Source organism: Flavobacterium sp. Root935 (assembly GCF_001429295.1).
GTDB lineage: Bacteria > Bacteroidota > Bacteroidia > Flavobacteriales > Flavobacteriaceae > Flavobacterium.
Map to the genome: position 1 here is coordinate 230,687 of NZ_LMJL01000012.1, position 57,671 is coordinate 288,357.

Below are 57,671 nucleotides of genomic sequence, written 5' to 3' on the forward strand. Positions count from 1 at the left end.
CAGTTTTTAGATTTATCCAAATATTCTGTTCTATGTTCTGGGAAATTCCTCCACAGCCAATACAATGCTATTTCTTGTGTTTGATAAGATTTATCATCAAGCAGCGTTTCGTAATGCAATCTAAAATCTTCAGGGATTTTGGTCAGCGTTTGAGCAACATCTTGACGAACTTCAATATTGTTGGTCTGCAATGCCAAAAGCAAAAGCGGTTTCTTAGCTTCGTAATTTTCATTTTCTAGCTGATCAACAACAGCTTCTTTTACTGATTGATACACATTAGATTCTAAAGTACTCTTTAAAATGTCTATTTTTTCGGCTAATGAAGTTTTCTTTAACTTATCAATTTCCAATCGTTTCTGAATCGTTTTATTTTTACTCAACAAAGCATTTGCAGTCGGTGTATCAAAAGCAGTCGATTCTAACCAAGTTTTCTGGAATTTTTCCAAATCGAAATTTGAAACTTTCTTAATCTCGTCGAAGAAGTTTTGCGTGTTTACAGTTTGATAAGCATATTTATTCAGATAACTTTTTATCGCTTTTTTAAAGGCTTTATCACCAATCGATTCGTGCAGCACAAATAATGTCCAGGCTCCTTTTTCGTAAAATGTGAGCGAACTGGCTTTGGCATTTAAAACTGGAATTGTATCGGTTCTAGAAGCAAATTTTATCTGCTGTGCGGTGTCGTATAATTTGGAATAAAAATAGTCTTCTCCATAAATATCTTTTTCTGCCAGAAGAGCAAAATACGTTGCAAATCCTTCTTGAAGCCAATGATGTGTACTATTTTCGGCTGTAATCAAATCTCCAAACCAGTGATGTGCCAATTCATGAGCGTCAACATTGGTATAGTTTCGGTCGCAAAAACCAATTGAATCTACCACATAACGAGTTGCAAATAAAGTCGTTGTTGTGTTTTCCATTCCCGCATACAAAAAATCTCTAACTGGAATTTGTCTGTTAATCTGCCAAGGGTATTTTACACCGATTTCTTTCTCCAGAAAATCAAAAATTCGTTTCGAATAGCGGTAAGTCGGCTCAAAACGATCGGCATCCTTCGATTCATAATAATACTCTAACGAAATTTTACTTTTAGATTTAAATTCTTTTTTATCGAATTTTCCAATCGCCAGCATTAATAAATAAGAACTCATTGGTTTTTCCATTTGATACTGCCAATGAACTAAGTTACCGTTTGGCGTTTTTTGTTTTAAAACTCCATTCGAAACAACCTGATAAGCTGCGTCATAAGAAATTCCTAAATTGAAAATTAGTTTTTCATTTACATCGTCAAAACTCGGAAACCAATTACTGGTATATCTGCCCTGCCCCTGCGTCCAGATCTGCACTTCATCGTTTTCTATATCAACAAAATACAAGGCTTGTTTTGGTTTTACCGTATAATTAAAAGTTAAGTGATTCTGACTTTTTGTAAAAGGAAAAACAATTTTTAATTGCTTAGTAGTATTTATAAAAATGACTTCTCTATCATTAATTTTCACATTCGAAAATTCCATGTTTTTAGCGTCAAGCGAAATGGTATCACAATCTTTCAAGACCTCAAACTGGAAATCTACGGCACCTGAAACTGTTTTTTCTTTTGAATTTAACAACAATTGTCCTGAAACTAACTTAAAATCAACGTTTTGGGTTTGCTGCGCGAATATAAATCCGGTAAATAATAAAAAGATGTATTTCATTGAAATGAATTTGAAGGCAAAATCCCAAAGTTACAAACCTTTCACAAACAAATAGAATGAAATTTGTAAGTTTACAGCATAAAATACCAAATCGTGTCTGTACCTCAAAAAGCCTTATTTAATTGGAGCAGCGGAAAAGATTCTGCTCTTGCGTTGTATAAAATACTTCAAAATCCTGATTTTAAAATTGAATGTTTATTAACAAGCGTAAACAAACAATATCAGCGCATTTCTATGCATGGCGTTCGTGTTGAATTATTACAGGCTCAGGCGGAAAGCATTGGTATTCCTCTGAAAATTATGGAAATTCCAGAAATGCCGACTATGGAGGTTTATGAAAATGTAATGACTGAGACTTTAGCAGAATTAAAAAATAAAGGCATTACTCATTCTATTTTTGGAGATATTTTTCTAGAAGATTTACGTCAATATCGCGAAAATCAATTAGCTAGAATTGGTTTTAACGGAATTTTTCCAATTTGGAAAATTCCAACTCAAGAATTGATTCAAGAATTTATATCGCTTGGGTTTAAAACAATTGTGGTTTGTGTGAATGAAAAATACTTGGACAAAAGTTTTGTCGGCAGAATTATCGATCAGGATTTCATAAATGATTTACCTGAAAATGTTGATGTATGCGGCGAAAATGGTGAATTTCATACCTTTACTTTTGACGGACCAATGTTTTCTCAACCAATTGATTTTGAAATTGGTGAAATTGTTTACCGAAAATATGAAAAACCAGCAAATCAGAACTCCTCAAATGATGCTTGTGATACAAATGATGAAACAGCTTTTGATTTTGGATTTTGGTATTGTGATTTAATTCCTAAATAATATTTCAAAAAAACTATTCGCCATACATTGCCAGCAAATTGGTAACTGTATTCCAGTTTCTAATAGTTGCTGTTACATTCAATTTTTTCTCAATATATTTTTGATCAAAACGAGTTTTTCCTGCTCCAACGGCATATTTTATAAAAATTCGATTTTCATCAATGCTTGCTTCATCAGGTTTAAACTGACTGATTTTCAAATCATTTATATTTTCTTTTTTAAGAGCGATCGAAACAAATGCAACGTAAAGCTTTTTGACATCAGCATCTTTCTCTTTTAAAAACGGATTATTAGCAAAACAAGATTTTAGATCTTCTTTTGTAATTACAACAACTGGAACTTCATGACCGAAAACTTTAAAGATTTCCTGCTTAATCATAAAACCTACTTTTGAGGCCTCTTCTTCACTATCAATAAAAACATTTCCAGATTGTAAATAGGTTCGAACATTTTGGAAACCGATATTTTCAAGCATTGTTTTCAAAGCTTCCATTTTCATCATGTTATGGCCCGAAACGTTTATTCCGCGCAAAAGTGCTAAGTGTGTCGTCATTTTCTAAATATTAAAAAAAGAAAAAAGTATTCAATTTAATATTGAATACTTTTAATATCTTGAACAAACTTACGGTTTTTATTTTTCTTTTTCGTAGGTAGATGCTGCATCACACATTCTGGCGCTATTTTCTAAATAACCATTGTAGATATATAGAAGCTCACTTGTTCCTCCAACTCCAGAGGTACAATTGTAAATTAAATTTGTAGCTGCAGAATAAGTTAATTTAAAATTTGGTCTATTATCATCAGTGAAAACTTCAAAAGTCCCTGTTGCAGTAGTAGTTCCATCTATAGTTGTTCTGGATTTTACAAATGTGTTGTTGGCGTTGAAAACATAGTATTCAGTCCATACATAAGGACTATTTATATCCTTAACTTCGTGAATGTTTATCCATTTTCCATGATAATCTGTTACGGTAAGTTTAGCATTATCGTTTGAATCATCATTTGAACAAGAAATAAGCGACACAAACATTATAATTAAAAGTCCAATTTTTTTCATTTTATTTAAGGTTTTTAAGGTTAACTATTAATAAGATATTCCTTTCTTAAAATGGTTGCGTCTTTTTTAAAAACTTTCTTATAAATTAATATTCAAAACTTGAAAACAACAATACACTTTCAAATTTCCTAATTAAGATTTATCTTCGCCTTTTCAAGATAAACGAAAATAGAATAAAGAATACAGTTGTATTTATTCTTAACTCTATTTCTAAAATCTAAATCTAAAATAATTTAATGTCTAATAATCTCCTAGAAACTCCAATAGAATACTTAAAAGGCGTTGGCCCGAGTCGCGGCCAGCTGCTTCGTAAGGAATTGGGAATTCATAAATATGGAGATTTAGTCAATTTTTTTCCAAATCGATATATTGACAGAACACGTTATTATAAGATTAACGAACTACAGAATACGGGTTCTGAAGTTCAGATTATTGGAAAAATAATTCACCTCAAAACGGTTGAATTTGCTAAAAACAAAAAGCGACTTGTAGCAACTTTTGTTGACGATACAGGGCAAATTGATCTCAACTGGTTTCAAGGTCATAAATGGATTCGTGAAACTTTAAAGCTAAATGAACCAATTGTTATTTTCGGAAAATGTTCTTTATACGGAAGCCAATTCAGTATGGCGCATCCCGAAATTGAATTGCTGAGTGAACACGAAAGAAGTCTGCGATCGGCAATGCAGCCGGTTTATCCTTCAACAGAAGCTTTAACTAATAAAGGAATTTCAAACCGTACCATTAATAAATTGATGGAGCAGCTTTTTTTGGAAACCCAGGCTTTGTTTACTGAAACTTTTCCACCTTTTTTGATTGAAGAATTAAAATTAATTCCGAAGAGAGCAGCGCTATTTAATATTCATTTTCCAAAAAGTGCGGACATTTTAGCGAAAGCACAATTTAGATTAAAATTTGAGGAATTATTCTTTATTCAGCTTCAATTAATTACCAAAAATCTTATTCGGAAGCATAAAATTAAAGGACATCCTTTTACAAAAGTTGGTGAATTTTTTAATGATTTCTATCAAAATCATCTGCCTTTTGATTTGACCAATGCTCAAAAAAGAGTAATAAAAGAAATCCGTACAGACATGGGTAGCAACGCTCAAATGAATCGTCTGCTTCAAGGTGATGTTGGTTCTGGAAAAACAATTGTTGCTTTTATGAGTATGCTTCTCGCTATCGATAATGGCTTTCAAGCTTGTTTAATGGCTCCGACTGAGATTTTGGCCAATCAGCATTTTATTGGTTTGTCTGAATTTGCGAATACTTTAAACATCAATATCAGGATATTAACAGGTTCCACCAAAACTTCTGAAAGAAGAATTATTCATGAAGAACTTGAAAACGGAAGTCTTAAAATTTTAATTGGAACACATGCTTTGTTAGAAGATAAAGTGAAATTCCAAAATTTAGGTTTGGCTGTGATTGATGAACAGCATCGTTTTGGTGTGGAGCAGCGTTCTAAATTGTGGAAGAAAAATGATATTCCGCCGCATGTTCTGGTAATGACTGCAACGCCAATTCCGAGAACATTGGCGATGAGTTTATATGGTGATTTGGATATTTCTGTTATTGATGAATTACCGCCAGGAAGAAAACCGATTCAAACGGTGCATCGTTTTGATACTAATCGTTTGAAAGTATGGAAATTTCTTCGGGATGAAATTGCCAAAGGAAGACAAATTTATATTGTTTATCCGTTGATTCAGGAATCTGAAAAAATGGACTATAAGGATTTAATGGATGGTTACGAAAGTATTTCCCGTGATTTTCCTCTTCCGCAATATTCCATTTCCATTCTGCACGGAAAAATGAAACCTGCCGATAAAGATGCCGAAATGAAACGCTTCTCAGAAGGAAAAACCAATATCATGGTTGCTACAACGGTAATCGAAGTTGGTGTTAATGTCCCAAATGCGAGTGTTATGATTATCGAAAGCGCTGAAAGATTTGGACTTTCACAGCTGCACCAGCTCCGTGGACGTGTTGGCCGTGGCGCTGAACAAAGTTATTGTATCTTAATGACAGGACATAAACTAAGTTCTGACAGTAAAACCAGAATGGAAACCATGGTGCAGACCAATGATGGTTTCGAAATTGCCGAAGTTGACCTTAAACTTCGCGGTCCCGGCGATTTAATGGGAACGCAGCAAAGTGGTGTTTTAAACCTTCAAATTGCAGATATCGTGAAAGATAGAGATATTTTATCTCTGGCTCGAAATTATGCCATGAAAATCTTAAAAGAAGATTCTGCTTTACAAAAACCAGAACATGCTGTGTTAAGGGCGATCTTTATTGAGTTAACTAAAAAGAAAAATATTTGGAATTACATTAGCTAAAAAAATGCTAACAAAATAACGCACTTTATTACTATTTTTTAACTTTTTAACTTAAAAGATAGTTTTTTTATTCCAAAATCTTACATTTGCTAAACCCACAAAAGCAAATCCTAATCAACGTTAACTGATGAGTAAATATTACCCTATTTTATTCTTTTTTTTAATAATTAGTTCAATTAATGCTCAGACAGGATGCTTTAATTCTGATTTTTCTAATGCAGATTTTGAAGGATGGAGACCTTCATACGGTCCAAGAAGTAATCCAAATTTAAATAAAGGTGCAGATTTCGGGCATCATTTCATTACCAATGTGGAAGTTGTGGATAGTGTTGCAACAGCATGTGGAGGAGAATTATTTATGGTTCCACCTGGAGAAGTACATGCGGCTCGATTAGGCAATAACAGAGGAGGTACAGAAGCTGATCGACTAATTTATGATGTAGATGTGGTAACTCAGGATAATAACTTGTTCATTTATAAATATGCTGTTGTACTTCAAGATGGAGGGCATGATAAAGAGTCCCAGCCTAATTTTAGCGTCAGAATATTAGATGCTCAGGGAAACGAAATCGATCCTTATTGCGGTGTCTATAATGTGAGTTCGGGAGAACCAAATCAAAATGCTTATACGTGTGGTGATATCTATTGGACACAATGGAATACTATAGGAATTAATCTTTCTAATTACCTTGGTAAAAAAGTTTCTATCGAATTTACTACAAGAGATTGTAGCTTTGTTCAACATTTTGGGTATGCATACATTTCTGCAAAATGCAGTAAACTAAAAGTAAATATAGCAGTCTGCAGTGGTGGAAATAATTTTACATTGACTGCGCCCGTGGGATTTATAGGATACTCATGGACCTATAAAGGTCAAGTTGTCGGCACACCATCTCAAAGCATAACTCTGCCACTCGCAGATTATCCTGCTGGTGCTACTTTTGAGTGTTTATTGACTGCATTTAACAATGGAAACAGATGTGAATCAATAATTGAGGCAACTCTCGCAAATCCTACTACCATTACTCCAGATTTTTCTGTCTCTATACCATGTAAAGTAGATTATACAACTTTTAGCCCTATCACTTTTCAAGATAAAACAAGCATCATAAATGGCGTTATTAACAAATGGGAATGGGATTTTGGAGATGGAAAAACATCAACACTCCAAAATCCAGCTCATATTTTTGAAAACTCAGGTGACTATACCGTTGCTTTAACAGCGTATTCAGACGGAGGATGCTCAACGTTTATTTCTAAACCAATACACATTGAAAACAATCTAATTCCTAGACCTGCAATTCCAGAAACCCAAACTTTTTGCCACTACCCAACTCCTACTTTAGCAAGTCTTGAAACTAACGGATTAACTGTAAATTGGTATGACTCTCTTCTATCAACTGAAGCTATTAGCGAAACAACGAAAATTATATCAAACAGAGAAGTTTACTGTGCAACAATTAAAGATGGCTGTATAGGTCCGAGAACTAAAGTCCAAATAGTATTAAATGCTTTAGGGCCTCCAATTGGTAATTCAACTCAATCATTTTGTTCCAGTGAAGCCCCTAAGATTTCTAATCTTCAAATTAAAGGACTTTCTGTTTCTTGGTATGATGCACAAGATGGAGGTAATTTACTTAGTTCCAATACACTGCTACAAAACAATGTTACTTACTATTCTTCTGATTATGATGCATCTACAGGATGTTCAAGTTCAAGATGGGGCATAACTGTAATTCTTAAAGAAGGTTCTGCTGTTATTTCACCAGATTTTACTCAGGAATTCTGCTCAAACAAAGAAGAATTAACACTAAAGAATTTAAACTTCTATAGTACAGCGGTAAGATATTACAGCGGTATAAATGATACCCAACGACTTTCACACAGTACTCCTCTAGAAAATGCCACTACATATTATGCAGCAATTATAGATCCTGAAACAAAATGTGAAAGCAATAAACGTACTGCTATTCTTGTAAATATACTTCCTTGTGATGTTAATATTTATAATTTAATTACAATTGACGACAACACATCAAATGATCATTTGGAAATTGAGAATATTGAATATTTTCCCAATAATTCAATTCAAATCTACAATCGATTTGGACAGTTAGTCTACAAAATGTCTGGATACGGAATTGATGAAAATTATTTTTATGGTCGTGCTAATGCTGGTGAAATTTTTAAGAAAGACGAAAAACTACCAACTGGATCCTATTTTTATATCATAAATTACAAGAGAAGAGATCTAACCGATGCCACTAAAAAAGGCTTTTTATACATACACAATAATGGATAGAACTTTTACTAAAATTATATATTTAGTTATAACTATTATACTATCAATACATAATATTAATGCTCAAAACGACGCTAAATTATCTATTTTTAATTATAACCCTTTATTTTATAATCCTGCATTTGCTGGTTCTGCTGATGGACTTAATATTGTTGGAATGTATTCGAGTCAATGGGTTGGTTTTGAAGGAGCTCCAAAAACTCAATATTTATCTGTCGACACCAAATCATTACAAAAAATTGGATACGGTCTAAGCTTATATCACGATGTGATAGGACCAAAAAAAGAATACAATCTCGAAGGAAACTTTTCTTATTATATTAAACTAAATAGAAAGTATAAATTAGTTCTCGGAGTCAAATCAGGCATTAACTCTTACAACGTCAATAAAAATAATTTAGACATTTATGAACCTGGAGAAGAAATAAGCAATTTTAATCAGGAAAGTAAAACCTCTCCTATTTTTGGAGCAGGTGCAAATTTTTATTCTGATAAATTTTTCATCGGAATTTCAAGTCCTAATTTATTACAATCCACTTATAGCAATTCATCAGGAACAACACTTTCTAGTAGAAAAAATTATTATTACACCAATTTTGGATATCAATTTGAAATCAAACGCGATATTACATTAACGCCCGCACTTTTAGCACGTGTTACTCCTGGAGCACCAATAAGTATCTTGACTTCACTAAATTACAATTACCTAAATAAATATTTGGCATCTGTAAATTTTGATTATAATGCCAGTGCCGGGGTTTTCTTAGGGATTCAGCTTATTGACGATTTAAAAGTTGGATATGCTTATGATATTTCAACAACAAAATTCAGCAATTATAATAATGGATCGCATACGTTTTTCTTAAGCTATACCCTTCTTAATGAAAACAGCGAAAAATGTACCTGCCACTTGTATTAATAATGTTTTAGAATCCTCTTTAAAAAATACACTTCACTGTATCGAACTTAAATCTATAAGTTTTAATATTCAGTTGATTTAGATTTGTTGGGGGCAAATTTTATCGAATATACAAATGATACAATGAAGCATATATAAACTTTATTCCTTATTTTTTTGGAGGACTTTTATCAAACAATCCACTGAATAAACCCTTGCTTATTTTGTTTTTATCATCTTTTCCCGTAGCAATCAAATGGTCGATATATTCCATATATGTTTTTTTTCTTTCCTCAAGAAAACCAACTAGATAATCTTCAGAAGCCTGTACACCACTCGTTTCTTCAATATGTAAAAGTTTTTTATACAAAGGTTCAATAAACTTAATGATAATTTCATTCGGGACTGATTTTCTAGTTCCAAAGAAACCTACAATTTCGCCATCAGTATCTGCAATAATTTTAAAATCAGTTACAACCCAGTAATAACGGCCAGTTTTGGCCATGTTTTTTATAATCACATGTATGTTCTCACTTGATTTAATACTGTCCCATAAGAATTTAAAAATGACTTTTGGCATATCTGGATGTCTGACAATATTGTGAGGCTGGCCAATAAGTTCAAATTCATCATAACCAGAAACATCTATAAAGTCTTCATTGGCATATAAAATGGTTCCCTTTTTGTCAGTTTTACTAAGCAGCACTTTATTCTTGTTCCAATCTACTTCTCGATCTGAAGGTGTTGGACGTGTAAATCTGGTATCCATAGATTTTACATTTAAATTAATTTACAATTCAATAAGTATTAAATGAATCTTTTTTATCTTTTTTAATTTAATTCGATTTCTAAAACAAGCAGAATATTTCTGATTTTATGAAAAACCAATTCTAATTCGTTTTCAAGCCATTCTGGAATTTCATTGTTTACCGCTAGATTAAGGTTATGAATATCACTAATAATCTGAACTAATTTTTTATATTGAAAGTCCAGATTATAAACTTGGGCGTTATTCGTAAAACCACTTAAAATTGCAGCAACTTCAATTGCAAATTCAGATTGAGCGCCAATTTTATCAATAGAATTTAATGTTATACTATCACTCAAAAAATGATCAATAGTTTTTTTTAAATTATGCAGCGTGGGAACTGCAGCTGGCAAATCATACTTAAACATACAACAGATATAAAAATTAATATTTTGATTTGGAAGTTGGTCCCGATTCCTATCGGCTTTAAACTTTAAATTCTGCTGTTTGTAGATTTTACATGAATGTCATTAACTAAATCATCAATTTTCTTGGCGCTTTCTCTCATCATTTCAAGATAAGTCAGCAATTTATCGTTATCTGTATGTCCTTTTGAAACATCTATAAGTTTTAAAACAGAATTTACAGGCAGTTTTAAATCTAATGTTGTTCTATGAATAAAATCATTATAATCTTTTGTTGCCGACATCGAGCTGTACTTAGCAGAAGCCAGTTTCATATTTTCCAATTCGTATTCATCTGAAATTTTTGAAATATGATTTTCACTGTGCTCTTTAAAATAATAAGCCCAATAACCATTCATAAAAAATACAACTGCAGCCAAAACGGTATGAATAATAAGTGTTTCCATATCGAAATTAACTTGAGAAAAATAAACCTGAAGTCCATTTGCATCATTATAAACAAAATTTTGCAGATATGCCAAACCAGCATGATGAAGCACTACTAATAGTGTTAATGGTATTTGTAATTTCCAGTTTTGATAAATAATTAAAATCGTACTGGCGATAAATACCGTAAAGTGCATTTCGAACAAACCATGCATTTGATAAATATACTGCGCCATAAAAACAGCAAGAACAATAGATAAAACATACTGATAAAACTTAGAATTCTTTATAAAAAATTTAGCCGAATAATACGCTAAAAGATTGATTGTCCCTACTCCAACACCAATTTCAAAAGTGTCATATTTAAAAGATAATGCTATTCCGAGAAGAAAATAAATAGCAAGCACATAATTAATAATTGTATCTGATTTTTGTGTCATTGTAGACATGAAGCTGTGCAGATAATCTTGTTCGTTTAAACTAGCTTTTGTTTTCATAGGTTTAATTTTTTGATTTAGGATTTAGATTTATTTGGTACATTTTGGTAACGAACATCCGTAGGCCCTCAGAGCGAAAGCATTAAAAGAAGGATTATGATTCTTGCTCAACAAAGAATCAATTGCCATTTGTGCATAGTTACTTTTTGCATCGGTGCAATATCTTGTTTTATTATAATTACCGCGATAATATAATTTATGTGAAGGATCTAATAAAACAGCCTGCGGAGTAGAAAAAACACCACAATTTTCTGCAATTGCTTCATCAAAGTAAACAGGAATTTGAGCATCAAACTTTTTCTGAATTTCATCAATAGTAAAATTCCTTTTTTTGTTTAACACTACAATTTTAAAATTGATCTTGTCTCCATATTTCTTAATTAAATCACTCACATGTGGCACATTAAAGCGTGAACAGGGACAATCTGGATTAAAGAAATGTATAAATATGGGTTTACTATCGAATGCACAGCATGGTCCTAATTCAATTTTAGATCCCATTGCAATGGCATGATAATTTTGTGGGACTGGCGTTGGAAGACTGTACTTAAACTCATTTTGCCAAAACAAATAACCAACCAAAAAAATTAAAAGTGTGAACCATAGACTTAGAAGTAATTTTTTCTTCATAAATTATTTTTTTATTAGTTTAATCAGTCAAAAAATAAACACTTGTTAATAAAATTATTAACTATAATCTGTAAAAAACTTAAAAAACAACTTCTAATATCACATTTTAATAGTAATACTATTATAAGACGCTAGTAAAACTATACCAAAACTTCATTTTGTTTAACATACCAATGTTACAAATAAAATCGATAAAGTGCAAAAAAAATCAGACAAAATGCATAAAATTAATATAAAACTAGAAAAAATCTGACTTTACAGAATATTAGCACATTTTTTTTCTTGAAAACTGTTTTTCTTTTAAAACTTTGATTTATTCAAAAAAAAATAATCTTTTTATTAAACCTTTTGACTGATTTTAAGTCTAATGTAAACCTTTGTACATACAAATGTTAAATAAAAGCTAACGTCTTTCGATTTCATATCAAAAAGTTAAATTTGTAAGCTTACTAAAACACATACCTAAAACCTAATTATCCACTTCAATTTTATGAAAGTAAAACACCTCATTTACACCCTTTTAATCGTTCTTATAGGAGGATTTATTACCTATAGAATATTATCGAATAAAGGTAAAAACGAAGATTCAAAAAAATTCAACGATAAAGATTCTCCAACAACTGTTAACGGAATCGTAATAAAAACGGCTACGTTTGATAATAATTTGTCCCTTTCAGGATCAATTGAAGCAAATGAGCAAGTTGAAATTCATAGTGAGGTTTCTGGAATTGTAGAAGGAATATTTTTTAATGAAGGAAGTTTTGTAACTAAAGGTCAAGTACTTTTCAAAGTAAATGATATTGAATTAAAAGCGCAGTTAAGACAAGCTGTAACCAAAGAAGGTTTGGCAGCAGAAAACGAAAGAAGAGCAAAATTATTACTTCAAAAAGAAGCTATCAGCCAAGAAGAAGCAGATGTTGCACGAGCAGATCACGCATCAGCACAAGCACAAAGTCAATTAATAAGAGCTCAAATATCTAAAACTTCTGTAAGAGCTCCTTTTTCAGGAAAAATTGGTTTACGTAATATTTCGCCAGGAACTTATATTACACCAACTGTTTTAGTTGCAAAATTGGTAAACACTGGAAAACTAAAAATCACATTTTCGATTCCAGAGAAATATGCGTCACAAGTAAAATCGGGTTCTGTAATAGATTTTACAGTTTCTGGATCAGATAAAACATATAATGCAAAGATCTATGCGATTGAACCAGAAGTTGCTATTGCCACGCGTACACTTCAAATTCGTGCAATTGCTGACAATACTGACGGAAAACTTTTTCCAGGAACTTTTGCCGATATCAAATTACCTTTAAATATTATTAAAGACGCGATTGTTGTGCCTTCGCAGGCAATTATACCAATTCAAGATGGCAAAAAAGTTTTTATTGCAAATAACGGACAAGCAAAGGAAGTTATGGTTGATGCTACAACAAGAACAGACTCTTCTATTTTGATTTTATCAGGATTGAAAGCTGGAGATACTTTAATTACAAGTGGTGTTATGTCATTAAAAAATGAAGCACCAATTAAAGTTAAAGTACAAAAATAACATTTAAGTTATGAGTTTTGGGTTATAAGTTATGAGTTTTAAAATACTCATCAAATCTAAAATCTATCCCGTCCCGAGGTTTCGGGATCGGGAATAAAATCTAAAATTACAAATGAGTTTATCAACTACAAGTATAAAAAGACCTGTTTTAACCATTGTACTGAATTTATTAATCATATTATTCGGTTTTATTGGTTACACATTTCTGGGTGTCAGAGAATTTCCTTCTATTGACCCTGCTCAGGTTTCTATTCGTACCAATTACACAGGTGCCAATTCTGATATTATTGAGTCACAAATTACTGAACCTCTTGAAAAAGCTGTAAATGCAATTGACGGAATTCGAAATATTACTTCTTCAAGTAATCAAGGAAGCAGTAATATTACAATAGAGTTCAATCTTGACAAAGATTTAGAAGAAGCTGCAAACGACGTTCGTGATAAAGTTTCGCAAGCTATTAGAAGTTTACCACAAGATATTGATGCTCCACCAGTTGTATCAAAAGCCGATGCAGATAGTGAAGCCATTATTTCTATGACAGTTCAAAGTGATACAAGAAGTTCATTAGAATTAAGTGATTATGCCGAGAATGTTATTTCGCAGCGATTAGAAACAATTCCAGGTGTTAGTGCCGTTCAAATTTGGGGACAAAAACGTTATGCCATGCGTTTGTGGATTGATCCTGCTAAACTTTCTGCTTATGGCTGTACTGTAGCCGATGTTCGTACCGCGTTAAATGCACAAAATGTTGAATTACCATCGGGAAAATTAACTGGAAATAATACTGAATTAACGGTAAAAACTGTTGGAAACCTGTCTAAAGCAGAAGAATTCAACAATATCATTATTCGTACAGATGGTGACAAAATTGTTCGTTTAAGCGATATTGGAGGTGCCGAATTAGGACCAGAAAATTTAGAAACCAAAATGAGCCAGTCTGGCCTTCCTTTGATTGGTTTAGCAATTGTGCCAATGCCTGGAGCCAATTACTTAGATATTTCTAAAGAATTTTACAAAAAATACGAAGCTCTAAAGAAAGACCTTCCAAAAGATATCAAACTAAATATTGCGCTTGACAATACTATCTTCGTTAAGAAATCGGTTCTTGAGGTTGCAGAAACTTTAGGAATTTCAATCATATTAGTTATCATTATTATTTATCTATTTTTTAGAGACTGGGCAATCGCGTTCAGGCCTTTAATAGATATTCCTGTTTCTTTGATTGCTACTTTTTTCATTATGTGGCTTTTTGGTTTTTCTATTAACGTATTGACCTTATTAGCTATTGTTTTAGCAACAGGTTTAGTTGTGGATGATGGAATTGTAGTTACCGAAAATATCTTTAAAAAAGTTGAAGAAGGCATGACTCCTATTGAAGCTGCAATTAAGGGTTCAAATGAGATTTTCTATGCTGTAATTTCGATTTCAGTAACATTGGCAGCGGTATTCTTACCCGTAATTTTCTTAGAAGGTTTCGTAGGCCGGCTTTTTAGGGAATTTGGAGTTGTAATTGGTGCTGCTGTATTGATTTCTGCCTTTGTATCATTGACTTTAACGCCAATGCTGAATGCCTATTTAATGAAAGGCGGCGAACAGAAAAAATCAAAATTTTATATTAAAACCGAACCGTTTTTTGAAAAAATGAACAGCAGTTATGCCGAAGCACTAACAAAATTCATGGATCGAAAATGGATTAGTTTTCCAATCTTAATTGTTTGTTTTGGATTAATCTATTTTTTCTTTACCATTCTTCCAAAAGAAACTGCTCCTTATGACGATCGAAGCTCTGTAACAATGCGTATGACAACACCAGAAGGTTCTTCTTACGAATATACAGATCGTTTCATGCAGGAAATTTCAAAATTAATTGATGATTCTATTCCAGAGAAAAAAGTAAGTTTGGTAATTACTTCTCCAGGATTTAGCTCAAATTCTGTAAACAGCGGATTGGTAAGGTTAACACTGAAAGACGTTGATGAAAGAGAAAAATCTCAAAAAGAAATTGCGGATAAACTGACCAAATGGACAAAACAATATCCTAATGCAAAAACTTCTGTAACACAACAGCCTACAATTGCTGTAAACAGACGTGGAGGTTTGCCAATTCAATATATTATTCAGGCTCCTACTTTTGATAAATTAAGAGAAAAAATTCCTCTTTTTATGAACGAAGTCGGAAAAAGCGACGTCTTTTCTACTACAGACGTTAACTTGAAATTTAATAAACCCGAAATCAATGTAACGATTGACCGTGCAAAAGCAGAAAGCTTAGGAATATCTATTCTTGATATTGCGCAGACATTACAGCTTTCGTTGAGCGGACAGCGTTTTGGATATTTCATCAAAAACGGAAAACAGTATCAGGTAATTGGACAATTTGATCAAAAAGACAGATCGAAACCTTTAGATTTGACTTCAATGTTTGTAAAAAACAAAAACGGTGAATTGATTCAGATGGATAACGTTGTTAATGTATACGAACAAAGTAATCCGCCGCAGCTGTATCATAACAATCGTTATATGTCTGCAACTGTTGCTGCTGGTTTAGCGCCAGGAAAAAGTATGGGTGACGGAATTAAGGAAATGGATAGAATTAAAGCTAAAGTTTTAGACGAAAGTTTTACAACAGATTTAGCCGGAGAATCCCGAGATTTCGTAGAAAGCAGCTCGAATACTTCTTTCGCTTTTGGACTAGCTTTACTATTAATATTTTTAATTCTTGCTGCACAGTTTGAAAGTTTTATTGATCCGTTTATCATTATTTTGACGGTTCCAATGGCAGTTGCCGGTGCTTTATTCTCCCTTTGGCTATTCAACCAAACTTGGAACATTTTCAGCCAGATTGGTACTGTAATGTTAATTGGTCTGGTAACCAAAAATGGTATTTTGATTGTCGAATTTGCCAATCAGTTGCGCGAACAGGGAAAACCTAAGTTAGAAGCTATTTTAGAAGCTTCAGAAGCCCGTTTACGTCCAATTTTAATGACCAGTTTAGCCATTGCTTTAGGAGCGCTTCCAATTGCAATGTCGCTTGGAGCTGCGTCTACCAGTAGAATTGGTATGGGAGTTGTAATTGTTGGAGGAACAATTTTTTCATTGGCTTTAACGCTTTTTGTAATTCCTGCAATTTATCTAATGTGGTCTAAAGCGAGAAAACACTATCCAGAGTTTGATCATATTGATGAATACGAAAGAGAAAGTATAAAATAGAAACCAAAAAATCACGAATTTTATGCATCAAGATTCGTGATTGGGTGGCAAAAGTAAATAAACATGAATATCAAAAATATATACGGCACTTTAATAATTCTTTTCGCTTGTATTATTCAGGCGAATGCGCAGGAAGTTCTGACTATTGAGCAGGCTATGAGTATAGCTTTGGAAAATAATTTTGAAATTAAAATTGCCAAAAACAATTCCTTAATAAACGAAACCAACACAACAATTGGAAATGCTGGAATGCTGCCAACTGCAACTGCTTCTGTTGTTGACAATAACAATCTTACCAATTCAACCCAAGTCCGTCAAGACGGAACATCAACTTCGTTAAAGAATGCTAAAAACAATAGTTTAACTTATGGTGTAAGTTTAGGCTGGACAGTTTTTGACGGAATGAAAATGTTTGCCAGATATGATCAATTAAAAGAGCTTCAAAAACTGGGGGATGCGGAACTTAAAAGAACAATTTTAGTTAAAATTGGTCAGGTAAATTCAGCATATTATGATTTAGTGCAGCAACAGCATCAATTAGCTGCTTTAGATACTACAATCGTAATTTCGAAACAAAGATTGACTTTAGCTCAAAACAGATTCAGTATCGGAAAAGCTTCAAAATTAGAAGTTTTAAATGCACAGGTTGATTTAAATTCTGATCAAGTAGCTTTGTTGAGACAAAAAGAATCTTATGCTAATGCTAAAATTTTATTGAATCAATACTTAGCACGCGATCCAAAAATTGACTTCAAAGTAACAGATGAGGTGAACGTTGACAATAAATTAGTTTTGGCTGATTTAATGGAATTAGCGCAAAAACAAAACCCTGCTTTAGAATCGCAAATTATCAATAAGCGTATTGCCGAATTACAATTAAAACAAGTAAAGGCAGATCGTTATCCTATTTTGCGCTTAACCACAGGTTATAACTTCTCTGAAAGCCAATCGAGTTTAGGTTTTACTAGTGAAAACTCTTCAAGAGGTTTAAACTACGGATTTAATGCTTCGATGAATATTTTTGATGGTCTCAATCAGCATCGCAATGAAAAAGTTGCCAAAATGCAGATTGAAAATTCACAAATTGCCATCGAGCAGCAAAATATGATCTTGAACACACAATTAAGCACCGCTTTTCAGACTTATTTGACCAACTTAGAGTTAATCGATCTGGAAGAAGACAACGAGGCAATTGCGAAACAAAATCTAGATATTACACTTGATAAATTTAGAATTGGAACAATTACAACTCTGGATTTTAGAACAGCCCAGCTTAATTATGTAAATGCAAAAGTGCGTTACAGCAACGCCCAGTATGAAGCAAAATTATCTGAAATTGCTTTAAAAGAATTAGCAGGAAATATTACTTTTTAACTTACTGTAATTTAAAAGCTTAAAACTTAAAAAAGGCGTTTCTCTTATTTAAATCATATTGCTAAGTGTATATTAAATAAGGGAAACCCCTTTCTGTTACTTCGATGTTGCAGAATATTTTTTTTTAATTTATATCAAAATAGGTTAATTTTTAATTTAAATTTGTTTCAAACAAACTTAAATGATCACTTACAATACTAAAGACTGGTTTACTTTTATTTTTCATTTTCATAAATCTGATACAGTTCGAAAATTGTTTCCGATTATGATTGCAATTGGAATTTATGCTGCAATAGTAGGCTATCTCGAGGTCGAATATTTTAAAGTATCTAAAAACGATTACATCCATAACATTCCTATTATGCACGGAATGCTGGGTTTTGTTATTTCGCTTTTGCTTGTTTTTAGAACCAATACAGCTTATGACCGCTGGTGGGAAGGACGTAAACTTTGGGGCGGACTTGTAAATAACAGCCGAAATTTTGCCATAAAACTTTCTGCCATTTTAAAAGATGAAAACGATAGAAATTTTTTCAGAAAATACATTCCGATGTATGCAGATATTTTGCACAAACATTTAAAAGATGAAGACACAAGCAAACAACTTTTTGAAGATGTAGATTTAGAAATTGACCATCATAAACACAAGCCAAATCAATTAAAAAGAATAATGTATCATAAAATCAATGATCTGTATGATGCAAAAAAGATTTCCGGCGATCAGCTGATTACTTTAAATGACGAATTGGTTGCTTTTACAGATATTTGCGGGGCGTGTGAAAGAATCAAAAACACACCTATTCCCTACTCTTACAGTGCGTTCATAAAAAAATTCATCTTCTTTTATACAATGACACTTCCGTTTGGATATTCTGTTAGTTTAGGTTATTTGGTTGCTCCAGTTGTTGTGTTTATATTTTATGTTTTAGCCAGTTTGGAATTAATTGCCGAGGAAATCGAAGATCCGTTTGGAGATGATGAAAATGATCTTCCAACCAAAAAAATATCAGAAAACATCAAAAAACACGTTGAAGAGCTGATTTAATAAAACGTTAAATCTGCTTTTCATATCCTTATTTTACTTAAATTTAAAGTCTTCACCAAAAATTTAAGTTTAATGAACAACCAACGATTTTTAGTCAGCCCGCTTCAATTATCACAAGAAAAATCGTTAAAGACTCTTGTTGAAAATAGAACTATTTACAATTTGAGTCATTGTGAATTAAATTTATTTGAGACCTACGAATCGACTAAAATGGTTCCGTTAAAATTTAATGACTTGGTTGTAACGAGTATGCTACGAGGCAAAAAAGTCATGCATCTTTTTGATGATCCAGAATTCGAATATCTTCCTGGCGAAACGGTAATTGTTCCTTCGAATGTAGAAATGAAAATTGATTTTCCTGAAGCTTCCAAAAACAATCCCACACAATGTTTGGCTTTGGCTATTGATCAGGGAAAAATCAATGAAATTTTAAACTTCTTAAACGAGCAGTATCCTAAAGAAGGAAATAATATGTTCTGGCAGTTGAACTATCAGAATTATTTCTTTTACAATAATGTCGAAATGGCGGCAACAATCAATAAATTGATTAAAGAATGCATGAGCACCTCTATAACCAAAGATATTTTGGCCGATTTAACTTTAAAAGAATTATTGATTCGAATTATTCAAACGCAAACGGTAAAATCTCTAGACGATGGAAAGTTTATAGAAAGCAATAATCCCATTAAAGAGGTTACAGAATATATCAAGCAAAATCTAAAGGAGAATATAAGCTTAAAAACGTTGAGCGAAAAAGCCTGTATGAGTACCACTTCTTTCTATCGTTTCTTTAAACGTGAACTCGGCATGAGTCCGATTGAATATATTTTGAATGAAAAAATAAAATGTGCCAAAAATCTATTGAAGAATCCATCACTTCAAATTAATGAAGTCTGTTATTTAGCAGGTTTTGAAGACGCTAATTACTTCATCAGATTATTCAAAAAATACGAAGGAATTACTCCAAAACAGTATCAGTTACTTTATATTAATTAAAGGTGCTAAGGTGTTAAGGTTCTGAGATACTGAGATACTGAGATACTGAGATACTGAGATTCTAAATTTTCAAACTTGAAAGCTGAAAACTGAAAACTGAGACTGAAAACTCTACTCAATCCTAGTCACTGGTTCCAAATCCTTTTCTTCTTCTGGAGTAAAAATTCGGTATTCAATTTGGAAAGTTTTCTTTAACGGTGTTTCCAGCGAAAAACCTCCAACACCAAAGGCATCGATTACGGTTAAAGTAAAATGAGCATGTTTCCAATATTCAAATAAATCTTTGTCTACCCAAAACTCTGTATCTTCAATAACACCAATACAAACGTCTCCCATTCTCTGGTAGTAACCTCCTTTTTCAAAACATTGTGGCTGCGTGCCTTCACAGCATCCGCCAGCTTGGTAAAACATTAGATCTCCATGTTTTTCCTTTAGAATTTTTATCAATTCTACTGCTTTTTCTGTGGCATCAATTCGTTTAATCATTGTTTTGTTTTTAAATTTAAAAAAAGCAGCAAATTCAATTAAGAAATTTACTGCTTTGACATAACCAACTATTTAAGCTTTCACTTGCAATCAAACAGTAATTCGATTGTATTTATAAATCAAAATTGCCTGGAGAAAGCTCGTTTAATGCCATTAAGATCTTATCTTAACGCCCCATACATTTCATCACTAACTCTATTCCTAAGAATTCTCCAGGTTTTTGATGTGTTATTCTTAGAAGAAACCTAATTTCTTTTTGTCATAAGAAATCAGCATGTTTTTGGTCTGACGGTATTGACTCAACATCATTTTGTGGTTTTCACGACCAATTCCAGATTGCTTGTAACCTCCAAATGGCGCGCCAGCAGGATAAGAATGGTACTGATTAATCCAAACACGGCCGGACTGAATTGCTCTTGGAACCTGATAAATTTCGTGAGCATCTCTAGTCCAAACCCCTGCCCCTAGACCATACATTGTATCATTGGCAATTTCGATTGCTTCTTCAGTAGTTTTAAAGGTAGTAACAGCTAAAACAGGTCCGAAAATTTCTTCTTGAAAAATTCTCATTTTGTTATGACCTTTAAACAAAGTTGGTTTAATGTAATAACCGCCTTCTAATTCACCTCCTAGTTTATTTTCATCACCTCCTGTTAAAACCTCTGCCCCTTCTTCTTTTCCTAATTTAATGTAAGACATGATTTTTTCTTTCTGAACAATTGAAGTCTGCGCACCAATCATAGTCGATTTATCCAAAGGATTACCAGCAACGATAGCTTCTGTTCTTTCAATTACTTTTTTGATGAACTTGTCGTAAATGTCTTCGTGAATTAATAATCTCGAAGGACACGTACAAATTTCACCTTGATTTAAAGCAAATAATACTGCACCTTCAACCGCTTTATCAAAGAAATCATCATCATGATCTGCTACAGATGGGAAGAAAATATTTGGTGATTTTCCGCCCAATTCTAAAGTAACGGGAATAATGTTTTCAGTCGCATACTGCATTACCAAACGTCCTGTAGTAGTTGAACCTGTAAATGCCGCTTTAGCCACTTTTTTATTGGTTACTAACGGACGACCTAATTCTGCTCCAAAACCATTTACAATATTTAGAACTCCCGGAGGAAGAATGTCTCCAATTAATTCCATTAAAACCATAATCGAAATTGGAGTGCTTTCGGCTGGTTTTAAAACAATTGTATTTCCTGCTGCCAGTGCTGGAGCAATTTTCCAAACTGCCATTAAAATCGGGAAATTCCACGGAATAATTTGTGCTACAACACCAAGAGGTTCACTTAAAGCAATAGAAACTGTCTGCGAATCTAATTCTGCAATCGAGCTTTCTTCGGCACGAATTACACCTGCAAAATATCGAAAATGATCTATAGCAAGCGGAATATCAGCGGCAAGTGTTTCTCTAATTGGTTTTCCGTTATCAATCGTTTCAACCGTTGCTATATATTCTAAATTGTCTTCAATCTTTTGTGCAATCTTATTTAGTAAAATACTTCTTTCAGTAACAGAAGTTTTTCCCCAAGTTTTAAATGCTTCATAAGCTGTATCTACTGCTAATTCTAAATCTTCTTTGCTAGAATGTGCTGCTTTTGTAAATACTTTTCCATCAATTGGAGAAAGCACATCAAAGTATTCTCCTTTAATTGGGGCAGTAAACTTCCCTCCAATATAATTATCGTATTTTGCCTTAAATTCAGGTCTTTTTGCTGTGGTGCTCATAATATTCTATTTTTGATTTATACCAAATTTAGGTGCATAAAAAGAAACAGAATAGCACTTTTCATTCATGTTGTAGCACAAAAATTACACATTTAATTTTTTGGGTCTATTATAATATTTAATTAGTAAAATTTTAGTAATAATTTTATCAAAAAATCAGTAACAAGTATTTTTTTACAGATAAAAAACAGCAAGAAAAAACCAAACAATTTTTTTCCTACTCCACGGCGCAATCCTTATATTTGTAACCTTATTCAAGAATAAAAAAGTTACAATGAAAATATCTTACAACTGGTTAAAACAATTTATTAAAACAGATTGGACATCTGAGCAGACTTCAGAATTACTTACAGATCTTGGTTTGGAAGTAGAAGTTGTCGAAAAATACCAATCAATAAAAGGAGGATTAGAAGGAGTTGTTGTTGGGCACGTTCTGACTTGCGAAAAACATCCTGATGCAGATAGATTGAAAGTTACTACAGTCAATGTAGGTTTAGAAGCTCCCATACAAATTGTATGCGGTGCTGCAAACGTGGCTGCAGGACAAAAAGTACCAGTTGCTACAATCGGAACTATTTTATACGATAAAGACGGTGCAGAATTCACCATTAAAAAAGGAAAAATCCGCGGGCAGGAAAGCCACGGAATGATCTGTGCTGAAGATGAATTAGGATTAGGAAACAGCCATGATGGAATTATGGTTTTGGCTGATGACCTTGTTCCTGGAACTCCTGCTTCTCAAGTTTTTCAAGTTACAAATGATGAAGTTTTTGAAATTGGATTGACACCAAACCGTGCCGATGCAATGAGTCATTATGGAACGGCTCGTGATTTAAGAGCGGGAATGCTGCAACGCAGCGTAAACGTAGAATTGATTACACCTTCTGTAAGCAATTTTAGAGTTGACATGCGTACGCTTAAAATTGATGTGAATGTTGAAGACAATCATTTAGCACCAAGATATTGCGGTGTAACTATTTCTGGAATTTCTGTTCACGAATCTCCAAGCTGGTTACAAGATCGTTTAAAAGCTATTGGATTAACTCCAAAAAATAATATTGTTGACGTTACGAATTATGTTCTTCATGAACTAGGACAGCCTTTACATGCTTTTGACGCTGCGAAAATCAACGGAAAAATCATTGTGAAAACTGTTGAAGAAGGAACTAAATTTGTTACTCTTGATGATGTTGAAAGAACATTACACAAAGAAGATTTAATGATTTGTGACGAAAAAGGACCACTTTGTATTGCTGGTGTTTTTGGCGGAAAAAAATCTGGAGTTTCAGAAGGAACAACGACTATCTTCCTAGAAAGTGCTTATTTTGATCCTGTTAGCATTCGTAAAACAGCAAAAAGACATCAATTAAGTACAGATGCTTCTTTTAGATTTGAAAGAGGAATTGACCCAACAATTACAGAATATGCTTTAAAACGTGCTGCCCTTTTGATTCAGGAAGTTGCAGGTGGAAAAATTACTTCTGATGTTGTAGAAGTGTATCCTAAAAAAGTAGAAGATTTTTCTGTTTTATTGAATTTCAGCCATGTATCTAAAATTATTGGACAGGAAATCTCAAAAGATACTATCAAAAAGATTTTAGTTTCTTTAGATATTAAAGTAAACAGCGTTTCAGATTCTGGTTTAGGTTTAACGATTCCTGCATACCGTGTTGATGTTCAGCGCGAGATTGACGTAATCGAAGAAATTCTAAGAGTTTATGGATACAATAACATTAATTTCTCTAAGAAATTTAATGCGACAGTAGCGAATTCACCAAGAACAGAAGATTATAAAGTACAAAACGTAATTGCTTCTCAGTTGAACTCACAAGGTTTCCACGAAATGATGGCAAACTCATTGACAACAGCTGCTTATGCAAAATTATCGACTTCTTTAAAAGAAGAGCATAACGTTTCAATGCTTAATCCGTTGAGCAGTGATTTGGCAACACTTCGCCAGTCTTTACTGTTTTCTGGATTAGAAGCGGTTTCTTATAATATCAACAGAAAAAATTCGGATTTAAAATTATTCGAATTCGGAAAAACATATCATAAATATTTAAACGGATATGAAGAGCATAAACATCTTTCTTTATTAATTTCTGGAAACAGAAACAAAGAAAGCTGGACAAGTCCACAAAAAACAACAGATTTCTTCTTGTTGAAAGGATATGTAAAAGCGATTTTATCTCGTTTAGGAATTGAAAAGATTTCAAATACACCGGTTCAATCTGATATTTATTCTGAAGGAACTGCGATTACTTATAATAATGATATTTTGGTTGAAATGGGTGTTGTTAAAAAACCTATTTTGAAACATTTCGGAATCAAACAAGATGTTTATTATGCTGATTTTAACTGGGATTTGGTTTTAAAAATCATTACTGGAAAAATTAAGTATACTGAAATTCCTAAATACCCAGAAGTTCGTAGAGATTTGGCTTTATTAATTGATCAAAACACTTCTTACGAAAGCATTTTTAACTTGGCTAAACAAACTGAAAAAGCGCTTTTAAAAGATATTAATTTATTTGATGTTTATCAAGGTGATAAATTACCAGAAGGTAAAAAATCGTACGCTTTGAGTTTTACAATTCAAGATAACAGCAAAACGCTAACCGATGCTCAGATTGACAAAATCATGTCTAAATTACAACAGACTTTTGAAACGGAGCTTGGAGCGAGTTTGAGATAAGTTTTCTCTCCATATAAAATAAAAAACCCGACGGATTTAAAAGATCTTGTCGGGTTTTGTTTTTTTTGTTTCAAGTTTCAGGTTTCAGGTTTACTTTGAACATAGGTTATACCGCAAAGAGCACTAAGGGTTTTTCGCAAAGGTTCACAAAGGCTTATTTAGCGTTAAATTTTTAATTTTTAATTGTAATTCTAAATTTTTAATTCTCATAAGTATTTTTGATAAGCTCTCATTAACTTCTCATCGTATTTATTGGTTTTGTAAGCTGGACCATTGTATTTTAGAGCGAAAGATGCCCAGTTTTTATTTCTTAAAAGTGATAATAGATTATTTTTTTCAAGGAATAATCCGAAAGCTTTTAAATGTTCGCCTTCATTTTGGTTCATTTTTTCTACAAATTCATCTACGCTTTTATATCCAATTGAAAGGGCATTAAAACCCATTATTTGAAATAATCCCCACGAAGCCGAACTGTTGGCCGCATCTTTGATTTTTTTATCCTGACCTAGATTTCTAGCTTTTTCTAATCGCGTATATTCTGCCGTCCCTCCAACATAATATTTTTTAGTGTAGTTTTCAAATAGAATATCCTGATTATTAGAATTCATGTAAGATCTCGGATTGATTCCTCTTTTCTCTAGTTCACGCCAAAAAATATGTCCTTCAAACAGAATCTTCGGACGCCCATCAATTAAAAACCCTTTTCCGTTGCTTTCGACTTCATTAACTGCTTTTACAACTGCCAATTCAAGATTAAACTGATTCGAAAAATCGATTAGATTTTGTTCTGAAAGTAATTTGGTATTTGGAGATAAACTATTCGTGTTCTTCGCAATAATTGCCGACCACGTTTTGAGTCCGACAACACCGTCAACAACCAGATTATTTTTCAATTGAAAATCCCTGATTGCTTTATCTGTTGCTGTTCCGAAATAATCGGAAACAACTACATCATATTTTAATTTGGCTAAAAGTTCATTTAAGTAATAAACTTCTGGAGACTTTACTCCTGCTTTTATAGTTCTCATTATTTTTTATTTATGGTAATTATCGATGCTTTTGAGAAATCAAAAACTTCATTTTTTGTGGCCGTTAGATTGTCATTTTTGTCAAAATAATTGACTTTGTATGAAATCAATGTATTATTGTTCGTTGTATTTTTAATAATAAAATTGAACAATATTGGTGTCGAAAACTCCGCTTTTAAACGTTCTATAGAAAATTTACTTCCCGTTTCCTGAACCGTTAAATCAATTGTAATTCTGCTTGTTGCAGCTGTCTGACTTTTGATTTGAACTTGGATGTATCTATTATAAGCTGTTGACTGCGAAACAACCTGACTAAACTCGGAACTAATATTTTCTATGTTTTCAAAATCAAAATAAACATTCTTTAATTCGCTGGAAGCACTCGGATCAATTGCCGAAAAATCTAAAAGTTTGGTATCATTACTAATAAGCTGCGGATAATTTTTAAAGAACACACTATTCAAATACGTTGCGTTCTGATTGTAAACCAATAAAATAGAATTGAGTTTACAATTTGAAATCGATTGGTTGTTAATTTGTATTTTCTTTGCAGCATTATCAATTAAAGTTTCTAAGATTTCGCCAATAGTCTGCTCAATATTCAATTCGATAATGCTGGAATCTTTAATTTCTTTGTATTTGAAATTTATATTGGCATATTGCGTAATCGTATTATTCAAGGCATTGATCATAATGCTTGCTTCAGATAAATTTTCGGTTGAAAGATTGAATAAAAAGTGCTTTCCATCTGTGGTAATATCGGATTGTTGCAGAAAATAATTACCGCTTACTTCGTAATCTGCCGAGATATCATTTGGATAGAGAAATTGCACTTTATCAAAGTAATCAGCTGCATCGCCATCAATAAAATTATTCTGCAGTAAAGCAATTTTCAATTTTGCCAAATCAAAATCGGAAAGGCTTGGACCAATGGCAAACTGAAAACTGATTTTTGAAATTTCTTCTTCCGTGCCTGCGCCTTCTTCATAAGCATGAAAAATAGTCGAAATACAAGGCTTCATTGTATTTAAATCTTTCGATAAACTATAAATCTTAGATATCAACAAAAATGTATTCGGCTGAACCATAGATTTGTAAATTGATAGTTTACTAAAATTAAAGCCTGTGACAAAAATCTGTTTGAACTGAGAAAAGTCTTCGTTTAGATTAAAAGGAATATTTACAAATCCGCCGCCAATAGTTTTGTACAAACTTGACGCAGGATCTGTACCAATTGGATAACTTAATGTTTTATTGATTTTGAGCAGAAAAGTACTTTTTACATATTCTTCCTGAACATCGGCTTTAATACTGTTTTCGCGTTGTATTTCAGATATAGCGACTTTAGGAGCGACTTTTATTCCTAAATCTGACCGTACCATTAACGGACTGCTTATAAGTGTTGCTTTAGGCTGTAAAACGGTTTTAGGCGAAGTAAAATCTTTCTTGATAACATCCTGACTTCTTAGGATTGAAATATCTCTCGCAAATAGAAAGTTTCTCTTTATTTTGGAATATCCTTTAAAATCAAAAAAAAGATCAATGTTACATTTTAAGTCATTTAGGTTTGAAACTAAATTCAAGAAAGCAATTTTAACGGCTTCATCAATCAAATCAAACTGAATTTCTTGCGTGGCAGTGTTTACAATTCCATTTATTTTTATAAAATCACGATTTACTTTTAGGTTTAAAACTGCTTCTCTGAGGTTTAAAGTTATACTTTTTTGATTGGCCTGTAAAGTCTTGTTTTTGATGCTGTATTTCAAAGTTACTTTTCCCAAAAGTCCAACTTTATTTCCTGATTTGTCTGGAACATTTTCATAATAAAAAACGGTTCCGTTATTAGGTTCTATTTCAATTTGAGGAAAAAATAAAGTGATTTCATTTTTAAAATAATCCTTAAATGAATCGTTCTCTGTAATGGCATTATCTCCTTCAATAAGAGGAAAATAATTCTCAATAATTGGAAAAACCAAAATAGGTTTTATGTCTATAGAATGAATGATAGGATGTTCGATTACCCTAAATTCATTTTCTTTTTTAATCGTCGCAGCAGTAAAAGCTGTACTCGGTTTGGAAGGTTCGAGATTGAATCGGTTTAAGGGCACCAATTTGGTTCCTTCGAGTTTAAATGTATTTAAATCTGGCATGACTATTTGGTTTAATGATTAGTGACTTATGAAACAAAAGGGACGTAATGTCCCTTTTGTAAAATGTCTCAAAAAAATTATTCCATAAATGGAGCTCTGATTTTCTCGATATCAGCATTTTGAGCGTCTGTTCCCGTTGGAATTTCAAACAAAACATCTCCTTCTTGATAATCAATTTTGATGTAATCTGTTGAAATAGAAACCTTTTTAGATTTTTTTCCGATTTTGCCGCTACAAGTGTATTTCACTTTATATTCCGTTGGTTTAATAGTATAATCTAATTCATACCACGCTCTATACGGAATTGCATCTTCGAAATTATCAACAGTAAACTTGAATTTTTTAGACGACATTTTGTCAACTTTAAACGTTACTTCCATAGTATCGCAATCATACAATTCCTCTGTTGACAAAGTGTAATTGATCATATTTTGGATTGGAAGCGGTACGAAGACTTTTGTTCCTTCAAATTCAAACTCTCTTGTTGTGTCTTTCAACTTGATTCTCTTGTCTTTTTCGTACATTACTTCCTGACGAACTTTAATCTTAGAAGAACCGTTATTTTTTACAAAATCAAATACAAAAGCATTCTTTTCTTTTGATTTATCATTCCAAGTTGCTGGGAAAATTGCATCGATTTCTTTACCAGATCTGCTCGTATTTTTTACGTATGGAGTTCCTTCTGGAGCGATCATTCTGCCAGAACTTTTCCAGATTAATTTTCCTTTAGAATCAGGATATCCAACTTCTATAGAAACTTGACTTACTGGGCTGTCATTGACAATATCGCTGTCTTTGTCCAATTTTATCAATCCTCCATTTAATGAAGCAATAACCTGAACTTTAGAAAAATCTTCGTCTAACTGAATTTCTGTAATATAATTTTTCAAATCTGCTTTTGCTTCTGCACCCGATTTTAAAGTCAGAGGAGTTAGATTCCCACTGATTTTAGAATCTAAAACCTGAATAGCAGAGAATTTAATTTCATCTGTAAATTTAATTGCACGAATCTGGCTTCCAGACTTAAGATTCATTCCTACGCTGCCAAGTCCCATAAATAAACGGAAGAAACCATTTGGTTTTTCGGGAGATGAAACTGGTGTGAATTGTTTTTCAGGAGCGTCAAATATTTGTTTTTTTACTATTTCAAAAGCAAATTCTCGCTGTTTTTGCAGTAAAGAATCTTCAACCTTTTTCTTTTCTTCGGTCGAAAATTGCTCATCTGTTATTACTTCACTTGTAATACCTCCTTCTGTAAGGATTTTTTCGTACTCATGTTCCCAGTTTAAATCAACAAATGACCAGCTTACGCTTGTTTTAGCAGAAAAATAAGTATGTACTTTTTTAACGTCGACTGTTGTTTTAATAACGGTAGTCGGCATGTAAGCTTTGTACTTGATATTATTTTCTATAACAAGATTGTTGCTTCCGATTTCTAAGGCATTTTTTACCAATGAAGCGCTATTTCTTCCCATTAAAATAGAAAGCGCATTATCTCCTAATCCAAAAGTAGTTCCTGCTCCTTCTCCTTGAATGTTAAAAGTCCAGGGATTGGCGCCTCCAAAAGGATTATTTGGTGATTTTTCGCCCACAACGTGCATCGCAATGTTGTTTTGTGTCAATTGAATTGGACGTACATTGGTCGAATTAAAATCTTTATCAACTCCAATTAAGAAAGAAAACAAGCCAAAAAGTGTTGAATTTCTGTGATTTTTGTAATCACTATTAAGTCTTGCTTTTAATTTATCGATTGCTTTTTTCAATAAAGCTTCAGGTAAATCAATTGTACTGGTCAAAGTCGTATAAGCGCCTGCTTCTTCTTCCAATCCTTCTGCACCAATTACTGTCGAAGAATCTCCTTCTGATTTAAATACCTGCATGGCAAACTTAAATCTCCCATCTGGATGTTTAGATAGTCTTGGGTACTTTGGGTAATAGTAAAACTGCATTGGCAATCCAGCATCTCTTAATAATATATTATTTGGATCTGGCGAAAAAAGAACTGCGAAATCTGCTCCATCTTCTTTTTCTAAAAGAATTTCTACTGTTCCGGCTCCTGCATGAGGATAACCTAGGGGTGTTGGTTGTGACATAATTTAAAAATTTAGTTAATTACTTAATAAGGTTTACATTTTTGAGTGCCTGTTTTTTACACGAAAACTGACGATGTAAAATTCTATTTTTATAAAATGTTACGTAACAGCACTTTAACCCATTTTTTTGAATAAATTTACCTAACGAAAAAAGGGTATATTTCCCCTTGTTCCAATTTTAGGTTTCAAATAATTTTGTCCCCAACAGAACTTCAAAATCCTGTTAACTAAATCCATAACCAATAAATTAATAAAAATCATGAAAAATCCTCCCGCAAAACCAAGTCAGTTAATTACTAAAGAATTTGCTAGACAATTAAATGTGAATTACAACAACAAAAGAGCTTCGCTTACAGCAAAAAAAACGCAGAAAGAAGATGCAAATGCTATTTGGTATTCTTTGGAAGAATTAGAAAACTACATTCACTACATCAAAACAAACGGAGCAAACGATGGATATAATGTAGACGGAATCCGTTTTTATTTTGGAGTTTATCCAGATGATGAAAAGCATGGCGAAAAAGCTGGATTAACAACTTTATTTTTGGTTCCAACTGGAAAAAAGATAGAAAACAATACAGCAAAAATTCAAAGTTTTGCTTTAGTACAAGAAGCCTCTTCTTCTGACATTCAAAGCCTTGAACCAATGAATTACGGAAACATCGGAAGACCACCAAGTTTATTATATTAAAACTATGTTTGAATTTTTAAGATCTTATATCATTTATCTGGCTTTATTATCAGGAATAGTTGGCTTGTTTTCACTGCCAAAACTTCCTGGTAATAAAGCTAAATTTTTAGTACTTTTAATCTGGTTTTCAATCATAACCGAAATTGTAGGCTACTATTTTACCCAATGGACGGGTTTGCTGAACTTTTATGTTTACAATTTCTACATGTTCGCCAGTTTTTCTGCCTATATCTTACTTCTAAGAGCCTTATTGACTAAAATTAACAACAGAACCTTAGCTGTTATTTTTCTAATCCTGTTTATAGTTTCTTTTTTCTTAAACATATTATATTTTAAAGAAGACATAAACCGTTCATTTACGTACAGCTTTGCAATTGGTGTTTTATTAGTATTGATTTTATGCTGTTTATATTTGATTGAGATTTTTAATTCAGAAAAGATATTAAATTTTAAAAAGTCGGTTTTTTTCTGGTACATTTTAGGAATACTTGTTTTTCATGTTCCTTTTACTCCTTTTATGCTGGCTATCAATTGGTTTTTAATCAAACAAGACGAATCTATATTTAGCTTAGTATTATTCATTTTAAATTTTCTAGCACATAGCTGCTTTATAATCGGATTTATATGGAGCGAAAAGAAATACAATTATTAGTCATTTCCCTTGGTATTGTTTTCTTTACCTTGATTATCGTTATAGTTGTTATTTTCTTCTATTTTTTTAAGAAGAAAAACAACTTTGTGGTAGAGAGAATGGAAGCTGAATTGTATTTCCAATCTGAACTTGTTAAAACCAGAATAGAGATAAAGGATCAGACTTTATCTGAAATTAGTAAAGAACTGCATGATAATATTGGCCAGATTATTTCGGTCGCCATTATGCAGCTTAATATTTCGATAAGCAATAAAAACGTTCAGATTAGTGAACTTAAAGACATGAAAGTCGTTTTGGCTAAAGCTTTAGACGAATTGAGAATTCTTTCCCGCATTATAAACAAAGATAATTTACTTCAAAACAATTTTTTAGAAGCCATTCATCAGGATTTAGAAAGAATTAAGAAACTTAAAAAAATCAAATACAATTTTAATCAAATTGGAACAGTTCCAGCAATAAATGAAGAACATGAATTAATCATTTACAGAATTTTTCAAGAAGCGCTTCATAATAGTTTAAAACATTCTCGAAGCGATTTATTTGATGTGAATATTGAAACTACCGATTCCGTTTTTAAGTTACAATTGAAGGATTTCGGAATTGGATATGATCTCAAAAAATCAAATTCAGGATTAGGATTGAATAACATGAAATTGAGAGCCAAACTAATTGGTGCTGAATTAATTATGAATTCTGATAAAAATGGAACTAGTGTAACTATCGAATATCCTTTAACGCAAGACCATGAAAACTAACCCAAAAAATAAAATCATAATTGTAGACGATCACCTGCTTTTTTCCCAATCTCTCGAACTGCTAATTAAAAGTTTTGGCGATTATGATGTAATCCAGCGTTTTGAAAACGGAAAAGTGTTTATTGATTATCTTGAAGAAAACTCTTCAGCAGAAATTGATCTTATCTTACTCGATGTCAATATGCCCGTTCTCGATGGACTGAGCACTATGAAATGGTTAAAAGACAATAGACCCGATCTCAAAGTAATTGCTTTATCTGTGAATGACGACGAAGAAATTATTATAAAAATGATTACGAATGGCGCCAAAGGTTATTTACTAAAAGATACTTCGCCCGAAATATTTAGGGAAGCAATAGAATGTGTAGTCGAAAAGGGCTTTTATTTCACAGAATTAGTTTCTGGAATGCTTATTAATAAGGTCAATAGCGACAATAGAAAAATCAATTTAAAAGAAAAAGAGATTGTTTTTATCAAACATGCCTGTACCGAAATGACCTATAAGGAAATTGCATCACAGATGTGTTTGAGTCCAAAAACTATTGACGGTTACCGAGAAATACTCTTTGATAAACTTGAAATAAAAACCCGAATCGGACTTGTACTTTATGCCATTAAGCATAAAATTGTTTTTGTATAGCTTAATAAGTTAATGCTGCAAAGAACGGATATTCTTTAATTTTTTCTCTTCCGTTAAGAAAAGTCAGTTCCATTAGAAAATTGCATTGCACAATTTCGCCTCCCAGCTTTTCGACCAATTCACATACCGCCTTTGCAGTTCCGCCTGTAGCTAAAACATCATCGTGAATTAATACCCTATCGCCTTTTTGAATAGCATCAATATGCATTTCTAAACTATCAGAACCATATTCTAACTCGTATGATGCAGAAATTGTTTCAAAAGGAAGTTTTTTAGGTTTTCTAACAGGGACAAATCCAGCATTTAATTCTTGAGCCAGCAACATTCCGAAGAAAAAACCACGAGATTCTGCTCCTACAACCTTATCAATTTTTTGTCCGTTTAAAGAATCAACCAAGATTCGCAGGCAATTTGTTCGTGCTTCGGGGTTAATTAGTAACGGAGTGATGTCTTTGAATAAAATTCCTTCTTTAGGAAACCCCTGAATATCACGCACATAATTTTCAATCTTCATTTTTTTTTATTTTTCTGTTATTTTTTGCTTGTTTATCTCACATTTATGCCTATCTTTGCACCCGCAATAAGCAATCAACAAAGCTACAAAAAATTAGCGAATTGATAACAAAAAGGCCTCGTGGCGCAACTGAATAGCGCATCTGATTACGGCTCAGAAGGTTACTGGTTTGAATCCAGTCGAGGTCACTACTCGGGACAAAAGATAAACATCATCTTTTGTCCCGTTTTTTTTATCTTACAAACCCTTATTAATCAAGCAAATAGACTCCACAATTAAGTTGACTCTAGCGGTTTGTATTTTATTTTCTTGAATTGTAAAATTTCGGGATAAACTAAACCAATTAGACTGCGAGCCTCTGACAAATCCATATCTACATATGCTTGGTTCATTTTAATTAAATTATCAATCCCTATATTTAGAAGCTTTTCTATACTGTGTTTATCTTTAGTTACTAAAAAATCCTTGACATTATAAAAAAGTTCCTCAAAAATAAGAGGTTCATGCAGTTTCTTAACAAACCTGCTTTCTTGATCTTTATATTTCGTAACAAATATTTTACCACAGTAAATAAGATTTCGTATCAAGTCCCATATATTAACTTTAGTTATTTTAATCCCCCCTTCTAGCCATATGGTGTATTTGTTCAGTATTGAAGATTTCCTTAGCAAGAGAGCGGTTAAACAAATCCAAATTGCTGTTGAGGAAAATTATAATTCAAATTAATCTTCTTACTATAGTGGTAAATTACGAACAAATGATCCAAAAAAATAGTTATGACGATTATAGTAGTTTAAAGTCCAATTGTTCTACAGATATAGTCCTCATGATCAAACAGTAAAGTGGTTATATATATTCACTAAGAGTAAAAAATATTCGCCAAGATATATCGCTTTTGACAATTTTTATTGAATTATTATATATTGTTATGCAAAAACAAACACTACTTTAGCCCAAAATTCTTATAGCAGAAAAAACTTAGCAATAATCTTAAAACCAACCAGAAAATTAACCTTAATATGGAAAATCAAGAAATTTTAATTTTGAAGAGGAAAGTTAAATTCCTTACTATTAATTTGTATGTAATAACACTTTTAATCATTTGCTTTTTTCTGTTTTCGTTTGTTTCCAATAAAAATGAAACATTTAATGAAATCACAGCAAAAAAATTAACAATTGTAGAACCAAATGGACAAACAAGACTGGTATTAGCGAACTCTCAAAATTCACCTGCTAACCTAATGCATGGAAAAACTTACGGTTTAAAAGAAGGAGGAAGACCAGGGCTGATATTCTTTAATGATGAATTAACTGAATGTGGCGGGCTTGTTTTTACAGGAAAAAAAAATATTAAAACTGGAGAATATTTTGCATCTGGACATTTTTCTTTTGACCAATATGACCAAAACCAAGTGCTTTACCTGCAATATTTAGATGATAATGGTTCAAAAAAAACAGGACTTTATGTAGACGACTGGCACAAAGATCCAAATTTTGCAGAATGGAGAAAAGAATATAAAGAAGCAGAAAAAATTCCAAATGATATTGAAAGAAAAAAGAGACTAGAAGAGATTAGGTTTCCTAAAAATTCTGAACCAGCATTTGCAAATAGAGTTTTTATAGGAAAGGATATAAACAAAGATGCTGTACTAAACTTATCAGATACCAAAGGAAATGTTAGGCTGCAAATGAAAGTTGACTCTCTTGGAAATGCACAAATTCTGTTTTTGGACGATAAGGGCAGAATAACTTCCAAATTTCCTCAATAATAAAAATCATATCAACAGTTTAAACATGATAAATGCAGGTTGGGAAGATTTTGTTCGAATCTCTTGCTTCGGTTATCTCCATTTGGAGTTAAATGTTTTGAAAAACTCACTTCCCAATACAGAACAACCACTGAATTTCAGATAAAAAAAAACTCCCTTAAAAAGGGAGTCCTTTGGCGGCCGGCGGCTGCCTGAAAACATATTGGTAATTAACTAAATCATTTGGGACAGAACCTCCAGACGAACACCGCCGGTCCCCTGTTTTTTCTGACTGATTATATAATGTCATTACCAGTATAAGTACAAATTTAAGGCAGTATTCCCAGCTAAAGCTTACAGCTTCTTACGATAATATTACAATATTTTAAGCTCTGTTCTTCAAAGCTGCGGCTATCTGCCTTTAAAAATAAAAAGGAGTTTACAAGAGGTGATTTAAAAGTTAGTCCGCCAATTTACAGAATGATCTAAACATAGATATTCCTCGTTTGACCATCTGATTCTTTATAATCATATGCACAACTTCAATTCCACTCAATGCTCGCCTATCCAGTTCAAAACTTTTAAAACCTAGTCTATTTGTATTCGCCATTTATAAATGATGGTCCTGTTCGACAATATTGTTGAGATTTACATTTACCGGATTTAATCTTTGAGAATGAACATCTGTTATATCCTTTTATCGAAGGTGTATTAGAACCTCTTTTATCAATGTTTATTACTACTGGACGGCAATTATTACTAATTGCTTTAATTAGAAATGACGCTCATTCTCTGCCTTCTCTTGGTTAATAAGAAATCAACTGTATTGACAGATCTATCAACTTCCCTCTAAGATAACACCGTTTTCCTTTCATCTTAATGTAAGTCTCGTCCATTCAGGGACGCTGAGAATAATTGAATTGAACTGTTTTCTTACCTGCCAAAAAAGAAATGAGATAATCATTTAGCAGAAGACTAAAAAGATTTTCAAAAAGGGAAATGACAAAACACGAAACGATAATCTATCTTACAAACAGCCTTTAGTCACGTCAGAGTAACACTCGGCACAGATCCGCAAACCTGCCGCCCTTCTAATTAGTCATAATCCTGTAAAATTCCGCCCGTTATTCTGTAATGAAACAGCACAGCTATTTTTTAATTTTATTACACTTAAAAATAGCCTTCATGGGTGCTAAATCAAAAACAGCAAAAGTAGATGATTTGCGCATTAATGCTGAGAAATCCTCTACCCAGAGCGCTGCTTCGGGACGGGGTAAAAGAAAATAGCCCTTGCAGGAGATAAGCAGTAACAAGTATCATAGGCAGAGAAAACAAATATAAACTTTAAAAATAGTATATTATGAAAGAAGAAAACAATGAATCTTACGATCAGGAGGATCGTAAAATTTCCAATTCAGACCCGAAAAGTACAGATCTAAACAGCAATCCTTACGATTCAGAGAATCTCGACAATGAATCGGACAGTGAATCAAAAGATATAACCGAACAAGACATTGAAGAGGATCTTAGAGAAAATGATCCATCTGAAGGGTTTGAAACTGAAATTGACACCCAGAAGAGTGATGAAGCTGAAAGTTCATCCTTTAAAACCATAGAATCAGATCAGGATAATCCCGTTAACAAGGAATTCGAAATAGGGGAAATTGGCAATGAGGAACTTAAAGAAGATGAACTTACCAGAAATGAGACAGGTAGTAGCACACTCCACAATAATAAACCTTCTCAGCGAAAATTTTAATGTACTCAGATTTAACACTTATAAAAAACCGTTATCATTAACGGTTTTTTTATTCCTTCTTTAATTTAGTGATAATATCCTATCTAACTGCTTCTTAAAACCCTCACTGATGCAAATTAACTGCTTAGTAAAAAATAAAGTCGATGAATTTCAGATTTGTAAAACATTACAAGTATAAAGCAATTTACTTTTAGTAAAGTAACAAATCCGTTTTAGTACTAATGCCTATCGGTTTCTATTCTGCTCCTTTCAAAAAATAATCTTTGGTTTATTCTTTCGTTCTCTTTAAACAAAAAAATCTTAAGTATTAATTTGCACCTTAAACTTATAGTCAAATACTATTTATTTCTGTATTGCTCCTCCCATAAACGTATAGTACTAATGCGTTCTAGCGAAGCAGTAATTAAAGTCCTGGACTGATAAGGTTCCTGCACATCTTTTACGCTCACTTCACCACTTATCAGCATTGGAATATAAACTCTTGCCTCTGACCATAAGAAATTTTCTTTCATTGCAATGGACTGCAGAATTACCATCTTATCTTTGAGAAGCTGTAATTCTTTGGAGAGATTTTCTTTTCCATATGTGGAATCGAACTGAACAATAAGCTTATTAACATAAGCCTCAGCCGCTTGAACAGCTTCAAAATTTTTATTCAGATAACTATTGATTTGGTTTAGCTTAGGATAATCCTTTTCAATACTATTGTTTATTGAAATTGCAATGAATTCATTTCTTCTTTGCGCTGCGGTAAATACAGAATCTAGTCTGCTGTTCCAGGAGCCTATCTCATTATGCTCCACTTTCCTGTCATAAAGAATGGTTCTTTCGGTGCGTTCTTTAAGGTAATCACCTGGCTGCATATAAAGTTCCCGAGTAGTCCAGTTATTAAACTTATCGTAAGTATACTTTAGCGTATATTCATTTGGCGTTTGATTTTTATAAAATACACGCACTACATCTCCTTGTTGATTTCTGACTAGTTTTTGTACGTTATGGAATCCATATAGTGGCAGACGCATTGCAAAATTTGTACTGAATATCTCGGGGCTTACTACTGATGATTTACTATGTATCTGCAAGATTTTCCCCTTCAAATATTCAAGTCGATATTGCATATCATAACTTGCCCCTAGGAAATAAGACTTTACAAGCAGAAGTTTGTTATCCTCAAACTCAAAGTCCCAAGTATGATCCCCCGTTTTTTCAGTAATATGCTTAATATTTCCTTTCAAATTCATGGTTTGTGTATCAAACCTGACTTCCTTTTCCTGTTGAGAATTACAAGACATACATACCGCCAATAAGACAATTGAAAATATTTTTTTTACAATAGGTGTATTAAAACTCATAAGTTAGTTAGTGAAAGTTAATAAACTATTCAATAGTTATTTGACTAAAATAATGCTTTTTAACAAATAGCTTTTTTTTTATTTTAAAAATTTTGTTTTAATAAATAAAAGTAGTTCAGAATTGACATTTGAATCTGTATCTAGTAGATTTTTTTTTCTAAACTTCCCTAATTCTCATCACGGCATTAATAAATTTACGATATATCGTAACAAATAATTATGCCGCAGATCTACAAAACCCTTATAAACAACTATATAAATTTAAAGGCATGTTATTTGGCTAATGTCATGCAGCGCTTACCTGTTTGAAGATACATCACATCAAACAAACAAAATTAGGCGCTGGATAAAAGAGCTAAGAATTAATCTGGATTAAGAAGTACTGGTAGAGTACTTCTTCTTAATCTAGGTTAACAGATCAACTTTCTTGTCCGTAATAGATTTGCAGTACCAACAAAGCAATACCACATAATAATAAATAAAATATTCAAACAATTTAATAATCTAAAAATCAAAACCATGAGTACAATTACAGCACAAGACGGAACACAAATTTTCTACAAAGATTGGGGAACAGGACAACCAATCGTTTTTCACCACGGATGGCCATTATCAAGCGATGACTGGGATGCACAAATGATGTTTTTTCTTAAACAAGGTTACAGAGTTATAGCTCATGATCGTCGTGGGCACGGTCGCTCGGGACAAAGTGGAGAAAACAATAATATGGAAACATACGCAGCGGATGTAGCAGTTTTAACGGAAGCTTTAGATTTAAAAGACGCTATTCACGTTGGTCACTCAACAGGAGGCGGAGAAGTAATTCGTTACGCTGCTAAATACGGAAAAGGACGCGTGGCAAAAGCTGTAATTATAAGCGCTGTAACACCAATTATGATTCAAAACGAATCAAATCCAGAAGGAGTTCCATTATCAGTTTTTGACGAAATAAGAGAAGGAACAGGTTTTAACAGAGCACAATACTTTTACGATTTCCCAATTCCATTTTACGGATGGAACCGCGAAGGACAAACTGTTCAGGAAGGCATCAAACACAATTGGTGGCGTCAGGGCATGATGGGTTCTGTTTTTGCTCATTATGAAGGAATTAAAGCATTTTCAGAATCTGATTTTACTGAAGATTTAAAAAGTTTAGATATTCCGGTTTTAGTTTTACACGGAGAAGACGACCAGATCGTTCCTTACGCTCAAGCACCAAGAGCCGCAGCGCTTTTGAAAAACGGAAAATTAATTTCATATCCGGGATTTCCTCACGGTATGCCAACCACAGAAGCAAAAACTATCAATAAAGATATTTTAGAATTTATTAAAGCCTGATCTGACGGCCTTTAATTAACTAAACTGCCTGCTACCAGTCCGCTATTGCAGGCGGTTTAAAAATCATCCCCAATTATGAGTACGTTGCAACAACCATCTTTTGACACCGTTACAGAAGCTTTACAATGGCTGAACATACAGGGTTTTACAGAAAATTTTAATCTCGACGAAAACTGTATTCGCTATAACAACAACAAACAATCCATGTCACCAGAAGAATTTAAAATCGAATACTTATTCCGTTTTGAAGGAGATACCGATCCCGGAGACGAAGATATTGTATATGGAATCATTTCTGAAATCTACAATGTAAAAGGTGTTTTAACTAGTGCCTTTGGCATTTACGCAGATTCAATTTCCAGCGAAATGATCAAGAAACTTTCCACCCATTAATAGTAAAACCAATAATTTTAAAAATAAATAATATGAAACCATCCGCAAACTTATTATCCCCAGACAATCACGCCTTAGTACTAATTGACTTTGAAGGTCAAATGGCATTTGCAACCCACAATATTCCGTTAAGCGAACTGCGTACCAACGTTGCAATTGTGGCCGGTGCATCAAAAATTTTCAATGTTGATACTGTTGTAACAACAGTTGCCGAAGAAAGCTTTTCAGGACCTGTTTTCCCAGAGCTTGAAGAATTTTATCCTATTGCAACTTCGGGATATATTGACCGGACTTCAATGAATACGTGGGAAGACGAAGCAGCTTACAAAGCGATTACAGGAAAAAACAAAAAGAAATTAGTGCTTGCAGGATTATGGACAGGTGTTTGCATCGTTGGGCCAGCTTTGTCTGCAATTGAAGAAGGTTATGAAGTCTATGTAATTACAGATGCATGCGGTGACGTAAGCGCAGAAGCTCATGAACGCTCGGTACAAAGAATGATTCAAGCAGGTGCAATGCCAATTACATCCATCCAATATTTATTGGAACTACAAAGAGACTGGGCTCGCGAAGGAACTTATGTTCCAGTAACCAATTTGATGAAAAAGTACGGTGGTTCTTACGGTTTAGGAATTCACTATGCGCACAATATGTTAAAGCACTAATTCAAAATTTCAAAATTTAACATGAATGTCAAATTTCAGCTTAAAACTTGAAAATTCGGGAGAAACAAAAACTAAAGAAACCTCTAACCTTCATTATCTTGGAATCAGCAAAATCCAAATTCAAAATCGTCAAGTTATTACTCGTTTTTCTCCTCATAGGAAATTCGGTATCGGCTCAAAATTTTAAGCTTTTGCGCTACGACGAAAATTACGAATCGTTAAAAGATTCTACGCGAAATTTTTACGAGAAGTTGAAATTTATTCCTTTAAATGAAGAGCAGGATTTTTACCTTTCTTTGGGAGGTGAAGCCCGATATGAATATGTTGATTTTGATAATGAAGATTGGGGAAGGTTAAATATTGGTCATAACAATTTTCTTTTACAGCGCTACGATCTGCATGCCGATATTCATTTAGGAAAAACCTTCAGGGTGTTTGCACAATTAAGAAGTGCATTACAAGAAGGAAGAATCAACGGACCAAGAGGAATTGACGAAGATCAGCTCAACGTTCAGAATCTTTTTTTAGATGTGAATGTTTATCAAAAAGAAGATAAAAAAATAACTTTCCGCGCCGGAAGACAAGAATTGGATTACGGTTCTGGAAGGTTGATTTCGGTACGAGAAGGGCCCAATGCAAGATTGTATTTTACAGGAGGAAAAGTAATGTACTCCTCTGCCCGACTTTTTATTGACGCTTTTGCGATGATGGAAGACGAAATTTTCACAGGCGTTTTTGATAATAAAATGAAAAAAGAGCTGAATCTCTGGGGCGCGTATTCTAAAATAATTATTCCGAAAGCAGGAAACCTTGACCTTTATTACCTCGGAATTCGTAGAGATGAAGCCGTTTTTGAAGAAGGAATTGCTCCAGAACGAAGACATACTTTGGGTACACGATTCTGGAAATACGGCGGCGGTTTTATTTACAATCTGGAAGCGGCTTATCAATTTGGAAAATTTGGTTCTGGAAATATAAATGCCTGGACAGGATCTGTTGATATTGGATATATGTTTGAAAATATCAAATTTAAACCGACCATAAATCTTCGAAATGATTACATATCGGGAGATAATAATCAAGGCGACGGAAATCTTCAGACGTTTAATCCGCTTTTCCCAAAAGGAGGCTATTTCGGATTTAGTCCGCAAGTGGGTCCAGTAAATCTTATCGATATTCATCCCTATGCCACGATGGATTTACTTCCTTCATTAAAGATGCAGGTCGATGTGGTTTTCAATTGGAGATATTCACTCCAAGATGGTGTTTACAGACCAAGCGGAGTGCTCAATCGTCCGGGAAGCATGTCAGACGAGCGCTATATCGGGACGGCTTATTTAGCCAATTTCACTTATAATGTCAACAAATATATATCAGTCGTAAGCGGCATTCAATATTTTAAAACAGGCGCTTTTATCAACGACATCATTCCAAATTCTAAAGACGGAGTTTTTTTTAATGCCCGCCTTGGATTTAAATTTTAAGCAAACTAATAATTTATTAACCACAAAAATTTATTTAAACACATAGATACATAGCTTTTTTAGTCCTGTACAAAAAGGCGTTTCACTTACATTAATGCACATAACTATATGTGAGAAACTAGTTTTTTCTGCATCCTTTTATCTGGCAAAAATAAAATATATGTCTACATGTGTTAAAAAATATTCCACAACTAAATATTTAAACAATGAAAAATACAATCTTAACATACAAGCTTAGAAACATAATGTTTCTATTTATTTTAACAGCAGGCTTGTTTATTAATCAAGCTTTTGCGCAAACCGCCGCACTCGGTTCCACTACAACTTGGGGTAAAGTAGACGGAGTTTCGGTAAACGGATTGGTTCAGGGACCATCGTCTGCAGAAGCAGATTTACAGGTTGCCTGCGTTTTTGAATATACAGAAGGTGACATATTTAACCCTCCTGCCCTTCCGGCAAACCTAAACGGAATGGTGCATTTAGATGACGCTTTTAAAGGCTTAATTACAGAATTACGCAAAAGCGGCAAATTTACAGGACATTCACTTGAAACCTTATTAATTACACCGCCAAAAGGAACTTTAGCATCAAAAAAACTTTTGCTTATTGGTTTAGGAGACCGCACAAAATTTACGCCTGATTTGATGATCAGTGTGGGAAGTGTGGCAATGCGCGAGGCTTTGCGTTTAGGTGTAAGTGATTTTTCTTTTGCTTCTGATATTAAAGATGCTGGAATAGATTCTCCAACAGCTTTAGTAGCCGCAAATGTGGTTTTAGGTTCTTTTGAAGCCTATAGAACGCAGACGTATTTAAAACAGAAAAAATTATCAGATCATAAACCTTTAACTAAAATTATCCTGCTTGCAGGCCCAGCTTTTTATAATGTTGCAGGCGAAGGCATTCAAGAAGCAATTGCAAAACTGAACTCTAAATAATTGAAGTTATGAAAGCAGATTTAATTTTATTCAACGGAAAAATACACAGTTTCAATGCAGAAACCCCAAACGTAACGGCTGTAGCCATTAAAGACGGGAAATTTATTGCCGTAGGAAACGACAGCGATATAATGGAATTTGCATCTTCAGCAACCAAAATAATCGATCTTCAAAATAAAAGAGTGGTTCCCGGAATCAATGATTCGCATATTCACTTAATCCGTGGCGGCTTAAATTATAATCTGGAATTACGCTGGGATGGTGTTCCTTCTTTGGCAGATGCACTTCGAATGCTGAAAGAGCAGGTGGACCGCACGCCAAATCCGCAATGGGTTCGTGTTGTGGGTGGATGGTCGGAGTTTCAGTTTGCTGAACGCAGAATGCCGACTTTAGAAGAAATCAATGCGATTGCTCCCGAAACTCCAGTTTTTATCCTGCATTTATATGACAGGGCGATTATGAACAGAGCGGCTTTAAAAGCAGTTGGTTACAATAAAAATACACCAGCACCTCCAGGAGGTTATATAGAAAGAGATGCCAAAGGCGAACCAACAGGATTGATTATTGCAACGCCAAACGCCATGATTTTGTATTCGACTCTGGCAAAAGGGCCGACACTTTCATATGAGCATCAGATTAATTCGACGCGTCATTTTATGAAAGAATTAAACCGTTTCGGAATTACAAGTGTAATTGATGCCGGTGGCGGATTTCAGAATTTTCCTGATGATTATAAAGTGGTAAACGAATTGAATGAAAAGAAACAACTAACGGTAAGAATCGCTTACAATCTTTTCACACAAAAACCAAAACACGAATTTGAAGATTTTTCAGATTGGATTGATACCGTAAAATTGTATCAGGGCGATGATATGTACCGTCATAACGGTGCGGGCGAAATGCTGGTTTTTTCTGCTGCCGACTTCGAAGATTTCTTACAGCCAAGACCTGATTTACCAGAAAATATGGAAGCAGAACTGGAAAAAGTAGTCCGCCTTTTGGTAGAAAACCGCTGGCCTTTTAGACTTCATGCGACTTACAACGAAAGCATAACCAGATTTTTAAATGTCTTCGAAAAAATAAATCAGGACGTGCCTTTCAATGGATTACCGTGGATCTTTGATCACGCCGAAACGATTGACGAAAGAAACATCGAACGTGTAAAAGCGCTTGGCGGCGGAATCGCAGTACAAAGCAGAATGGCTTATCAGGGAGAATATTTTACAGATCGCTACGGCGCAAAGGCAGCCGAAAACACACCTCCAATCAAAAAAATGATTGAGATGGAAGTTCCAGTTGGCAGCGGTTCTGATGCTACTCGTGTGAGCAGCTACAATCCGTGGGTTTCTATGTACTGGATGACGGTTGGAAAAACAGTCGGCGGTCTTCAATTATACAACGAAACTAGATTAGACCGACAAACCGCTTTGGAATTGTATACCAGAGGGAGCGCTTGGTTTTCTCAGGAGCAAACCAAAAAAGGCGATATCAGAACTGGAATGTTTGCAGATTTGGCAGTTCTGGACCGTGATTATTTTACAATTGATGACGAAGAAATCAAAAAAATAGAAGCCGATTTAACCATTGTCGATGGAAAAATTGTGTATGCAAATGGCGATTTTTCTTCGTTCTCACCTCCGCATATTCCGATTCTGCCGGACTGGTCGCCAACAAATATTTATAACGGATATCCTTCGAAAAGCAGCTTCCAGAGTACAATCGAGAATAATGCAAAAGCCGATTCAAAACCAGGATTAACGTCTCAGATACACAGCTGCTCCGGAAGTTGTGATGTGCATGCACACAGCCACGATATCGCTAGAATGAGCAATGTTCCCGTTAATAATTATAACGCATTCTGGGGCGCATTGGGCTGTTCCTGCTTTGCATTTTAAATACAAAATAAATGACAGACATTATAAAACAAATCCTTAATTCAGATTTAGGAACTTCATTCAATAACATCGCGTTTTTAATATTCAGAGTCTTATTAGCAATAGAATTATTCAGGGTTCATGGAATGAAGAAATTCAGAGTCGAAAATGGACAAAAAGAGCACGTTCCGAATCCGCTGCATCTGCCGGAAAAACTAAACGGATTGGTTGCAACTTTCTCTGATACTGTTGTACCCTTTTTTATTATGCTCGGCCTAGGAACACGCCTTGCAATTTTACCTACAATTGGCGTAACGGCTGTTGGTTATTTTGTGGTACACCAGAAAGATTCACTAGAAGTGCGTGACATTCCGTACATGTACACTTTATCCTTATTATTAATTCTTGCACTTGGAGCAGGAAAATATTCACTTGATTATTATTTATTAAACCTAATTTAAAATGAAAGCAAACATCGGAATTAAACAAGAAAGCATTAACAATGTCGTAGAAGTATTAATTAAAATCCTTGCAGACGAATTTATACTTTACACTAAAACAAAACGAGCACACTGGAATGTTGAAGGACCAGATTTTTACAATAAACATCTTTTTTTCGAACAACAATACGATGCGATCGACCAAATTGTAGATACGGTTGCGGAAAGAATCAGATCTTTGGGTCATTATACGCCTGCAACTCTAAAAGATTTCTTAGCGCTTACGCATCTTTCAGAAGAGTTACAAGAGAATAATGACAGCAATGGCTTTATTAAAGAATTGCTTATTGATCACGAAAGCATTATTGTTTATCTGCGTGAAAACATTAATTTAATTGCTAACGAATTACAAGACGCGGGAACCAGCGATTTTATTACAGGTCTTGTAGAAAATCACGAAAAAATGGCTTGGATGCTTCGTGCTCATTTAAAATAATAAATTATGGAAATGCAAAAAAATATCTGGTACGTAACCCTGCTTCTCACTATGATAGCAGGGTATTGCGACACTGTAACTTTCGTCGCAGCCGATTCGATTTTCTCGGCACACGTTACGGGCAACTTTATTGTCTTCGCATATCAAATCATTAAAGGTTCTGATGCCCACGCGTGGATCAAATTGCTGACCTTTCCAGTCTTTATCTTTGCCGTAATCGTTGGCGGAAGAATCGCTTTAAAAAGTGTAAACCATTATACTATCTTATTCTGGGAAGGGATCGTACTGGTTTTGTGCGGTATCGCTTCTTATGTTTTTGGTTATTTGCAAATATTTTCAGAATGGGCAATTTATATCGTAGCCATGACAACCGTTTTTGCAATGGGATTACAAAATGCTTTTGGAAAATTATTTGCTAAGGAAACACACGGCCCTACAACGATGATGACCGGAAATGTAACACAAGCTTCGCTGGATTTAGGAAACCTTATAAAAAACGGTACAAACGATGCAGATTCGCTCTTAAGTTTTAAAAAGCAACTCGTTACTATTTTAGGATTTCTTACAGGCTGTTTTCTAGGAGCTGTTGCCGGAAAGTTTTTCGGACTGGGAACTTTATTGATACCAGGTCTGGCCATGATTATTTGTTACTGGTACCACCGCAATAACTAGACAAAATTAGATAAGGATTTGCAGATTTCTAATAATAGATTACCTTTAAAAAATGAATAATACCACCATTTTTTCCTTTAAAAACTATGTACGTTTTTTATGTACTCTATCATTATTTTTATCTGCAAATCCTAACTCCATTGCGCAGTCCAAAGAAGATCCAGTTGTGTTAAGAAAGAAAATTACTTCGGCCGGCAATGACAGCAAAAAAGTCGAATTGCTTTTGGCTTTAAGCAATTATTATCTTACCAAAACAGGCGAATTTAAGGAAGATCTTGACAGCGCATCTGTTATCAATCTAAAAGCAAAAAACCTTAGTAACTCTTTAGGTTACAAACTCGGAAAAGGAAAAACGATACTTTTAGCTGCACAAATCGCCAGAGAAAGCGGCAATTCCAGAAATGCACTCAAAAACACCCAGAATGCTATAGCTTATTTTGAAAAAAATAACATGCCAGAACAGCTTGGAGAAAGTTATAACGAACTGGCGATGCAATCTGAAGGCGACGAAAAAGCAAAATATAAAGAAAAAGCTATTGCATTATTCAAAAAATCAGGAGCCCGAAAAAAACAAGCTACGGTATTACAAGAACTTGGCGAATACTACAGCACCAGCGAAAATCCTGATAAAGCAGAAGCTATTTCATTAGAATCTCTTGCGCTTTATAAATCCATACATTATAAAGATATACAGGGAATTTGTAATATTCTTGCCGAAATTTATACACAAAAAGGCAATTTCCCAGAAGCCTTAAAATATGGACTTTTAGCAGAAAAAACTGCTATAGCATTAAACGATAAAACCTTACAGCTAAGTTCTATTTACAATCATGTAGCTTTGGTCTATTATTACCTCCGCCAGAATGATAAAACTGAGGAATACTGGCAAAAAGCTCTTAAAATTGCAACACAATATAAGGATACAGAATATGTACGAACAATTGCCGACAATTTGAGTTCATTATATATTCGCCAGAAAAAAGAAAACGAAGCCCTGAAACTCATCAAAGAAATGCAAGATCATTATCCAACCTCAAATATTGAGCGTATAATGACCGAGAATTATCTTTTATTTAATATTTACCGAATTCAAAAAAATGCCAAAGCAGCAATTTATTACAAAAAAATGGCCGATTACTATGGTGACAATGCCGATAGAAACGGTAATACTTTTGCTGTTTTAAGAAGTTTTGCAGCATATCACTATCAGGTTAAAAACTATCCTTCTTTTTATCGAAACATTAAAAAATTAGATTCAATTGCTGCGGCAATGGGAAATAATAATATTCGTTCTGAAAGTCATAATATTTGGTTTAAAGCCGATTCTTCACGAGGAGATTACATCAGTGCGATTAAGCATTACCAATTATACAAAAGCCTTTCTGATTCGGTTTTTAAAGGAGAAAAAAGCAAGCAGATCAGCAGTTTGCAGGTTGAATTTGAAAGCGAACAAAAAGATAAAAATATCGATCTGCTTAAACAGCAGGCAAAAGTACAGGAAATTCAAATTCAAAAAGATACCGTAATTCGTTATGTTTTTATAGGCAGTGTGGTTGTTTTGATTCTTTTTCTGGCCGTTTTGTACAAAAGCTTCTGCCTGAAAAAAAAGAAAAACGAACAACTCGAAATCAAGCGTCAGCAGATTGAAGCACAAAACGAACTGAACAAAAAAATGCTTTTGGAGAAAGAATGGCTTTTAAAAGAAATTCATCATAGAGTAAAAAACAACCTTCAGATTGTCATTAGTTTATTAAATACACAATCGGCTTATCTGGATAACGAAGATGCTTTACTGGCAATCCAAAACAGTCAGCACCGAATGCACGCCATGTCGCTTATTCATCAAAAATTATATCAATCTGATAATCTCGCAAATATAGATATGTCATGGTATATTTTTGAATTGATCAGTTATATGAGGGAATGTTTTGATACTGATACCAAGATCAATTTTGCTTTAGAAACTGAAAAAGTATATCTTGATGTGGCACAAGCAGTTCCGCTTGGATTAATAATCAACGAAGCGATTAATAATGCGATTAAATATGCTTTTCCAAAAGACAGAAAAGGAAAAGTAACGATTGAACTTAAAAATACAGGCGAAAATAACTACAAACTAGTAATTGCCGACAACGGCGTTGGACTTCCTGAAAACTTTGAAGATACGGAAAGAAATTCGCTGGGAATGAACTTAATGATGGGATTGACCGACCAAATTGATGGAGAGTTTGAAATGAAAAACGACAGCGGACTGACAATCAAAATTACATTTACAAAAAATACAGAATTTGAAGGCACCGCTGATGATTCTGAAATAATATAACTTAGATAATGAAGGAGAAAATTCTAATTGTTGAAGACGAATTTATTGTAGCAAATGATTTAAAAATTATGCTGAAAAAAGCGGGTTACGAAGTAACCGGGATTGCTTCTTCTGTGGTTCAGGCGAGAAAATTGATCGCCGAAAAAAGACCTGACTGGGTTTTATTGGATATAATGCTGAAAGGCGACCTTACTGGAATTGATCTGGCTTGGGAACTGCGCGAAATGCAGCTGCCATTTTTGTACATTTCTGCCAATACCAATCAGTCGACTTTGGAGGCCGTAAAAGAAACACATCCGTATGGATTTATGGTGAAGCCTTTTCGCGAACGCGATCTTGTGGTAATGCTTGACATTGCCAAGTACCGCTTTGATGAGGAAAAAGGCAGTTATGCAGATGTTTCTGTCCCTGTTACAGAAGAAGAAATCGAAGGCATTATTGGCAGCAGCGACTTGATTAAAGAAGTAATTGAAAAGATTAAAATTGTAGCCCCAACAGAAACTTCAGTTTTGATTTTAGGTGAGAGCGGTACTGGAAAAGAACGTGTTGCACATGCAATACATGATCTTTCTCATCATAAATCGAATTCACTTGTAGTGGTAAACTGCGCTGCTTTACCACAGTCCCTTGTAGAATCTGAACTTTTCGGACATGAAAAAGGCGCTTTTACGGGAGCCAGTACCTTAAGAGTCGGAAAGTTTGAACAGGCCGATAATGGCACCATTTTTCTAGATGAAATTGGCGAACTACCTCTCGATTCTCAAGTAAAACTGCTTCGTGTTTTACAGGAAAAAGAAATCCAGCGTCTGGGTGGAAATTCAACCAAAAAAATCAATGTCCGAGTTATAGCCGCTACCAACAGATCACTGGAAAAAGAAGTGGCAGAAGGTCGTTTCCGTCTGGATTTATATTATCGCTTAAATGTTTTTCCAATTGAATTGCCGCCCCTAAAAGAACGCAAAGGCGATATCGCAGCACTGGCTGATTTTTTCCTTAAAAAATATGCAGCAAGTGCCAGGAAAAATGTTACAGAAATGAGCCCTCTAGCTTTGCAACAATTACTAGATTATGACTGGCCGGGAAATATCCGCGAACTGGAACATTTAGTAGAAAGAAATGTACTGCTGGCCAAAACAAACGAAATCGAAAAATTTGATCTTCCCTCAAGCACGGATACTAATCCTCTGCAAGCCAGCATCGGCAAAATGAAATCGATGGAAGAAATGGAAAAAGAACATATTATGAATGCATTGCAGGCCTGTAATGGAAAGATTTCAGGGATTGGAGGCGCAGCTGCGTTATTGCAGATGCAGCCGCAAAGTTTATATTCTAAAATGAAAAAATTAGGTATTAAGCAGGGGTATAAATAATACTTTGAGCGGGATCTAAACACAAAGACCGCAAGATATTACACAAAGTTCGCAAAAATTTAATCTTAGTTTTTCGTTTCGATCGAAGGGAGACTCCGATCAGTAGCAAAAAGACAAAGCAAATCATCACATATAAAAAAAATCAATTTGTAAATTCTAGCTATGGAAAAAGAAACCGTAAGAATCGAAGGATTCAGTGATGCTGTTTTTGCTATTGCAATTACCCTTTTAGTACTGGAGCTGCGTGCACCTGAAGCTAATATCGTAAAAAATGGCACTCAATTACTGGATTTCCTACAAGGCGAGTGGACCACTTATCTGGCTTTTACTCTTTCTTTTTTTAGCATTTTTATTATGTGGGTCAATCACCACAAGATATTCAAACAGATTTACAGTCGTAATACAGGGATTATGTTTTCTAACGGATTGATTTTGTTTCTAGTTTCGGCTGTTTCTTATCCAACGGCTTTGCTCGCTCGCTTTTTTAACAGTGAAGCTTCGAATATTGCGGTGGCCATATATACCGGAATTTTTGTACTGATCAATATTTCATATAATCTTTTATGGTACAATGCAAGTTCAGACAAAAAACTACTCCGTCCGGGAATAACCGATTCTGCCATCAAAAAAATCAGGAATAATTACCTGTACGGCTTCCCAACATATTTAATTGCTTTTGGCATTTCATTCCAATTTCCTTCTGTTGCGTTGGCAATTAATATGCTTTTATTGATATTCTGGGCATTTTCTTCGGGGAAAATAAAAGTTATTCAGGAATAAATCAGCTCAGGAAATGTTCTTTTTTAATACCTAATTTCTGCATTCGCGAAGCTAAAGTTGTCGAAGGCAGGCCTAGTAAAACTGCAGCACCCTGAGGTCCCGAAATTCTTCCGTTGCATTTTTTAATTACTTTTAAAATATGCTCCTTTTCTACTTCCTGCAGGGTTTTGGTAGAAAAATCAACTGGAGCGATTGAAGATTCCAGCGTAAAAATCTTCGGAAAAGTCATTTCTTTTATTACCTCTTCTTTGGCAAACAAAATACTGCGCTCGACCATATTTTCGAGTTCACGCACATTTCCAGGCCATGCATTGGCATTCATTTTATTCAGCACTTTTTTAGAAAAGCCTTTTACATTTTTTCCAATTTTCTGCGAATGTGTTTCTAAGAAAAAATTCCCTAAAACCTCAATATCTTCGGGACGTTCGCGCAATGCAGGAAGTGCAATTGGAAAAACATTTAACCGATAATATAAATCACTTCTAAAACGGCCCTCGGCAACTTCCTTTTCCAGTGATCGGTTTGTTGCTGCAATCACACGCACGTTAATTTTAAAAGGTTTTCTGCCTCCAATTCGTTCTACTTCTTTTTCCTGTAAAACGCGAAGCAGTTTTCCTTGTAATGCCAAAGGCAGTTCTCCTATTTCGTCCAGAAAAATGGTACTGTTTTCGGCTTGTTCAAATTTCCCAATTCTAACATCTGTGGCTCCGGTAAACGCGCCTTTTTCATGACCGAATAATTCGCTTTCAATTAAATTTTCGGGTATTGAAGCACAATTTACTTTTACCATTCTTTCCTTCGAGAACTCAGACAATTTATGAATGGCATTAGCAATTAGTTCTTTTCCTGTTCCTGTTTCACCAAAAATTAAAACGGTAGATTGCGAAGGCGCGACTTGAGAAATTAATTCATAAACTTTTTGCATGGCTTCACTCTTTCCGACAATTCCCTGAAAACCTTCCGTATTCGAAACGACAGCTTCTGGTTTTCTTTGGCTTAAATTCTTTTGCAAAAGTTTTAGCTGTGATACATTGCTTTCGTAATCCAATGCCATTTTTATATTTCTAACAGTAATAGACAAATGTGTACCGATGCCACGTATAATTCGATTGGATTCTCGGCTAAATGCGGCAGCACTTTTAAAGAAAAGAAAAAGGACATTTTGACTTCCTTTTAAATACGGAAGGCAAATTCCAATTCCGTTTTTAAAATTTTTATTGTTATTAGATTGGAGATAATCCGGAAGTTTATTGTCTGTTATTGATTTTAAATCAAAAATGACTGTATCGGCAGAATTCATACAAAGATCAAAAAAACCGTCGTTTAAAGGGTACTTTTCATCTGAATCAGTTTTATATTCTGAAAATTGATAAAAAATTTGATAATCATTTTCGTCGTCATTGGAAGAAGCCAAAATGAAATCCTCAAAAGCAAGATACTCTTTTAAAACATCATTTACAAGAGTATGAAATTCGCTTTTCGATAGCGCCTCCGCAAGTGTTTTGCAGATTGACAATACAAGAAATTGTTCTCTTTCTCTCTCCTGCAATCTGTTTAGCAGTATTGCATTCTTATCGGCCTGCTTTTCCATAAGGTTTTGGTGTGATATTTATTGGTAACAGCGTAAATTTAAGAAATAGCCTTTATGAAATAACTATGAATTCTTTAAATAAAATATTTTTGATCCATAAAATTACGATATATCGTATAATTCAAAAATATCATAACCTATATAATTATAACTCGATTTACATACCAAAAAACAAAAAGAAGCTGATTATGGAGTTTACCTTAATTAAATTTCTAGGAGAATTATTGCATTCTGGATAATGTGAAATACTACCCAGTAGGACATACCATTTCCTATTACATAATTTGGGTTTAAATAATCAATAAAACTGGATCTTTCTGAAAGTACAGTCCGCAATTATTGCTCTTCAGGTAAATTAAAAGGAGCTTCATAACTGAAATAGTCAAAACCGGTAACTACTTTTCATAATAAAGCCATCAAAAAAATAATGATTTGACGGCTTTTTGAATTCAATATGAAGTAAATTAATCTTTTTGCAATATAAACCAGCCAAAGGCTCGCAATCTTACTTTATAAAATGAATCAGGAACTATAATGTCTATTTTTTTCCATGCGGCTTCAATAAGATCTTCAGCCTCTTTTGCACATGCATCAATAGCACCACAACTTTTCAGGACATTAATTACAGATCGTATTACTTTTTCATCTGTAGGCATTGTTTGAATTGTTTTCCAAACATATTCACGTTCATCAAAATTTAGTAAACCCATTGCCTTTGCAACAGGCATGGTAATTTTTCCTGCTTTAATGTCTTCCCCTTTATCTTTAAGATTATTCTCAAATCCTTTTAAATTTAGCACATCGTCCATTATTTGATAAGCCATACCTGCAGCTTCGAAGTAATTACTTATTTCATCTATTTCTTCAGGTGTTCCATTTCCTATTATTCCTCCAATTCGTGCTAATGTACAAGCTGGTGCTGCTGTTTTTAACCTGTGGATGGTATAAAGTCTTTTTTCGAGTGCTGTACAATCTCCGGTTCTTACTGCCTCGGGCATAAAGGCGTGAAGACCACTAATATCAAGTGCCTGTCCTGCATGTGCGGCACGCATCATTTCAAAAAAAAGTTGATAAATTTTCAAGCGGATTTGTTCTGAAATTTGAGAATCACCAACAACAATATCTCCTATAAAATAACATGCATTTCCAGCATTTATTGCTAAAGGTTCGCCATAAATATGATGAAGTGTTTTACCTCCTCTGCGTTTCTCAGATTTATCCTGAACATCATCTACTATTAGTGAACCTGTATGTATTAACTCAGGCATTGCCAACAGATTTATAAACGGCTGCGAGTCACCTCCCACACTATCTATACAGGCAAGCAATACATATGAACGCCAGGATTTTTTATTCCTGTCAACAATTTCCCGAACAGGTTTAACAACAGAAGCAACATATTGTTCTTTATCTGCCTGACTAAAAAAATTAACGCCCAGCGGGCTATTAACTAACTTGTAAAACTCATCATCTGTTGGGACTAAGGGCAGCAGATTTCTACTGTTTTCTGTGTAGTTTTACCAACTGCTTTTAAAAAACTTTCAATAGTTTCATTAGCATTAAACCCAGCTATTTCTACATATCCTAGGCCTTTAACCTGTGTATGCATAAAATTTCCAGAAGCATGGACACATCCTTCCCAAATTGCCGGCAATGAGAGTGCAGTTATAAATTCCTGTTCAGGAAAATCAGCAGTTATAGTAAGAGATACATTATAGTCAGGCATTTCTAAGTTCCAGAATATTGGATAGGAGACAAAAGTTTTAGTGCTTGTCCAATAATCTTTGGGAGAAAATGAGTAATTCTCAATACTAATTCTCTTACCATCTTTATCAATTATAACCGCAGTACCACCATCATATTCACCATTCTTCGTATTATCAAAGAGATCATATACAGATAGTTGAAATTCATTATCCAGTTGCAGTGATACCCAATTCCATGCCATATCTTGTTTGAATTCTAGAGCTTTAATTTCATCACCTGGTTTACTAAATTCATGATCATACCAACCACTGCCTTCTACCTCATAAATCTCGTTCCCTATCCTAATCTCACCAGTAACTTCACATTTTGGAATAAAATAATAAAACATATCTTCACTTTTACTAATACCTGCAATACATCCATCTTCACCATGCTTTATTGGTTTTATTAATGGAATAAACTGAAGTTTGCATTCTACTTCTTTCAAAGAATTGTTAAGTCTTAAATGATATGTATCGTCTTTGTCTTTTTTAAAAGAATTTTCATCGTATTCAAGTGAAAACTCCTCTACACCAATCGTCGCAGGCTTCTTAAGCAGCCTGTCGGGCAGTGGCACATTCCCTTTTTCATACAGTTCTTTTAATGCACGGTAAAAAGGTTTATGAATTAAATCTTCTTTTTTATTAATAACTTTTATTGATTCTGCGGGCATGGATTGATCAACGAGTGAATCACTATAATATTTACGGGCATCTTTATCAGATAAAGACCAAATTACAGAATGTGCGTATGTCAAATCTCCTGTACGCTCATCTTTTAAAGACGTTCTAAAAAAGGAAGCAAATACAGAAAACTTCCTGCCATCTTTAGAGGATAAATGGCAGTTTTGATACCACCATTCTATTATGGATTTATTGTGTGGAAAATCATGAATCTTTAAATCAATTCGTCCATCTGCAGGCCATGTAGAAGGGTAAGGATTTAAAATAACTTTGGAATTTTGGGGCTGTAAACTTATTTCATTTTTCATATTGCTCTATATTAATTATTTATAAAAAATATTTACTTCAGCTGGAAAGTATCTCGATAGCAGAGACTGTATAAGAAATTGAATGTTATGCACAGACTGAAAAAATTTAAAGTGGCCTATCTTTTATAAAACACTTTAAATAATTTCAAATGAAATTTTTGTAAGAATAAAGTTAATATAATTAAATTAGATGAACAAGAGTATAATTAACATAATTTACTGTAAAACAATTATTTAACACTTAAATTACAACTTTAAAAATGGCATGTGTTTTTTTATATAAAACCAGTACGCAAAGAAAAACAAATAAAATAAATGACTATTTTAGAATGTTATTTGTATTTAATCTAAATAAACATATATTTGCGGTCAAAATAAATAACCGCCATGAAGTTTATATTCTCCCTAATGCTGTTAGGCCTCTTTAATATTGGCCTCGCACAAAATGCTACAATTACTGGAAAAATTATTTCCGAAAATAATGAAGCTGTATCTTATGCTTCTATCTCAATCAAAACCCTTAAAAAAAACACTGTTTCCGATGATAAAGGAAATTTTGAAATCACAAATCTTGCTCCTGGAAAATACACTGTTTATTTCTCGGCAATGGGATTTACAGTAGAAGAAAGAAATGTAGAATTGACTGAAAATCAAAATCTTGATCTTTCAATTATTTTAAAGGAAAACGTTAACACTTTGCAGACGGTGGAAATTACAGGACGTAAAGAGAAATCGTACCGAAATACAAAATCTTTTATTGGAGCAAAAACAGAAATTGCTTTAAAAGATTTGCCGCAAGCCGTATCATACGCAACCAAAGAATTAATAGCCGATCAGGGTTCCATACGCGTAGGCGAAGTGGTCAAAAACTTCAGCGGTGTAAGCCAGTTTACTTTTTATGACGATATTTCGATTAGAGGTTTTAGAATAAACGGAGGCAGTAACACTCAGCTGCTGAATGGTATGCGAACCTCTACAGGATTTTGGAAACAACCGCTTGCCAATTATCTGGAACGTGTTGAGGTTTTAAAAGGACCATCTTCTGCTTTGTTTGGAAATGCTTCACCTGGAGGAGTTATCAACAGAGTAACCAAAAAGCCTTTGGATCAGGCTGCCAACAGTGTGAGTTTTTCTACCGGAAGTTTTAATACTTTGAGAGCTTTAGCCGATTTTACAGGTCCGTTAACAGAAGATAAATCGCTTTTATACCGATTGAATTTAGGTTATGAAAATGCCAATTCTTTCAGGGATTTACAATTCGATAAAAATATTGTGCTTGCTCCTTCCCTGTCTTTCCTTCCAAATGACAAAACAAGTGTCAATTTTGATTTGATTTATACAAGTTCGAAAAGTATACTAGACCGCGGACAATCGACATACGAAGACAATTTGTATTCTACTAAAATTTCAAACTCCTTAAATTCTACTAACGATTATTTAAATGAGGAAACATACATTGTAACAACTTCACTAAATCATCAATTTACAGACCGTTTGTCATTTTCTGGATCGTACATCCGTACAGGTTATACAGAAGATCTTTTAGAGCATCGAGGTGCCAATAAATATGCATCTGCAGGTGACGGAACTACTATTCCGACTTCTATAGAAATGCAGGTTTTTATGCGTAAACGTAAACGTTATATCGATAATCTTTCGGCTTTCTTTAAATACGAAGCCAAAACTGGAGCATTAGATCATAATCTAATCGCGGGTTACGACTATGCACAGGAAGAAGTACCTGCTGGAGGATCTCAGCTGCAGGCTACAGGATATAGAAATGCATCTAATACTGGATCAATTGCCACGTATAACCCTGCGAATAAGGCTAATTATTTATTGGATGCTAAAGGAAATCCAGTACCAAACGTGGCTCATTTTGATCTCACAAACCCGTCTGCATCACAGCAGTTAAAAGACATGAGCAAGTATTTTTATGCTGCACGTCCGTTTGATCCAACATTTTATTCTTTGTATGGAGTTTATCTTCAAGATCATATTAAGTTTGGCGCTTTTCAGGCATTAATTGGAGTGCGCTACGACGAATATACCGATAAAGAAAACTACAAAAAAGCTGCAGAAAAGAAAGTCAAACAACATTCGTTTTTACCGCGTTTTGGACTGACTTATACTCTTAATCCTAACATTAATTTGTACGGAACTTACGTAAAAGGTTACAACCCTCAGACAGCTTCTTCTTTATCAAATCCAAATGCGGGCGGACCTTTTG

General features: G+C 33.8%; 47 protein-coding genes and 1 tRNA gene (2 of these 48 running past the window's edge). 30 read left to right on the forward strand and 18 right to left on the reverse strand.

All coding sequences use genetic code 11. The annotated features are described in order from the left end of the window. Window positions 1-1,697, reverse strand: partial view of a M1 family metallopeptidase gene (locus tag ASE40_RS15790; RefSeq protein WP_057118052.1) — the 5' portion only. The gene continues 370 nt to the left of window position 1, outside the view; the window shows 1,697 of its 2,067 coding nt (coding positions 1-1,697); the start codon lies at window positions 1,695-1,697; the stop codon falls past the left edge of the window. Window positions 1,698-1,790: 93 nt separating this feature from the next. Here ASE40_RS15790 and ASE40_RS15795 point away from each other — a divergent pair, with 93 nt between their 5' ends. Next, complete coding sequence (locus ASE40_RS15795; protein ID WP_057118053.1) at window positions 1,791-2,534, forward strand: diphthine--ammonia ligase; 744 nt, start codon at window positions 1,791-1,793, stop codon at window positions 2,532-2,534. Between the two features lie 13 nt (window positions 2,535-2,547). Here the strand turns inward: ASE40_RS15795 and ASE40_RS15800 are convergent, their stop codons facing one another. Beyond that, window positions 2,548-3,087 (reverse strand): DUF1697 domain-containing protein, encoded by a 540-nt coding sequence (locus ASE40_RS15800; RefSeq protein WP_057118054.1) that lies wholly within the window; start codon window positions 3,085-3,087, stop codon window positions 2,548-2,550. A gap of 78 nt (window positions 3,088-3,165) precedes the next feature. After that, window positions 3,166-3,591, reverse strand: coding sequence for a hypothetical protein (locus ASE40_RS15805; protein ID WP_057118055.1), 426 nt, complete (start codon window positions 3,589-3,591; stop codon window positions 3,166-3,168). Between the two features lie 236 nt (window positions 3,592-3,827). Between ASE40_RS15805 and recG the strand changes: the two genes are divergently transcribed. From recG to ASE40_RS15820, 3 genes are all read left to right on the forward strand, one after another. Continuing rightward, a complete protein-coding gene (recG, locus tag ASE40_RS15810; protein WP_057118056.1) occupies window positions 3,828-5,936 on the forward strand; it encodes an ATP-dependent DNA helicase RecG in 2,109 nt (702 codons plus the stop codon). A gap of 127 nt (window positions 5,937-6,063) precedes the next feature. Beyond that, complete coding sequence (locus ASE40_RS15815) at window positions 6,064-8,238, forward strand: gliding motility-associated C-terminal domain-containing protein (protein ID WP_057118057.1); 2,175 nt, start codon at window positions 6,064-6,066, stop codon at window positions 8,236-8,238. Beyond that, complete coding sequence (locus tag ASE40_RS15820) at window positions 8,231-9,157, forward strand: type IX secretion system membrane protein PorP/SprF (RefSeq protein WP_157848517.1); 927 nt, start codon at window positions 8,231-8,233, stop codon at window positions 9,155-9,157. The genes ASE40_RS15815 and ASE40_RS15820 overlap by 8 nt, the downstream gene beginning before the upstream one ends. Before the next feature lie 148 nt (window positions 9,158-9,305). Here ASE40_RS15820 and ASE40_RS15825 read toward each other — a convergent pair whose 3' ends face one another. From ASE40_RS15825 to ASE40_RS15840, 4 genes are all read right to left on the reverse strand, one after another. Further along, window positions 9,306-9,905 carry a PAS domain-containing protein gene (locus tag ASE40_RS15825; RefSeq protein WP_057118059.1) on the reverse strand — a complete coding sequence of 200 codons (600 nt, stop codon included), beginning with the start codon at window positions 9,903-9,905 and terminating at the stop codon, window positions 9,306-9,308. 62 nt (window positions 9,906-9,967) lie between these two features. Then, window positions 9,968-10,312, reverse strand: coding sequence for a hypothetical protein (locus ASE40_RS15830; RefSeq protein ID WP_057118060.1), 345 nt, complete (start codon window positions 10,310-10,312; stop codon window positions 9,968-9,970). A 65-nt stretch (window positions 10,313-10,377) separates the two neighbouring features. After that, window positions 10,378-11,232, reverse strand: a complete 855-nt coding sequence (locus ASE40_RS15835) for a hypothetical protein (RefSeq protein WP_057118061.1) — start codon at window positions 11,230-11,232, stop codon at window positions 10,378-10,380. 30 nt (window positions 11,233-11,262) lie between these two features. Next, entirely contained in the window at window positions 11,263-11,862 is a 600-nt protein-coding gene (locus tag ASE40_RS15840; RefSeq protein WP_057118062.1) for a TlpA family protein disulfide reductase, read from the reverse strand. A 490-nt stretch (window positions 11,863-12,352) separates the two neighbouring features. On the opposite strand from ASE40_RS15840, the gene ASE40_RS15845 reads away from it, so the two are divergent. From ASE40_RS15845 to ASE40_RS15865, 5 genes are all read left to right on the forward strand, one after another. Next, a complete protein-coding gene (locus ASE40_RS15845; protein WP_057118063.1) occupies window positions 12,353-13,414 on the forward strand; it encodes an efflux RND transporter periplasmic adaptor subunit in 1,062 nt (353 codons plus the stop codon). 112 nt (window positions 13,415-13,526) lie between these two features. Next, the gene (locus ASE40_RS15850) at window positions 13,527-16,625 is read left to right on the forward strand and encodes an efflux RND transporter permease subunit (RefSeq protein ID WP_057118064.1); all 3,099 of its coding nucleotides are present in this window, start codon (window positions 13,527-13,529) and stop codon (window positions 16,623-16,625) included. A gap of 63 nt (window positions 16,626-16,688) precedes the next feature. Further along, on the forward strand, window positions 16,689-17,999 hold the full coding sequence (locus ASE40_RS15855) for a TolC family protein (RefSeq protein ID WP_057118065.1): 1,311 nt from the start codon (window positions 16,689-16,691) through the stop codon (window positions 17,997-17,999). 181 nt (window positions 18,000-18,180) lie between these two features. Then, window positions 18,181-19,044, forward strand: coding sequence for a bestrophin family protein (locus tag ASE40_RS15860; RefSeq protein ID WP_057118066.1), 864 nt, complete (start codon window positions 18,181-18,183; stop codon window positions 19,042-19,044). Between the two features lie 72 nt (window positions 19,045-19,116). Next, complete coding sequence (locus tag ASE40_RS15865; protein WP_057118067.1) at window positions 19,117-20,040, forward strand: AraC family transcriptional regulator; 924 nt, start codon at window positions 19,117-19,119, stop codon at window positions 20,038-20,040. Window positions 20,041-20,151: 111 nt separating this feature from the next. Here ASE40_RS15865 and ASE40_RS15870 read toward each other — a convergent pair whose 3' ends face one another. Together ASE40_RS15870 and ASE40_RS15875 are read right to left on the reverse strand one after the other, a co-directional pair. Continuing rightward, the gene (locus ASE40_RS15870) at window positions 20,152-20,526 is read right to left on the reverse strand and encodes a DUF779 domain-containing protein (RefSeq protein WP_057118068.1); all 375 of its coding nucleotides are present in this window, start codon (window positions 20,524-20,526) and stop codon (window positions 20,152-20,154) included. Window positions 20,527-20,760: 234 nt separating this feature from the next. Beyond that, the gene (locus ASE40_RS15875) at window positions 20,761-22,266 is read right to left on the reverse strand and encodes an aldehyde dehydrogenase family protein (protein ID WP_057118069.1); all 1,506 of its coding nucleotides are present in this window, start codon (window positions 22,264-22,266) and stop codon (window positions 20,761-20,763) included. A gap of 274 nt (window positions 22,267-22,540) precedes the next feature. Here ASE40_RS15875 and pheT point away from each other — a divergent pair, with 274 nt between their 5' ends. Then, window positions 22,541-24,961: a phenylalanine--tRNA ligase subunit beta gene (gene pheT / locus ASE40_RS15880; RefSeq protein ID WP_057118070.1), complete on the forward strand. Its 2,421-nt coding sequence runs from the start codon at window positions 22,541-22,543 to the stop codon at window positions 24,959-24,961. Window positions 24,962-25,167: 206 nt separating this feature from the next. On the opposite strand, the gene ASE40_RS15885 is transcribed toward pheT, so the two are convergent. From ASE40_RS15885 to ASE40_RS15895, 3 genes are all read right to left on the reverse strand, one after another. Continuing rightward, entirely contained in the window at window positions 25,168-25,989 is an 822-nt protein-coding gene (locus ASE40_RS15885; protein ID WP_057118071.1) for an N-acetylmuramidase domain-containing protein, read from the reverse strand. Next, window positions 25,989-28,139 (reverse strand): hypothetical protein, encoded by a 2,151-nt coding sequence (locus ASE40_RS15890; RefSeq protein WP_057118072.1) that lies wholly within the window; start codon window positions 28,137-28,139, stop codon window positions 25,989-25,991. Before ASE40_RS15890 ends, ASE40_RS15885 begins: the two co-directional genes overlap by 1 nt. A gap of 77 nt (window positions 28,140-28,216) precedes the next feature. After that, on the reverse strand, window positions 28,217-30,232 hold the full coding sequence (locus ASE40_RS15895; RefSeq protein WP_057118073.1) for a hypothetical protein: 2,016 nt from the start codon (window positions 30,230-30,232) through the stop codon (window positions 28,217-28,219). A 259-nt stretch (window positions 30,233-30,491) separates the two neighbouring features. On the opposite strand from ASE40_RS15895, the gene ASE40_RS15900 reads away from it, so the two are divergent. The 4 genes from ASE40_RS15900 to ASE40_RS15915 are packed head-to-tail and all read left to right on the forward strand — an operon-like array spanning window position 30,492 to window position 32,970. Next, entirely contained in the window at window positions 30,492-30,923 is a 432-nt protein-coding gene (locus ASE40_RS15900) for a hypothetical protein (protein ID WP_057118074.1), read from the forward strand. Between the two features lie 4 nt (window positions 30,924-30,927). Next, window positions 30,928-31,575 (forward strand): hypothetical protein, encoded by a 648-nt coding sequence (locus ASE40_RS15905; protein ID WP_057118075.1) that lies wholly within the window; start codon window positions 30,928-30,930, stop codon window positions 31,573-31,575. Then, on the forward strand, window positions 31,548-32,330 hold the full coding sequence (locus ASE40_RS15910) for a sensor histidine kinase (RefSeq protein WP_057118076.1): 783 nt from the start codon (window positions 31,548-31,550) through the stop codon (window positions 32,328-32,330). Before ASE40_RS15905 ends, ASE40_RS15910 begins: the two co-directional genes overlap by 28 nt. Continuing rightward, window positions 32,320-32,970 carry a response regulator transcription factor gene (locus ASE40_RS15915; protein ID WP_057118077.1) on the forward strand — a complete coding sequence of 217 codons (651 nt, stop codon included), beginning with the start codon at window positions 32,320-32,322 and terminating at the stop codon, window positions 32,968-32,970. The genes ASE40_RS15910 and ASE40_RS15915 overlap by 11 nt, the downstream gene beginning before the upstream one ends. A gap of 1 nt (window position 32,971) precedes the next feature. Here ASE40_RS15915 and ASE40_RS15920 read toward each other — a convergent pair whose 3' ends face one another. Then, a complete protein-coding gene (locus ASE40_RS15920) occupies window positions 32,972-33,484 on the reverse strand; it encodes an adenine phosphoribosyltransferase (RefSeq protein ID WP_057118078.1) in 513 nt (170 codons plus the stop codon). A 114-nt stretch (window positions 33,485-33,598) separates the two neighbouring features. On the opposite strand from ASE40_RS15920, the gene ASE40_RS15925 reads away from it, so the two are divergent. Further along, window positions 33,599-33,672, forward strand: a tRNA-Arg gene (locus ASE40_RS15925). Between the two features lie 87 nt (window positions 33,673-33,759). Here the strand turns inward: ASE40_RS15925 and ASE40_RS15930 are convergent. Next, complete coding sequence (locus ASE40_RS15930; protein ID WP_057118079.1) at window positions 33,760-34,155, reverse strand: recombinase family protein; 396 nt, start codon at window positions 34,153-34,155, stop codon at window positions 33,760-33,762. A 348-nt stretch (window positions 34,156-34,503) separates the two neighbouring features. On the opposite strand from ASE40_RS15930, the gene ASE40_RS15935 reads away from it, so the two are divergent. Then, window positions 34,504-35,253, forward strand: coding sequence for a hypothetical protein (locus ASE40_RS15935; protein ID WP_057118080.1), 750 nt, complete (start codon window positions 34,504-34,506; stop codon window positions 35,251-35,253). Between the two features lie 1,339 nt (window positions 35,254-36,592). Further along, window positions 36,593-36,991, forward strand: coding sequence for a hypothetical protein (locus ASE40_RS15940; protein WP_057118081.1), 399 nt, complete (start codon window positions 36,593-36,595; stop codon window positions 36,989-36,991). 338 nt (window positions 36,992-37,329) lie between these two features. Here the strand turns inward: ASE40_RS15940 and ASE40_RS15945 are convergent, their stop codons facing one another. Next, window positions 37,330-38,343, reverse strand: a complete 1,014-nt coding sequence (locus tag ASE40_RS15945) for a hypothetical protein (protein WP_128414984.1) — start codon at window positions 38,341-38,343, stop codon at window positions 37,330-37,332. A gap of 519 nt (window positions 38,344-38,862) precedes the next feature. On the opposite strand from ASE40_RS15945, the gene ASE40_RS15950 reads away from it, so the two are divergent. The 12 genes from ASE40_RS15950 (at window position 38,863) to ASE40_RS16005 (ending at window position 51,113) form a co-directional block, all read left to right on the forward strand. Then, window positions 38,863-39,681, forward strand: coding sequence for an alpha/beta fold hydrolase (locus tag ASE40_RS15950; RefSeq protein WP_057118083.1), 819 nt, complete (start codon window positions 38,863-38,865; stop codon window positions 39,679-39,681). 75 nt (window positions 39,682-39,756) lie between these two features. Further along, window positions 39,757-40,074, forward strand: coding sequence for a hypothetical protein (locus tag ASE40_RS15955; RefSeq protein ID WP_057118084.1), 318 nt, complete (start codon window positions 39,757-39,759; stop codon window positions 40,072-40,074). 32 nt (window positions 40,075-40,106) lie between these two features. Next, the gene (locus ASE40_RS15960; protein ID WP_057118085.1) at window positions 40,107-40,739 is read left to right on the forward strand and encodes a hydrolase; all 633 of its coding nucleotides are present in this window, start codon (window positions 40,107-40,109) and stop codon (window positions 40,737-40,739) included. Window positions 40,740-40,837: 98 nt separating this feature from the next. Then, on the forward strand, window positions 40,838-42,223 hold the full coding sequence (locus ASE40_RS15965; RefSeq protein WP_241774380.1) for an alginate export family protein: 1,386 nt from the start codon (window positions 40,838-40,840) through the stop codon (window positions 42,221-42,223). 206 nt (window positions 42,224-42,429) lie between these two features. Continuing rightward, entirely contained in the window at window positions 42,430-43,158 is a 729-nt protein-coding gene (locus tag ASE40_RS15970) for a M17 family peptidase N-terminal domain-containing protein (protein WP_057118086.1), read from the forward strand. An 8-nt stretch (window positions 43,159-43,166) separates the two neighbouring features. Continuing rightward, window positions 43,167-45,053, forward strand: a complete 1,887-nt coding sequence (locus ASE40_RS15975) for an amidohydrolase (protein ID WP_057118087.1) — start codon at window positions 43,167-43,169, stop codon at window positions 45,051-45,053. Between the two features lie 11 nt (window positions 45,054-45,064). Beyond that, window positions 45,065-45,493 (forward strand): DoxX family protein, encoded by a 429-nt coding sequence (locus ASE40_RS15980; protein ID WP_057118088.1) that lies wholly within the window; start codon window positions 45,065-45,067, stop codon window positions 45,491-45,493. A 1-nt stretch (window position 45,494) separates the two neighbouring features. Further along, on the forward strand, window positions 45,495-45,968 hold the full coding sequence (locus ASE40_RS15985) for a Dps family protein (protein ID WP_057118089.1): 474 nt from the start codon (window positions 45,495-45,497) through the stop codon (window positions 45,966-45,968). 6 nt (window positions 45,969-45,974) lie between these two features. Continuing rightward, complete coding sequence (locus ASE40_RS15990) at window positions 45,975-46,640, forward strand: YoaK family protein (RefSeq protein ID WP_057118090.1); 666 nt, start codon at window positions 45,975-45,977, stop codon at window positions 46,638-46,640. 52 nt (window positions 46,641-46,692) lie between these two features. After that, window positions 46,693-48,963 (forward strand): histidine kinase dimerization/phosphoacceptor domain -containing protein, encoded by a 2,271-nt coding sequence (locus ASE40_RS15995; protein WP_057118091.1) that lies wholly within the window; start codon window positions 46,693-46,695, stop codon window positions 48,961-48,963. A gap of 8 nt (window positions 48,964-48,971) precedes the next feature. Further along, complete coding sequence (locus ASE40_RS16000) at window positions 48,972-50,333, forward strand: sigma-54-dependent transcriptional regulator (RefSeq protein ID WP_057118092.1); 1,362 nt, start codon at window positions 48,972-48,974, stop codon at window positions 50,331-50,333. 162 nt (window positions 50,334-50,495) lie between these two features. Further along, entirely contained in the window at window positions 50,496-51,113 is a 618-nt protein-coding gene (locus ASE40_RS16005) for a TMEM175 family protein (RefSeq protein ID WP_057118093.1), read from the forward strand. Between the two features lies 1 nt (window position 51,114). Here ASE40_RS16005 and ASE40_RS16010 read toward each other — a convergent pair whose 3' ends face one another. The 3 genes from ASE40_RS16010 to ASE40_RS16020 form a co-directional block, all read right to left on the reverse strand. Continuing rightward, window positions 51,115-52,704, reverse strand: a complete 1,590-nt coding sequence (locus tag ASE40_RS16010; protein ID WP_057118094.1) for a sigma-54 interaction domain-containing protein — start codon at window positions 52,702-52,704, stop codon at window positions 51,115-51,117. A 464-nt stretch (window positions 52,705-53,168) separates the two neighbouring features. Further along, the gene (locus ASE40_RS16015; protein WP_082586819.1) at window positions 53,169-54,197 is read right to left on the reverse strand and encodes a polyprenyl synthetase family protein; all 1,029 of its coding nucleotides are present in this window, start codon (window positions 54,195-54,197) and stop codon (window positions 53,169-53,171) included. Continuing rightward, window positions 54,185-55,441, reverse strand: coding sequence for a lipocalin family protein (locus ASE40_RS16020; RefSeq protein ID WP_057118096.1), 1,257 nt, complete (start codon window positions 55,439-55,441; stop codon window positions 54,185-54,187). The genes ASE40_RS16015 and ASE40_RS16020 overlap by 13 nt, the downstream gene beginning before the upstream one ends. 387 nt (window positions 55,442-55,828) lie before the next feature. Between ASE40_RS16020 and ASE40_RS16025 the strand changes: the two genes are divergently transcribed. Next, window positions 55,829-57,671, forward strand: partial view of a TonB-dependent receptor gene (locus ASE40_RS16025; protein ID WP_057118097.1) — the 5' portion only. The gene runs 602 nt beyond the window's last position; only the first 1,843 of its 2,445 coding nucleotides appear in the window; the start codon lies at window positions 55,829-55,831; its stop codon lies off the right edge, out of view.

What these genes read in the sequence shown, in the direction of transcription:
- ASE40_RS15800 (WP_057118054.1), bottom strand. Translation starts at nt 3,087, where the DNA reads ATGACGACACACTTAGCACTTTTGCGCGGAATAAACGTTTCGGGCCAT.
- ASE40_RS15805 (WP_057118055.1), bottom strand. Translation starts at nt 3,591, where the DNA reads ATGAAAAAAATTGGACTTTTAATTATAATGTTTGTGTCGCTTATTTCT.
- recG (WP_057118056.1), top strand. Translation starts at nt 3,828, where the DNA reads ATGTCTAATAATCTCCTAGAAACTCCAATAGAATACTTAAAAGGCGTT.
- ASE40_RS15815 (WP_057118057.1), top strand. Translation starts at nt 6,064, where the DNA reads ATGAGTAAATATTACCCTATTTTATTCTTTTTTTTAATAATTAGTTCA.
- ASE40_RS15820 (WP_157848517.1), top strand. Translation starts at nt 8,231, where the DNA reads ATGGATAGAACTTTTACTAAAATTATATATTTAGTTATAACTATTATA.
- ASE40_RS15825 (WP_057118059.1), bottom strand. Translation starts at nt 9,905, where the DNA reads ATGGATACCAGATTTACACGTCCAACACCTTCAGATCGAGAAGTAGAT.
- ASE40_RS15830 (WP_057118060.1), bottom strand. Translation starts at nt 10,312, where the DNA reads ATGTTTAAGTATGATTTGCCAGCTGCAGTTCCCACGCTGCATAATTTA.
- ASE40_RS15835 (WP_057118061.1), bottom strand. Translation starts at nt 11,232, where the DNA reads ATGAAAACAAAAGCTAGTTTAAACGAACAAGATTATCTGCACAGCTTC.
- ASE40_RS15840 (WP_057118062.1), bottom strand. Translation starts at nt 11,862, where the DNA reads ATGAAGAAAAAATTACTTCTAAGTCTATGGTTCACACTTTTAATTTTT.
- ASE40_RS15845 (WP_057118063.1), top strand. Translation starts at nt 12,353, where the DNA reads ATGAAAGTAAAACACCTCATTTACACCCTTTTAATCGTTCTTATAGGA.
- ASE40_RS15850 (WP_057118064.1), top strand. Translation starts at nt 13,527, where the DNA reads ATGAGTTTATCAACTACAAGTATAAAAAGACCTGTTTTAACCATTGTA.
- ASE40_RS15855 (WP_057118065.1), top strand. Translation starts at nt 16,689, where the DNA reads ATGAATATCAAAAATATATACGGCACTTTAATAATTCTTTTCGCTTGT.
- ASE40_RS15860 (WP_057118066.1), top strand. Translation starts at nt 18,181, where the DNA reads ATGATCACTTACAATACTAAAGACTGGTTTACTTTTATTTTTCATTTT.
- ASE40_RS15865 (WP_057118067.1), top strand. Translation starts at nt 19,117, where the DNA reads ATGAACAACCAACGATTTTTAGTCAGCCCGCTTCAATTATCACAAGAA.
- ASE40_RS15870 (WP_057118068.1), bottom strand. Translation starts at nt 20,526, where the DNA reads ATGATTAAACGAATTGATGCCACAGAAAAAGCAGTAGAATTGATAAAA.
- ASE40_RS15875 (WP_057118069.1), bottom strand. Translation starts at nt 22,266, where the DNA reads ATGAGCACCACAGCAAAAAGACCTGAATTTAAGGCAAAATACGATAAT.
- pheT (WP_057118070.1), top strand. Translation starts at nt 22,541, where the DNA reads ATGAAAATATCTTACAACTGGTTAAAACAATTTATTAAAACAGATTGG.
- ASE40_RS15885 (WP_057118071.1), bottom strand. Translation starts at nt 25,989, where the DNA reads ATGAGAACTATAAAAGCAGGAGTAAAGTCTCCAGAAGTTTATTACTTA.
- ASE40_RS15890 (WP_057118072.1), bottom strand. Translation starts at nt 28,139, where the DNA reads ATGCCAGATTTAAATACATTTAAACTCGAAGGAACCAAATTGGTGCCC.
- ASE40_RS15895 (WP_057118073.1), bottom strand. Translation starts at nt 30,232, where the DNA reads ATGTCACAACCAACACCCCTAGGTTATCCTCATGCAGGAGCCGGAACA.
- ASE40_RS15900 (WP_057118074.1), top strand. Translation starts at nt 30,492, where the DNA reads ATGAAAAATCCTCCCGCAAAACCAAGTCAGTTAATTACTAAAGAATTT.
- ASE40_RS15905 (WP_057118075.1), top strand. Translation starts at nt 30,928, where the DNA reads ATGTTTGAATTTTTAAGATCTTATATCATTTATCTGGCTTTATTATCA.
- ASE40_RS15910 (WP_057118076.1), top strand. Translation starts at nt 31,548, where the DNA reads ATGGAGCGAAAAGAAATACAATTATTAGTCATTTCCCTTGGTATTGTT.
- ASE40_RS15915 (WP_057118077.1), top strand. Translation starts at nt 32,320, where the DNA reads ATGAAAACTAACCCAAAAAATAAAATCATAATTGTAGACGATCACCTG.
- ASE40_RS15920 (WP_057118078.1), bottom strand. Translation starts at nt 33,484, where the DNA reads ATGAAGATTGAAAATTATGTGCGTGATATTCAGGGGTTTCCTAAAGAA.
- ASE40_RS15935 (WP_057118080.1), top strand. Translation starts at nt 34,504, where the DNA reads ATGGAAAATCAAGAAATTTTAATTTTGAAGAGGAAAGTTAAATTCCTT.
- ASE40_RS15940 (WP_057118081.1), top strand. Translation starts at nt 36,593, where the DNA reads ATGAAAGAAGAAAACAATGAATCTTACGATCAGGAGGATCGTAAAATT.
- ASE40_RS15945 (WP_128414984.1), bottom strand. Translation starts at nt 38,343, where the DNA reads ATGAGTTTTAATACACCTATTGTAAAAAAAATATTTTCAATTGTCTTA.
- ASE40_RS15950 (WP_057118083.1), top strand. Translation starts at nt 38,863, where the DNA reads ATGAGTACAATTACAGCACAAGACGGAACACAAATTTTCTACAAAGAT.
- ASE40_RS15955 (WP_057118084.1), top strand. Translation starts at nt 39,757, where the DNA reads ATGAGTACGTTGCAACAACCATCTTTTGACACCGTTACAGAAGCTTTA.
- ASE40_RS15960 (WP_057118085.1), top strand. Translation starts at nt 40,107, where the DNA reads ATGAAACCATCCGCAAACTTATTATCCCCAGACAATCACGCCTTAGTA.
- ASE40_RS15970 (WP_057118086.1), top strand. Translation starts at nt 42,430, where the DNA reads ATGAAAAATACAATCTTAACATACAAGCTTAGAAACATAATGTTTCTA.
- ASE40_RS15975 (WP_057118087.1), top strand. Translation starts at nt 43,167, where the DNA reads ATGAAAGCAGATTTAATTTTATTCAACGGAAAAATACACAGTTTCAAT.
- ASE40_RS15980 (WP_057118088.1), top strand. Translation starts at nt 45,065, where the DNA reads ATGACAGACATTATAAAACAAATCCTTAATTCAGATTTAGGAACTTCA.
- ASE40_RS15985 (WP_057118089.1), top strand. Translation starts at nt 45,495, where the DNA reads ATGAAAGCAAACATCGGAATTAAACAAGAAAGCATTAACAATGTCGTA.
- ASE40_RS15990 (WP_057118090.1), top strand. Translation starts at nt 45,975, where the DNA reads ATGGAAATGCAAAAAAATATCTGGTACGTAACCCTGCTTCTCACTATG.
- ASE40_RS15995 (WP_057118091.1), top strand. Translation starts at nt 46,693, where the DNA reads ATGAATAATACCACCATTTTTTCCTTTAAAAACTATGTACGTTTTTTA.
- ASE40_RS16000 (WP_057118092.1), top strand. Translation starts at nt 48,972, where the DNA reads ATGAAGGAGAAAATTCTAATTGTTGAAGACGAATTTATTGTAGCAAAT.
- ASE40_RS16005 (WP_057118093.1), top strand. Translation starts at nt 50,496, where the DNA reads ATGGAAAAAGAAACCGTAAGAATCGAAGGATTCAGTGATGCTGTTTTT.
- ASE40_RS16010 (WP_057118094.1), bottom strand. Translation starts at nt 52,704, where the DNA reads ATGGAAAAGCAGGCCGATAAGAATGCAATACTGCTAAACAGATTGCAG.
- ASE40_RS16020 (WP_057118096.1), bottom strand. Translation starts at nt 55,441, where the DNA reads ATGAAAAATGAAATAAGTTTACAGCCCCAAAATTCCAAAGTTATTTTA.